The sequence below is a fragment of the Cellulosilyticum sp. genome (genome assembly GCF_982396655.1).
The window spans coordinates 115,343-159,779 of the sequence record NZ_CEVXFV010000002.1; the positions used below are offsets into that span (position 1 = coordinate 115,343).

At 35.9% G+C, this 44,437-nt stretch carries 38 protein-coding genes (1 of these 38 only partly in view); 4 read left to right on the top strand and 34 right to left on the bottom strand.

All coding sequences use genetic code 11. The features are described 5' to 3' along the window. The 3 genes from recG to AC1VAQ_RS01635 all read right to left on the bottom strand — a co-directional run. On the bottom strand, positions 1-1,336 hold the 5' portion of the coding sequence (gene recG, locus AC1VAQ_RS01625) for an ATP-dependent DNA helicase RecG (protein ID WP_302598190.1). The gene continues 728 nt to the left of window position 1, outside the view; the window shows 1,336 of its 2,064 coding nt (coding positions 1-1,336); it begins with the start codon at positions 1,334-1,336; the stop codon falls past the left edge of the window. 104 nt (positions 1,337-1,440) lie between these two features. Beyond that, positions 1,441-3,090, bottom strand: a complete 1,650-nt coding sequence (locus AC1VAQ_RS01630) for a DAK2 domain-containing protein (protein WP_330697570.1) — start codon at positions 3,088-3,090, stop codon at positions 1,441-1,443. A gap of 42 nt (positions 3,091-3,132) precedes the next feature. Beyond that, entirely contained in the window at positions 3,133-3,492 is a 360-nt protein-coding gene (locus AC1VAQ_RS01635) for an Asp23/Gls24 family envelope stress response protein (RefSeq protein WP_302598191.1), read from the bottom strand. A 213-nt stretch (positions 3,493-3,705) separates the two neighbouring features. On the opposite strand from AC1VAQ_RS01635, the gene rpmB reads away from it, so the two are divergent. After that, positions 3,706-3,891, top strand: a complete 186-nt coding sequence (rpmB, locus tag AC1VAQ_RS01640) for a 50S ribosomal protein L28 (protein ID WP_054739154.1) — start codon at positions 3,706-3,708, stop codon at positions 3,889-3,891. A 146-nt stretch (positions 3,892-4,037) separates the two neighbouring features. On the opposite strand, the gene AC1VAQ_RS01645 is transcribed toward rpmB, so the two are convergent. From AC1VAQ_RS01645 to AC1VAQ_RS01715, 15 genes are all read right to left on the bottom strand, one after another. Then, the gene (locus AC1VAQ_RS01645; protein WP_302598192.1) at positions 4,038-4,670 is read right to left on the bottom strand and encodes a thiamine diphosphokinase; all 633 of its coding nucleotides are present in this window, start codon (positions 4,668-4,670) and stop codon (positions 4,038-4,040) included. Between the two features lie 3 nt (positions 4,671-4,673). Next, complete coding sequence (rpe, locus tag AC1VAQ_RS01650; protein ID WP_302598193.1) at positions 4,674-5,333, bottom strand: ribulose-phosphate 3-epimerase; 660 nt, start codon at positions 5,331-5,333, stop codon at positions 4,674-4,676. A gap of 4 nt (positions 5,334-5,337) precedes the next feature. Beyond that, on the bottom strand, positions 5,338-6,231 hold the full coding sequence (gene rsgA / locus AC1VAQ_RS01655; protein WP_302598194.1) for a ribosome small subunit-dependent GTPase A: 894 nt from the start codon (positions 6,229-6,231) through the stop codon (positions 5,338-5,340). A 14-nt stretch (positions 6,232-6,245) separates the two neighbouring features. Continuing rightward, the gene (gene pknB / locus AC1VAQ_RS01660) at positions 6,246-8,390 is read right to left on the bottom strand and encodes a Stk1 family PASTA domain-containing Ser/Thr kinase (protein WP_302598195.1); all 2,145 of its coding nucleotides are present in this window, start codon (positions 8,388-8,390) and stop codon (positions 6,246-6,248) included. Further along, entirely contained in the window at positions 8,384-9,145 is a 762-nt protein-coding gene (locus tag AC1VAQ_RS01665) for a Stp1/IreP family PP2C-type Ser/Thr phosphatase (protein WP_302598196.1), read from the bottom strand. The genes pknB and AC1VAQ_RS01665 overlap by 7 nt, the downstream gene beginning before the upstream one ends. A gap of 1 nt (position 9,146) precedes the next feature. Then, positions 9,147-10,184, bottom strand: coding sequence for a dual-specificity RNA methyltransferase RlmN (rlmN, locus tag AC1VAQ_RS01670; protein WP_302598219.1), 1,038 nt, complete (start codon positions 10,182-10,184; stop codon positions 9,147-9,149). 3 nt (positions 10,185-10,187) lie between these two features. Then, on the bottom strand, positions 10,188-11,531 hold the full coding sequence (gene rsmB, locus AC1VAQ_RS01675; protein WP_479903419.1) for a 16S rRNA (cytosine(967)-C(5))-methyltransferase RsmB: 1,344 nt from the start codon (positions 11,529-11,531) through the stop codon (positions 10,188-10,190). A gap of 65 nt (positions 11,532-11,596) precedes the next feature. Beyond that, on the bottom strand, positions 11,597-12,304 hold the full coding sequence (locus AC1VAQ_RS01680) for a zinc metallopeptidase (protein ID WP_302598199.1): 708 nt from the start codon (positions 12,302-12,304) through the stop codon (positions 11,597-11,599). A 17-nt stretch (positions 12,305-12,321) separates the two neighbouring features. Then, on the bottom strand, positions 12,322-13,257 hold the full coding sequence (fmt, locus tag AC1VAQ_RS01685) for a methionyl-tRNA formyltransferase (protein WP_302598200.1): 936 nt from the start codon (positions 13,255-13,257) through the stop codon (positions 12,322-12,324). A 23-nt stretch (positions 13,258-13,280) separates the two neighbouring features. After that, positions 13,281-13,745 (bottom strand): peptide deformylase, encoded by a 465-nt coding sequence (def, locus tag AC1VAQ_RS01690; protein WP_302598201.1) that lies wholly within the window; start codon positions 13,743-13,745, stop codon positions 13,281-13,283. Positions 13,746-13,786: 41 nt separating this feature from the next. Then, positions 13,787-16,057 (bottom strand): replication restart helicase PriA, encoded by a 2,271-nt coding sequence (priA, locus tag AC1VAQ_RS01695; RefSeq protein WP_302598202.1) that lies wholly within the window; start codon positions 16,055-16,057, stop codon positions 13,787-13,789. An 81-nt stretch (positions 16,058-16,138) separates the two neighbouring features. Beyond that, entirely contained in the window at positions 16,139-16,513 is a 375-nt protein-coding gene (gene rpoZ, locus AC1VAQ_RS01700) for a DNA-directed RNA polymerase subunit omega (protein WP_479903420.1), read from the bottom strand. A gap of 11 nt (positions 16,514-16,524) precedes the next feature. After that, positions 16,525-17,127, bottom strand: a complete 603-nt coding sequence (gmk, locus tag AC1VAQ_RS01705; protein ID WP_302598205.1) for a guanylate kinase — start codon at positions 17,125-17,127, stop codon at positions 16,525-16,527. Positions 17,128-17,138: 11 nt separating this feature from the next. After that, a complete protein-coding gene (locus AC1VAQ_RS01710; RefSeq protein WP_302598206.1) occupies positions 17,139-17,384 on the bottom strand; it encodes a DUF370 domain-containing protein in 246 nt (81 codons plus the stop codon). A 9-nt stretch (positions 17,385-17,393) separates the two neighbouring features. Then, the gene (locus tag AC1VAQ_RS01715; RefSeq protein WP_479903421.1) at positions 17,394-18,275 is read right to left on the bottom strand and encodes a YicC/YloC family endoribonuclease; all 882 of its coding nucleotides are present in this window, start codon (positions 18,273-18,275) and stop codon (positions 17,394-17,396) included. Between the two features lie 151 nt (positions 18,276-18,426). Here AC1VAQ_RS01715 and AC1VAQ_RS01720 point away from each other — a divergent pair, with 151 nt between their 5' ends. Beyond that, the gene (locus AC1VAQ_RS01720; protein WP_302598209.1) at positions 18,427-20,199 is read left to right on the top strand and encodes an Rqc2 family fibronectin-binding protein; all 1,773 of its coding nucleotides are present in this window, start codon (positions 18,427-18,429) and stop codon (positions 20,197-20,199) included. Positions 20,200-20,521: 322 nt separating this feature from the next. Next, a complete protein-coding gene (locus tag AC1VAQ_RS01725) occupies positions 20,522-21,922 on the top strand; it encodes a citrate/2-methylcitrate synthase (protein WP_302598210.1) in 1,401 nt (466 codons plus the stop codon). A 91-nt stretch (positions 21,923-22,013) separates the two neighbouring features. On the opposite strand, the gene AC1VAQ_RS01730 is transcribed toward AC1VAQ_RS01725, so the two are convergent. The 14 genes from AC1VAQ_RS01730 to AC1VAQ_RS01795 form a co-directional block, all read right to left on the bottom strand. Continuing rightward, a complete protein-coding gene (locus AC1VAQ_RS01730; protein ID WP_302598211.1) occupies positions 22,014-22,937 on the bottom strand; it encodes an alpha/beta fold hydrolase in 924 nt (307 codons plus the stop codon). A 33-nt stretch (positions 22,938-22,970) separates the two neighbouring features. Next, a complete protein-coding gene (locus AC1VAQ_RS01735; protein WP_302598212.1) occupies positions 22,971-23,537 on the bottom strand; it encodes a TetR/AcrR family transcriptional regulator in 567 nt (188 codons plus the stop codon). A gap of 94 nt (positions 23,538-23,631) precedes the next feature. Beyond that, on the bottom strand, positions 23,632-25,992 hold the full coding sequence (locus AC1VAQ_RS01740; protein ID WP_302598213.1) for an alpha-galactosidase: 2,361 nt from the start codon (positions 25,990-25,992) through the stop codon (positions 23,632-23,634). Next, complete coding sequence (locus AC1VAQ_RS01745; protein WP_302598215.1) at positions 25,985-27,343, bottom strand: glycoside-pentoside-hexuronide (GPH):cation symporter; 1,359 nt, start codon at positions 27,341-27,343, stop codon at positions 25,985-25,987. The genes AC1VAQ_RS01740 and AC1VAQ_RS01745 overlap by 8 nt, the downstream gene beginning before the upstream one ends. A gap of 53 nt (positions 27,344-27,396) precedes the next feature. Next, on the bottom strand, positions 27,397-28,860 hold the full coding sequence (locus AC1VAQ_RS01750) for a DUF6937 domain-containing protein (RefSeq protein WP_302598216.1): 1,464 nt from the start codon (positions 28,858-28,860) through the stop codon (positions 27,397-27,399). A 1-nt stretch (position 28,861) separates the two neighbouring features. Then, complete coding sequence (locus AC1VAQ_RS01755) at positions 28,862-31,273, bottom strand: glycoside hydrolase family 2 protein (protein ID WP_302598217.1); 2,412 nt, start codon at positions 31,271-31,273, stop codon at positions 28,862-28,864. Between the two features lie 245 nt (positions 31,274-31,518). Further along, complete coding sequence (locus AC1VAQ_RS01760) at positions 31,519-32,757, bottom strand: aspartate aminotransferase family protein (RefSeq protein WP_302598220.1); 1,239 nt, start codon at positions 32,755-32,757, stop codon at positions 31,519-31,521. A 37-nt stretch (positions 32,758-32,794) separates the two neighbouring features. Continuing rightward, positions 32,795-33,925 (bottom strand): iron-containing alcohol dehydrogenase, encoded by a 1,131-nt coding sequence (locus tag AC1VAQ_RS01765; protein ID WP_303243720.1) that lies wholly within the window; start codon positions 33,923-33,925, stop codon positions 32,795-32,797. Positions 33,926-33,972: 47 nt separating this feature from the next. Beyond that, on the bottom strand, positions 33,973-35,385 hold the full coding sequence (locus AC1VAQ_RS01770) for an APC family permease (protein ID WP_302599622.1): 1,413 nt from the start codon (positions 35,383-35,385) through the stop codon (positions 33,973-33,975). 378 nt (positions 35,386-35,763) lie between these two features. Continuing rightward, the gene (locus AC1VAQ_RS01775; protein ID WP_302599621.1) at positions 35,764-36,315 is read right to left on the bottom strand and encodes a helix-turn-helix domain-containing protein; all 552 of its coding nucleotides are present in this window, start codon (positions 36,313-36,315) and stop codon (positions 35,764-35,766) included. A gap of 111 nt (positions 36,316-36,426) precedes the next feature. After that, a complete protein-coding gene (locus tag AC1VAQ_RS01780) occupies positions 36,427-37,779 on the bottom strand; it encodes an aspartate aminotransferase family protein (protein WP_302599620.1) in 1,353 nt (450 codons plus the stop codon). A 170-nt stretch (positions 37,780-37,949) separates the two neighbouring features. After that, complete coding sequence (locus AC1VAQ_RS01785) at positions 37,950-39,107, bottom strand: PucR family transcriptional regulator (protein WP_302599619.1); 1,158 nt, start codon at positions 39,105-39,107, stop codon at positions 37,950-37,952. A 151-nt stretch (positions 39,108-39,258) separates the two neighbouring features. Beyond that, the gene (locus AC1VAQ_RS01790) at positions 39,259-39,705 is read right to left on the bottom strand and encodes a GyrI-like domain-containing protein (protein ID WP_302599618.1); all 447 of its coding nucleotides are present in this window, start codon (positions 39,703-39,705) and stop codon (positions 39,259-39,261) included. Between the two features lie 22 nt (positions 39,706-39,727). Further along, positions 39,728-39,943 (bottom strand): hypothetical protein, encoded by a 216-nt coding sequence (locus AC1VAQ_RS01795; RefSeq protein WP_479903422.1) that lies wholly within the window; start codon positions 39,941-39,943, stop codon positions 39,728-39,730. A 560-nt stretch (positions 39,944-40,503) separates the two neighbouring features. Between AC1VAQ_RS01795 and AC1VAQ_RS01800 the strand changes: the two genes are divergently transcribed. Then, a complete protein-coding gene (locus AC1VAQ_RS01800) occupies positions 40,504-41,982 on the top strand; it encodes a methyl-accepting chemotaxis protein (RefSeq protein ID WP_302599616.1) in 1,479 nt (492 codons plus the stop codon). Positions 41,983-42,055: 73 nt separating this feature from the next. Here AC1VAQ_RS01800 and AC1VAQ_RS01805 read toward each other — a convergent pair whose 3' ends face one another. Then, positions 42,056-43,096 (bottom strand): helix-turn-helix domain-containing protein, encoded by a 1,041-nt coding sequence (locus tag AC1VAQ_RS01805; RefSeq protein ID WP_302599615.1) that lies wholly within the window; start codon positions 43,094-43,096, stop codon positions 42,056-42,058. A gap of 149 nt (positions 43,097-43,245) precedes the next feature. Then, positions 43,246-44,064 (bottom strand): oxidoreductase, encoded by an 819-nt coding sequence (locus AC1VAQ_RS01810; protein ID WP_302599614.1) that lies wholly within the window; start codon positions 44,062-44,064, stop codon positions 43,246-43,248. Positions 44,065-44,437: the final 373 nt, after the last annotated feature.

Genomic DNA, 44,437 nt, shown 5'->3' on the forward strand with positions numbered 1-44,437 from the left:
TGATAGGCTGACGTCCTGGTGGCAATTCATCAATAATAGAAATATCCATATCCCCATATAAAATAAGTGCTAATGTTCTTGGAATCGGCGTTGCTGTCATAACCATAACGTCTGGCACTGTCCCTTTTTCAGTCAGTTTAAGACGCTGTCTTACACCAAATCGGTGCTGCTCATCTGTAATTACAAGTCCTAAATTAGGCATCTCTACAGGATCTTCTATTAAAGCATGCGTTCCTACTAACACATGAAGTTCTCCTGCTTTAGCACGCGCAATTAACTCTCTCTTTTGCTTAGCAGTTGTAGAACCTGTAATAAGCCCAACCTCTATGCCAAAAGGTGCCATAATCTCCTTTAAGAATTCATAATGCTGCACAACAAGAACTTCTGTAGGTGCCATAAGCGCCCCTTGATACCCATCCTTTACTGCAATAAACAAAGAAATAGCTGCAATAACTGTCTTACCTGAACCTACATCACCTTGTATCAGGCGGTTCATTGCATAAGGACTTTTCATATCTCCCACAATTTCTCGCATGACACGCTTTTGCGCACCTGTCAATTCAAAAGGTAAAGTCTCCATAAAGGCACTTAACTCACCAGTAATCTTATGGGATACACCTAATAATTTTTTAGCAAAATCTGCCTTTAATTGATATAAAGAAAGTTGCAACATAAAAAGCTCTTCGAATACAAGTCTTTTACGTGCTGCAAAGAAACTTTCTGAATTGCTTGGGAAGTGTATTTGGTGAATTGCTTCTGCCTTTGAAACTAAATCATATTGCCTACGAATATTTTCAGGAATTGGATCAACAATCTCCTCCTCCACAGCTTCTAAGCTCTGTAAAATTAGGCTACGAATAACCTTTTGAGAAAGCTTCTGTGTAGCTGCATAAATAGGTGTAATTTTAGCCACTTCACCTATTTTACTCGGATCCGCTACCTTCTGATATTCTGGAGAATCCATCTCCACCTTTCCATATTGTCTTTTGATTTTGCCATACATTAAATAACGTTCTCCTACGGAGAAATTATTTTTCATATAAGCTTGTCCATAGAATGTAACAAAAATACTTCCTGTGGCATCCTTAACACGGAAAGTTACTAAAATATGATTGCCCTTACGTGTTACTTGAGGCGTTGAAGCCACTACAACCAATATATTGATAGGTGTATCAAGTTCCATTTCTGCAAGGGGTGTGATTTTACGCCTATCTTCATATTCTCTTGGATAATGCTCTATCATGTTTTGTAGTGTAAAAATGCCGAGCTTATTAAGTTTACGCCCAACTTGTTCTCCTACACCCTTTAAATTGCTAATTGAATCTTTTAAATGCATACGCCACCTCCTCACTAATTTTTATCTATCAAAATAAATTTTATAACTCACTAAAAAAGCCATTACACTAAAGTTTAGTGTAACAGCTCTTTTACAAGTTATTCTTATTCTGCAGAAATCATGAAGTAGTAAACTGGTTGACCACCTGAATAAAGTTCTACGTCAGCATCTTCGAAAAGTGCCTCTGCCTCTTGTTTAAACTCTTCTGCTACCTCTTCTGTAATGTCTTCGCCATAGTAAATTGTAATAACTTCAGCATCTTCTTTCATTGTTTTTAAAAGATCCTTGAAAGTTTCTTTTAAATCTTTTTTATGCACAAGGATTTTACCTTCAAGCATACCTAAGTATTCCCCTTCGACAATACTTTCACCATCTAAAGAAGTATCTCTTACTGCAATTGTAATTTGAGCTGTTTGAACTTCTTTGATTGCATCTTGCATAGCTTCTAATACTTCATCAATATTTTCATTTCCATCTTGAGCAATCATTGCTGAAATACCTTGTGGAATAGTTGTTGTTGCCACAACTTGAACATTAATATTTTCTTCAATAGCAGCTGCTTGTTGTGCTGCTAAAATAATATTTTTATTATTTGGAAGTACAACAACATTTTTTGCATGACAGTTTTTAACTGCTTCTAAAATATCTTCTGTACTTGGATTCATTGTTTGACCACCTGTAATAACCTGATCTACACCAAGGCTAGACATAATTTCTGCAATGCCTTCACCTGCTGCTACAGATACAAATCCGATTTCTTTTTGTGGTACTTCTTGTTTTGATGCTTCTTCTTCATTGAAGATTGAAGAATGCTGCTCACGCATATTCTCGATTTTTAAGTTATGAAGTGCTCCGAATTCTAAAGCTTTTTGAAGTGCAAGCCCTGGATTATCTGTATGCACATGCACTTTTACATATTCTTCATCAGATACAACTACAATACTATCCCCAATGCTTTCAAGATATGCTTTAAAGTCAGATTCTACATAATTAGCACCTGGATTTTTAGTTGCAATAAACTCTGTACAATAGCCAAAAGTAATATCTTCTGTATTGAAGTTTTTAAGCGCACTAAAAGCTTCATTTGGTTTTGTTCTAACTGGTGCTTTGATTTCTATTTGAAGATCTTCGCTGATAACGCGTGCACCACCTTCTAAAATACAAAGCAACCCTTGTCCACCGGCATCTACTACACCAGCTTCTTTTAATACTGGCAGCATCTCTGGTGTTTTATGAAGTGTCTCATAACCATGCGCAAGTACTTTTTCAATAAAGACTTGGAGATCTGTTGTCTCAAGACTTACTTCTAAAGCTTTTGTTGCTACTTCTCTAGCTACTGTTAAAATAGTTCCTTCTTTTGGTTTCATAACTGCTTTATAAGCAGTATCTACACCTTTTTGGAAGGCATTTGCAAGGACTACTGTATCTACGATTTCACCTGCTTGCGTTGCCTCTGTGATTCCTTTTGAAAAACCACGGATAAGTTGTGAAAGGATAACACCCGAATTTCCACGTGCACCTCTTAATGAACCTGTCGCTGCTGCTTTAGCTACTGCTATCATATCATTACCATCTACAGCCTCTACCTCTTTAGCTGCTGCAAGAATTGTAAGTGACATATTTGTACCTGTATCACCATCTGGTACAGGGAATACGTTCATTTCATTGACCATTTGTTTTTTTTCATCTAAGAGCTGTGCACCTGCAATAAACATGGCCTGAAGCTTACTGGCTTCTATCTTTTCATATTTCACTTTATTTACCTCCTCAAACCCAAAGGTTCTCTTCTACCGAATTTACTCTTTATCTACTCTAACGCCTTCGATAAATACTTTTATACTTTCTACTTCAATGCCTAATGCATCTTTTACTTTATATTTGACTGTACTCATAAGGTTATCAGCCACTGCTGAAATCTTTGTACCATATTCTACGATAATATGAAAATCAATATTTGCTTTATTTTCATTTAAACGTACAGCAATCCCACGAGATAAATTCTCCCCTTTTAAAAGATGTACAAATCCATCTTTTACATTACGAGACGCCATACCTACTATACCATAACATTCCATTGCTGTCATTCCACTAATTTGTGCAATAACTTCTTCATTTATAATAATATTACCATATTCATTTGAAAATTTACTTGGCATATTTATAAACCTCCTAATCTGGCTTTATGCTGTCATATTAAAATTTTTAATAATATTATATCATAACTTGTATATGGATGAAAGGCTTTCTCACTTTTCCTTACCTTAATTTGGTTTTTTAAAAATAATCCTCAAACACTACTTGAATTCTACAATATTATCTGTTACAATAAATCGTGTTATGTCACGGATTAATACAAGGAGGTGTTCAAAATGGCAAAATGCGAAATCTGTTCAAAAGACGTACATTTCGGTATCAAAGTTAGCCACTCTCATAGAAGATCTAACAAAATGTGGAAATCTAACGTAAGAAAAGTTAGAGTTAACCAAAACGGAGCTGTTAAAACAATGAACGTATGTACTCGTTGTTTACGTTCTAACTTAGTATCACGTGCTTAATTTGATAATAAGTTAATATTTCATAAAAATTGGACATCCTTTATGGATGTCCTTTTTTATTATACCCAATTTAATCTTTTTTATACATAAATTGAGTCTAGACCTTAATGTTAAGCTCTAGACTCAATTTATTTTTATCATATATCTTAATCACTTGCTAAAATGATTAGTAATAAGCCTTTTTTTATTTTTATAGATGCCTTGCTACTAATCATATAATTACTTACACCAATTGGACTTCCTGCTGGCAAGATGCCATCTATTAAACTATAAGCTAGTCCTGTCGTATACACACCTTCTACCTTTTCGCTAAAAGGAAGTAAACTCACAAGCTGACCTTCTTTTCCTTTAAGCTCAATTTCATCTTCTATTAAGCAAACTGTATTTTGGTCATTCATAAGTGTAGCTTTTACCCCTTGCTTTAATGCACTATATAATAGATGTACATTTCCCAGGGTATGATCTAGGCGAGAGCCTATTCCTCCCCATATCACAACTTCCGTTGCACCCTTTTCTATAGCATAACGAAGGGCAAGCTCAGTATCTGTTTCATCCTTATGACTCGAGAACTGCTCCATAGGTACGCCTAAATCCTCGAAATACAAAAGATCTATAGGATTTGTGCTATCAAAGTCTCCTACAATAAGGTGAGGGATTAAGTTTAGTTTACGGCAATGCTTCATACCCCCATCCGCACAAATAATATAGTCATATGTATCCCAATTGTTACAAAAACTATAATCGCCATAGGCGCCATTTGTTAGAATTAAAGTCTTCATGCACTATGCCTCGTATTTTTCAAATATTTTCATAAAGGCAGCTGCATTGCCTTCTGCATCTTTGCCATCATAAACTGATGAACCAGCTACGAGCAGATTAGCGCCTGCATCAATAATACTTTCTACATTGGCAAGTGTTACGCCGCCATCTACCTCAATCAGTATTTCTCTATCTTTTGTCATTTCTTTTACTTGTTTAAGCTTTTCTAAAGTATATGGAATGAACTTTTGTCCTCCAAAGCCTGGATTAACTGACATAATAAGGACAAGATCTAAGTCCTCAATAATAGGTTCTAAAAGGCTTACAGGTGTGCCAGGATTAAGTGCTACCCCTGCTTTCATACCTAATTCATGTATACGCTGAATTGTACGGTGTACATGTTTAGTTGCCTCTAAGTGTACTGTTACATAATCAGCTCCTGCTGCTGCAAAGTCAGCTAAATATCTATCAGGCTCCTCAATCATAAGATGCACATCCATAACACCCGTAATGTGCTTACGAAGGCTTTTAGCAATAGGTGCACCTAATGTAATGTTTGGTACAAACTGTCCATCCATTACATCCACATGAATATACGCCGCGCCACCTTTTTGTACTGTTTCAATTTCTCTTTGTAAATTAGCAAAATCTGCTGCTAATATTGAAGGACTTAAATGTATCATTTCCCTACCATCTCCTTGTATCTTTTAGCTGTTTATAATAAGTCATATAACTGTTATAACGTTCCTCAGAAATTTCACCTTCTTCAACTGCAGCTTTCACACTGCAACCTGGTTCATGTGTATGGGTACATCCTGAGAACTTACAAGTTCCCTCATAAGGCTCAAATTCAATAAAATAATGTCTTAAATCTTCTGCCGCAATACCATCTAATTGCAAAGATGTAAAACCTGGTGTATCAAGCACAAATCCACCTACTGTAAGTGGCATAAGCTCTACATGTCTTGTAGTATGTTTTCCACGTTTAATCTTCTCACTTACTTCACCTGTTTCCAAGGTAAAGCCTTCTTCAATGGTATTTAATAATGTTGATTTACCCACCCCAGAAGGTCCTGCAAATACAGTGGTCTTATCTTGAAGTTTTGGCATTAAAATATCTGTATTGAGCTTTTTCTTAGCCGATAAACAAATCACCTCATACCCTACTTTTGTATAGCGGTCAACAATGTACTGATAACTTTCTTTGTTACCTTCATCTATTTTGTTAAGTACTATATAAGGCTTGATGTGTTCTCGTTCAATATGAATTAAAAAGCGATCTAATAAATCTAAGTGAATTTGTGGGTAAGTTACGGAAAACACAACCATTGCCTGATCCACATTTGAAACAGGTGGTCTTATAAGACTATTTGTTCGTGGTAAAATTTCCTCAATTGTTCCTTCCAAGAAGCGATCTGTAGAGTTTTCTTCTTGTTTTAAACTAATCATTACCCTATCACCTATAAGAGGTGTCATATTTTCTTTTCTAAATTTTCCTCTTGCTTTACATTCATAAATGGTCTTGTTAGCTTCTACATAGTAGAAGCCAGCAATTCCTTTAATAATAGTACCCTGTACCATATCATTCTCCTTAATTAAAAATTGATGTTATCCGTGTATGCTGGACTAGTCATATCATCGATATAAACTTCTAATCTACCTGTGCCATGTCCTGTAAGTGTTACAGGTATTGGGAAGTCACCCGCACTCATCTCACCATCTACTACATAAGATGAATTGCCATCTTGAGATGTAAATTTAGCAAGTACACGATAACTCTCTTTACCTTCCATGCCACCTGGTAATGTAATGCCATAAGATATGCTTGTTTCTGTTACTGGTGTTTCTTCAGCTGGTGGTGTATTCGTCTCACCATTGTCAATTGATGGTGTAGGCGTCTGTTCTGGCTCTGGTTCTTTTCCTTTACTGATAACAACAGATATACTTGTACCCTCTTCAACTTCTGAATAAGGTTCAATACTTTGACTAATAATCAGTCCTTCATCTACCTTATCACTATATTCTTCAGATGACTTAGTCACATAAAGCTTGCTGCTTTGTGCTGCTTCTTGTGCTTTATCATATGTTAATTGGACAAAGTTTGGTACTCTTGTTGTTTTTACACTTGAACCAATACTGTATGTTAAAACAACAGTACTACCTTCTTCAACCTCAGTACCTTCATCAATGCTTTGACGAATAATATAATCTTTTTCTACACTATCACTTTCTTCAGGTTCAAAGCGCACTTTAAGATTCATCGCTTTTAATGTGGATTCTGCCACATCACGGCTTAAGCCTTCTACAGAAGGTAACTTCACCATCTTTGTTTCATCTGCGACAGGTGTCTCAGTGGCTTCACTACCTTCTGCTGCTACTTTTACAATGACCGTACTGCGTTTTTTAACCTGTGCATTTTCACCTGGATTTTGTTCGAAAATAATTCCAGGTGCAGCCTCATCTGTCACTTCTTCTTGTACTTCAATTTTAAGTTTTACACTTTTTAAGGTATTTGTAGCTGCTTCTACTGTGCGTCCTTTAACATTAGGTACTGTCACCATATTATTGCTACTTGAAAACGGATTCCATAAAGTAATCGCTAAAATAATCACTACCAGTACAGATAATGTTGCAAGAACTCCTCCGATACTTACAAGTATTTTATATAAATTAGAGACTTCGCCTTCCTCTTCTTCCTCTTTAAAGGTCTGTTTCACCACATCCCCATCTTCATAAATACTGGTTTCATCCACCTCAGCTTTTGATGGTGCTACTGGCATTACTGGTACAACTGGCTTTTCAGATTTTGAAACGAATTCTTCTTGTTCTTTTGCATTACTACGAATAAAAGCAGTTTCTTCTGGTGAAAGTAAGATTGTTTCATCTGAAAAAGTATTTAATTTTACCATGTAACTTGGATCTACAAGTACACGATTCATATCACCTAACATTTCATCTGCATTTTGATAACGTGCATCTTGACGTTTATCCGTTGCTTTTAAAATAATTCCCTCTAGCCCTGGTAAAATACTTGGATTAAATAAAGATGGCTTTGGCATTTCTTCATTAATGTGCTTTAAGGCTATGGAAATATGAGAATCTGCTTCAAAAGGTAATCTTTTTGTTGCCAGTTCAAAAAGAACAATCCCACAAGAATATAAATCACTTGTTTCGTTTACATATTTCCCCTTTGCTTGTTCTGGTGAAAAATAATGTACTGAGCCAATTGCATTATTATTTGCCACAATCGTTGAAGAATCCACTGCTTTAGCAATCCCAAAATCTGTTACCTTTAATACATGATCATTGGTAATTAAAATATTTTGAGGTTTAATATCTCGGTGGATTATCTTTTTGCTATGGGCATGCTTCAGTGCACTTACAATCTGAATCCCTAGTTCTAAAACCTTTTTAGACGAAAAAGGTCCTTCCTCAGCAATAAGTTCCTTTAACGTCTTTCCTTCAATATATTCCATAACAATATAATGAACATCCCTATCACTACCTACATCATAGATTCCTACAATATTAGGGTGTGAGAGGCTAGCCGCAGCAAGGGCTTCTTTCCTAAACTTTGCAACGAATTCATCATCCTTTACAAATTCTTCTCTTAGCTCCTTAATAGCTACATATCGCTGCAATCTATTATCTTTTGCCTTATAGACAATAGACATGCCGCCTGCGCCTATTTTTTCTATAACTTCATAACGCTCTCCTAAGAGAACTCCTGGCATTAGCATTCTTTATTCACCTCGTATTTCTTTGCAATGATAACTGCTATATTATCGATTCCGCCTTTTGTATTCGCTGTGTCAATCAGCTTATTTACAATGTTTTCTATGTCAGTTTCTTCAAGTATAATCTGATGTACTTCTTCATCACTGAGCATGACAGTGAGTCCATCGGAACAAAGTAAAACGTATTCTACCTTATTGATATCATACATCAAAGTATCTACCTTTACCTTTGCATATGTACCAACAGCCCGGGTTATAATGTGTCTTTGTGGATGTTCTTTAATCTCATTTTGTGAAATATACCCTTGTTCCAACATTTCTTGTACCAGAGAATGGTCTGTTGTAGCCTGATAAATTTGCGCATGATTTACTAAATAAAGTCTCGTATCACCTACATGGGCAAGATATAAAATATCATCGATTACTGTCGCCACTGTGAAAGTGGTACCCATTCCTGCATACTCCTCTTTTTCTTTTGCCTTCTCATAAACTGTATGATTGGCATGTCGAATGCCCATTTTCAAAAGAATTGCTACATCTTCTCTTGTTTTTACACCAGTTTGACCATGCGTTCTAATATAGTCACAAAAAGCCTCAATAGCTAGACTACTTGCAGTGCCACCTGCTTTATGACCACCCATCCCATCTGCTACGATATACAAATTTGGTAAAATACCTATAGGTGTATTTGAAACAAAGATACTATCTTCGTTTCTACTCCTCTTTCTACCAATGTCTACTCTGCCAATAGCGTGCATGCTATTCACCTCGCTCTTTCATATATCTACGTCTAAGTTGACCACATGCTGCATCGATATCTGCACCTAATGTTCTACGAAGTGTAGTAGGTACATGATAGCTTTCTAGTATGCGAATAAAGTTCTCAATACTTGACGTCTTACTACTTTCAAAACTTCTTTCTTCAATTTTATTAACAGGAATTAAGTTGACATGACAAAGCATGCCTTTTAGAAGTTTTCCTAAGCTTCTAGCATCTTCTTCTTTGTCATTCTCACCATGAATAAGGGCATATTCAAAAGTAACACGTCGCCCAGTTTTATCAATATAATACTGACAAGCCTCTAATACTTCTTCAATTGTATAACGATAAGCAACTGGCATAATTTGTTTACGCTTCTCATCTGTTGTGGCATGTAAAGATAAAGCCAAGTTAATCTGCATTCCTTTGTCTGCAAGTTCCTTAATCTGAGGCACAAGTCCACATGTTGAGACTGTAATATGACGTTGTCCAATATTTTGACCCATTTCATGATTAATAAGTGTTAAAAAGCGTTCTGTAATTTCAAGATATTCAAGAGGTTCACCGCTTCCCATAATAACAATATTCGAAATACGTTCACCGATATCTTGCTGAATGGCATAGATTTGCCCTACCATTTCACCCGGTGTAAGTGGTCTTACAAGTCCCTCTAAAGTAGAAGCACAGAATTTACATCCCATACGACATCCTACTTGTGAAGAAATACATACCGAATTTCCATGTTTATAACGCATTAAAACACTTTCTATTATATGTGAATCTGGTAGCTCAAACAAGTATTTTATAGTCCCATCTAACTTTGAATGCAATGATTCTACAATACGTAATGGCACTAATGGATAATCTTCATTTAACTTTGTTCTTAAACTAAGTGGTAAATTCTTCATTTCATCATAGCTATTTGCCATTTTTTTATGAAGCCATTCAAAAAGCTGTTTTGCTCTAAACTTACTTTCCCCATAGCTTAAAATAAGTTCTTCTAATTCCTTTAGGTCTTTGCTTCTAATGTCTTTCATCATCTAAATACTCCTCTTTTTTAACCCCGCAATAAAGAATCCATCTGTTCCTGCAAGCTGTGGTAAGATTTGAATCATGCTTCCTTGTCTCACTTCTTTTTGAAGTTTGTTAGGTATAGTATCTACGATTTCATTTAATTCTAAACCAAGCTCCTTTGTCATGAAGTCTACCATTTCTTCGTTTTCTACTTTTGAAATCGTACATGTACTATAGACAAGTGTGCCTTCTGGTTTTAAATATTTTACCGCTTGTGTTAATATAGCACGCTGGATTTGTGCAATATCTTCAATGTCTGTCATTTCTTTATTGTAACGGATATCCGGTTTACGTTTCATAATACCAAGACCTGAACAAGGTGCATCGACTAAAACTCTATCAAATTTGCCAATAAAGTCTTCATTACATACTGTCCCATCTTGAAGTGTTGGTTTAATAATTGTAGCCCCCATACGCTCCGCATTTTTTGCAATAAGCTCTAATTTATGAGGGTGAATATCGCAGCTGATAATCTCACCTTCATTTTTCATAAGCTCTGCCATATGAATAGATTTTCCACCTGGCGCACTACATAAATCTAAAATACGTTCTCCGCTTTGTGGTGCAATTACTTTCCCTACTAGCATAGCACTTTCATCTTGTACAGTCCATAAGCCTTTCTTAAAAGATGACATATTTTGAATGTTATCTACATTTTTAAGATACATAGCTTCTTCTAAAAACTCACCCGGAAGTACTGTTACTCCTTCTTCTTGAAGGCATTTTACAACTTCCTCTTTAGATGCTTTTAAAGTATTTACACGAATGCATACCTGCGCACGTTCATTAAGGGCCTTACAAATCCCTTCTACTTTTTCTGCATCGTAAGCTTTAAGCCATGTTGCAATCATCCACTCTGGAAGTGAATACATCACACTGAAATAATGAAGTGGTTCTTTTTCTTTTGATGGATACTTAATGTTTGCTCTTTCACGATCGATTGTTCGAAGTACACCATTTACAAAGCCTGAAAGCGCCATAAACTTTCTTTTCTTAGCAATTTTTACAGCTTCATTAATAACAGCTGATGCTGGTACCTTATCAAGATGCATGAGCTGATAAACACTCATACGAAAAATCTGTCTAATCAGTGGTTTCATCTTGCGTACTGGTGTTTTTGAAAACTGGTCAATAATATAATCGAGTTGAATCTGATATTTAAGCGTTCCATAAACCACTTCTGTCATAAAACCTTTATCTGGTCCTTGTACATCTTTTAATTCATTTTTTAAAGCAAGTTGTGCATAGCTTTTGTCACGTTCTATTTCAAGGAGCAAGTTTACAATTTGCTCACGTATATTTTTAGTCATAAAAAATTCCTCTCTTACAGATTAAAAGACGCTAAAACAGCGTCTTTTAATCTTTCTTTCTATTACTAGTCATTGTTTCTACTACTAATCATTATTAATCTTAAAAGTGATAAGACTGATGCCATAGCTGCTGCCACATAAGTAAGAGCTGCAGCATCTAATACTTTCTTCGCACCAACAAGTTCATCTGCTGACATAATGCCACTTGCTTCAAGACTTTGAAGTGCACGCTTAGAAGCATTAAACTCTACTGGAAGTGTAACGATAGCAAAAAGTGTAGTTATGGCAAATAAAAGAATACCAATTCCTACTAAAGGTTTTACGCCACCAAGTAATAAACCCACCATTACAAGTGGCACAGAAAGCTGACTTGCAAAGTTTGTCACTGGATAAATGGCATGTCTAAATCTTAAAAAGGCATAATCATTGGCATCCTGAATAGCATGCCCAACTTCATGAGCTGCTACCCCTAAAGCTGCAATAGATGTTTCTCCATAAACAGTTTGTGAAAGGGCAAGTTCTTTATTGATTGGATCATAAAAGTCTGTCATTGAGCCACGTACCGGTTTAATAGGAATAGAGATGTTATTAATGGCAAGGATGCGTCTTGCTGCTTCTTCTCCTGTGTATCCTGATAAGCTTCTTACTTTAGAATATTTCGCAAAAGTTGATTGTACCTTCATACTTGCATATAAAGGGATAATAAGCATAGCAATTGTAATTAAAATGTACATACCATTACTAGAGCCATAATAATACGGATAACCTAACATCCTCTTCACTCCTTATACTATATGCCAAGCACTGTATCGCTTTCAAGGGTATTTCCCTTAATATACTCAGATACTAGCATACGTTTTTTATTCGGCATTTGAATTTCAAGAATACGTAAGCAACTTGTTCCTGTTTGAACAATCATTCCATCCTTATCAACACGTACAATTGTACCTGGCTTCTTATCGGTTGTTTCAGAAATAGGCTCAGCTTGCCATACCTTCATTACATTTCCTTTATAAGAAGTATAACCTGCTGGCCATGGATTTAGACCACGAATCTTTGCATCAATTTTAGATGCTGCTTCTTGCCATTTGATTTCACCTAAGCTCTTATCAATCATGCTTGCATAGGTTGCTTTAGCATCATCTTGTTTTTCACGTTCTTTACCACCAGCTTCGATAAGTGGCAAAGCATCAATAAGTGCTGTCGCTCCTACAATTTTCATCTTATCGTGTAAGCTTGCATAAGTGTCATCTTTTTCAATTGGCATTTCACGTTTAAGAAGCATATCTCCTGTGTCCATACCTTTATCCATATACATAATGGTCACACCTGTTATAGGCTCTTCATCCATAATTGCCCACTGAATAGGTGCAGCCCCTCTGTATTTAGGTAAAAGTGAACCATGGATATTAATACAACCATATTTAGGAATATTTAAGATTGTTTCAGGAAGGATCTGTCCAAATGCTACTACTACTATAATATCTGGGTTTAAAGATAATATGTGGTTATAAAACTCCTCATCCCCTCTAATTTTAACAGGTTGAAGCACTGGTAAATCATGCTTAAGCGCCACTTCTTTAACGGGTGTCACTGTTAAGCTTTTTCCTCTACCTTTTGGTTTATCTGGCTGTGTTACAACAGCACTAATATGATGTCCTTCTGCAATCAATGTTTCAAGTGTTGGTACTGCGAAATCTGGTGTACCCATAAATACTACGTTCATTTAAAAAGCCTCCTTTTATTCGATTAATTAACTTCGAATAAATCACCTTCTACTAAATCAATAAATAATTTACCATTAAGATGATCATTTTCATGAAGCATTGCACGTGCCATAAGCTCTGTACCATCAATCTCAAAAGCATTGCCGTGACGGTCAAATGCACGTAATTTTGCATAATTTGGTCTTCTTACACTACCGTATGTCTTTGGTACGCTCAGACATCCTTCCTCACCAAATTGTTCACCAGATACTTCAATGATTTCTGGGTTGATGAATTCAACTTTCCCTTCCCCAATGTCTACAATAAATACACGTTTTAAAACGCCTACTTGAGGTGCTGCAATCCCTACACCATCTGCCTCATACATTGTTTCGGCCATATCATCTAAAAGTGTCCATAAGCTTTCATCAAATACTTTTACTTCTTTTGATACTTTTCTTAAAAGCTCATCGCTTCCTGTTTCTGTTCTAATTGCTCTAATTGCCATAATAGCCTCCTTATATTCTTTCACATCACATAGATGTTTACTTATAACATTGTTAGGGGATCAATATCCCAACTAATCTTAACATTACCCACTGTTTCTCTTTGATAAAATTTATCTAGACAAAACCTCCCGTAAACTAAAAGGGAACTACGCTCTTCACCAATAATGAGAAGGCGCCATCTATAAACATCCCCTATCTTACTAATCACCGCTACACTTGGTCCTATCACACGAAATTTCATGAGTCCTCGCTCACTATAATGGCGATAATATGCCGTTACTTTATGAGCTGTTTGAATCACCTCATTTTCATTAGGCCCCGTAATGAGGAGTGAAAAAATATGTGTATAGGGTGGGTAACCCATTGTCTTACGATTTAGAAGCTCTTCTTTATAGAATAACTCCTGCTTATTATTTTTAATCACGTCCATGACCATATGTTCAGGGGTATATGTCTGAATAATGACATGTCCTTTCATACTGCCACGTCCTGCTCGTCCCATTGCCTGGGTTAAAAGCTGAAAGGTTCTTTCATTACTTCTAAAATCCTGCATATATAACGACTGGTCCGCTGACAAAATGCCTACCAGTGTCACGCCAGGGAAATCATGGCCTTTTGCAATCATTTGTGTGCCAATAAGAAGATTAAATTCTCTTCGTCTAAAGGCTTCTAGTATTTTTGCGTGACCTTCTTTACCTGTAGTCGTATCTAAATCCATACGTCCTATGCCATACTGATCAAAATGTTCTTTTAAATAAGCTTCTACCTTTTCAGTACCTGTCCCAAAGAAACGAATATACTTAGAACCACACTCAGGGCACACTTCTGGTACCTTTTCAGTCTTCCCGCAATAGTGACATTCTAACGCACCCGTTGACAAATGATAGGTCATTGATACATCACAATGACTACATTTTACCACATGTCCACAACTTCTGCAGTTAATAAATGTAGAATGTCCCCTACGATTAATAAGTAACATGACTTGACCGCCACTTTCAAGTGTCCATTGAACTGCTTCATATAAACGTCTGCTTAAAACACTGTTGTTCCCAGTGGCTAATTCTTGGCGCATATCTACAATTTCCACACTTGGCATTGTTGCACCTGCTATACGCTTTGTAAGCTTTAAAAGTTCATAGTCCCCATTTTCACTATGGTAATAACTTTCCATACTAGGGGTTGCCGTCGCTAAAAGCAGTATACCGCCTTCCATTTCCATCCGTTTTCTTCCAATATCAATGGCATGATACTTAGGTGATGTCTCTGACTTATAGGTGGCCTCATGTGCTTCATCTATTACGATAAGCCCAAGATTTTCAAGCGGCATAAAAATGGCACTACGTGGTCCGATAATAATGGATACTTCACCTTTTTTAGCGCGCATATAGAGTCTTTGACGCTCTTTTGCACCCATACGACTATGACTTAAAGCCACATTGCTTCCAAATCGCTCTCTAAAGCGACTAAGCGTCTGCTGCGTCAGTGCAATCTCAGGTACTAATACTAAGGCATTTTGCCCTCTTTCAATCACATTCTTTATAGCATGAAGAAAAACTTCTGTTTTCCCACTGCCAGTTACACCTTCAAGTAAAACAGTGTGGACTGTATGGGTATGCGATAAGCTTTCTAAATAACTTACAGCATGCGCCTGTTCTTCATTTAACGTTCTAAATGCTTCATAGCGAATAGGTTCTGCCTTATATTCTATCTTTTCTACATATTTTTCAATTATGCCATTTTGAAGCAGCGTTTTAATGGAAGACTTACTCACGCCCGCCACACTTTCTAACACTTTAAGGGGTACTTTCTGCTTTTCCCTTAAATAATCAATAATCTGCTGCTGCTTTAAAAACGTTTTCTTATGGCCATGTGCATTGCAATAGATTTTCACCTTCAAGTCATCATTTGTAAGGGTCACAACTTCCTCGTCTTCTTTCTCCATGGCGATAGGTTCCCCTTTTAGCCCAGGTGGTAAAACAACATCTATCGCTGCTGCATAACTCGTCGCATAATAGCTTACAATAAATTCTACAAGTTCTAGCTGTTTCGAAGATAGAAGCGGCTTTTCATCTATAATCTGCTTTATAGCTTTGATACGAAATTTTGTTTCTTCCCTTGTGTCGCTTAAGGCTAATACATAGCCAACTTGTAAATGATTATGAAATCCAAAAGGCACATAAACTCTTTGCCCTACTTGAATAAAAGGTATCAGGTGCGCAGGAACCTCATAGGTAAACGGTTTATCTATCTCTTCTACTGTTGCAAATTGAATAATAATCTTTGCATAACATGCCGCATCACTTGTCACTGACCTTTCACCTCTTATCTTTTATATCACATATTGAATAAGCCTGCCAACAATTGTATGGCAGACTTATTTAAGTTTTAATTAAACTTCTGTTGACGCAGTAGTCGCATCATTTTGAGCTTCTTCTGTTTCTTCTGTTTCTTCTGTTTCCTCTGGTGCATGGTATTCTTTCATTTTGATTTTACCTGCATAAATTTCATCTACTGCAATAGAAATAGGTTTTTGTTTTTTAAGTAATTCATTAAGTTCTGCTGCTTCTTTTAATTTAGCTGGGTCGATAATTTTTTCACCTGTTTTATCTGCTTCTTTTGTAGCAGCTGCTTGTTCATTAATAATATCAATGATATTTCTAGCTCTTTTAGCTGCTGCAATAACAATTGAATAACGACTTGTAAGTTTAGAGTTTCCTTCCTCATTTAACTTTGTCATAATTTGTGTATAAGATGGTTGTAACATTTTTATTCCTCCTAGTTATTAATAACTCTTTCTATATCAGCCTCGAAGCGAGAACTTCTTAGCTTTTCAGTATAAACAATATGATTAATTTGATCGATAGCATCTGCTAATGTATCGTTAATAACAATATAATCATATTCTTTATACAAAGCTAGCTCTTCTTTTGCACGTCCCATGCGTTTTGCAATGACTTCTTCTGTTTCAGTACCACGTCCGATAAGACGTTTTTCAAGCTCTGTTAAAGAAGGTGGGATAACAAAAATAAAGACAGCATCATCATAAATTTTCTTGATTTGCTGAGCACCTTGTACCTCTATTTCTAGTATAACATCTTTTCCATTTTTTACACCCTCTTCAATAGGTGCTTTTGGTGTACCATAATAATTGCCACAGAAATTCGCATGTTCTAAAAGAGCCTCTTCAGCAATCATATTTTCAAATTCAGCTACTGACTTAAAGTAATAGTGTACACCTTCTTCTTCGCCTTGTCTAGGCATACGTGTTGTGGCTGAAATGGATAACATAAATTGTTCGTTTTTAATGAGCTCTTTTACAATAGTTCCTTTACCTGAACCTGATGGTCCAGATATAACGATTTTTAATCCTTCTTTCATGTTTAACTCCTTTATTCCTTTTGGGTTTCAAGTCTTGTTGCCATAGTTTCTGGTTGCAAAGCTGACAAAATCACCTGGTCATTATCCGTAATAATCACACCTCTTGTCTTGCGCCCTTGGGTCGCATCAATAAGCCTTGCTTCTTCTTTTGCCTGTGCAACTAACCTTTTAATAGGGGCTGAATCTGCTGAAACAATCGCTACAATACGCCTCGTTGCTACAATATTTCCATATCCTATATTAATAAATTGACTCATAGGCTTCACCTACTCAAGATTTTGAACTTGTTCTCTAATTTTTTCAATTTCATTTTTAAGTTCTACTACATTTCTTGTAATTTCATAGTCATTGGCCTTAGAACCCATTGTGTTGACTTCTCGGTTCATCTCTTGCATTAAGAAATCTAATTTACGCCCTACAACGCCTCCCTCATTTAAAATCATACGTAGCTGAGCCGTATGACTTTTAAAACGGGTGATTTCTTCATCAATTGCACATTTGTCTGCAAAAAGTGCTACTTCCATAGCCAGTCTGCTTTGGTCCACACTACTGCCTTCTTCTAAAAGCATCGCGAGTCTATTTTCAAGCTTAGTTTTATAGTTTAAGACAACTTGTGGACTTTGCATCTCAATGCATGCTAAATGTTTTTCTAAAAGTACTGTTTTATTTAAAATATCTGCTTTTAAAGCTTCACCTTCTTTAAGGCGCATACCTAAGAGATCTTTTAGCGCACCTTCTGTGCATCTTAATACTGTACTTTCGATACTTTCTAGGTCACCTGCTTTTTTCTGGATACTCATGATATCATTAATATTCATAAGGTCTTTAAGGGTCAGATTATCTTCTAGCTTCAAAGTATCTCCGAGTTTTCTTAAGCCTTCTATAAACTCTGTTGCAAGTGCCTCATTGACAATGACTTCTAAGTCTTCTTTTGCCATGCTGACATAGCTGATATTGACCTCTATTTTACCCCTTGTCAAACTTGTTTTTAGAAGACTTCTAATCTTATCTTCTATCACACTTAAAGTTTTAGGTAATCTAATATTTAAATCACAGTAACGATGATTAATAGCATTCATCTCTACAATGACTTTTCTTTCATGTTCTTCTATTTCGCATCTACCATAACCGGTCATACTATAAATCATGTTTTTCCCTACTTCCTTCTTTATTTCCAAAGGGATTTTTCCAATAAGGCATACTTGTTGTAGACTTTTGTATTATATTATAACACACCTTCCTTTTATTTTCAAAAAAATTATGCTATACTTTCACCATAATTAAAGGAGGACACAAATTATGGCATTTGACGGCATTGTTCTTGCCACCTTAGTGCAAGAACTTAAAGACACCCTCGTAGGTGGACGAATCGATAAAATTTATCAAATTGAAAAAGATGAACTCTTACTTTCTGTGCGTAATAACAGTAGTGCCTATAAATTACTTTTAACAGCTAATAGCAGCTATCCAAGACTTCACCTTTCAACACTTTCCAAAAACAATGAACTTCAGCCCCCTATGTTTTGCATGATGCTCCGTAAGCATCTAGGGGGTGGACGTATATTAGATATCGTTCAGCCAGACTTTGAACGTATCGTAGAACTTCATATTGAAGCTACTAACGAACTGGGAGATAAAGAAAATAAACGTTTAATCATTGAAATCATGGGACGTCACAGCAATATTATTCTTACCAAAGCTGATGGCACTATTTTAGATAGTATCAAACATATTTCTTTGGATAAAAGTAGCGTACGTGAAGTACTCCCAAATCGTACTTATGTAAGACCTCCAAGTCAAAACAAGCGAAATCCCTTACATGAAAATGTGGCGGATTTCTTAAAGACACTTAAAGAAAAAGAGCTTCCTACTTTTAAAGCCCTTTATATGAGCTATAACGGTTTAAGTCCTGTAGTCAGTCATTCTATCTGTCTAGCTAGCGGTGTATGTGATGACAGTTTAGCAAATACTTTGAGCAATGACGATCTTATGAAACTTTATACCGTATTCCATAATCTCATGGAGAAGCTCCATACTAACAATTTTTCACCTTGCATTTATCTAGATGAGCAAGAACTTCCTATGGACTTTTATACACTGCCACTCAGCATTTATGCACCTTACAAAAAACAAAACTTTGAAACAATCAGTGAGATGCTGGAATACTACTATTTCGAGAAAAACACACGTTTTAATGTTTCTCAAAAAACAGCAGATATTAAAAAACTTGTGCATAACTTCTTAGAACGTAATGTCCGTAAAAAACAAATACAAGAAAAGGCTTTAGATGAGGCAGCTAACAAAGAGCTCTATAAAATTTATGGCGAACTTTTAACGGCTTATGCCCACAGCATTACTGAAGGCAGTGAAAGCTTTACAACTATGAATTACTATGCGGAGCCATATGAAGATATTACAATTCCACTTAACCCGCGCAAAAGTGCTATTCAAAATGCACAAGCTTACTTCAAACTTTACAATAAAGCCAAGCGTACAGAAATTGCAGCTACTGAGCAGCTTGCAATCATTGAAGAAGATATTGCTTATCTTCAATCCGTCCTTCTCTCTCTGGATTTCTTAGAAACAAAAGAAGATATCGCTGAACTTCGTGAAGAGCTTGTAGAAATGGGTTATCTCAAGAAACGTAAAGGCAATAATAAACGTAAGCAAAACAAAAAAACAGTCCCATTTCTTCAATTTAAAGCTTCTTCTGGTCAACTGATTTATGTGGGTAAAAACAATTACCAAAATGATGAACTCACTATGAAGTTTGCTAAAGCTAATGATATGTGGCTCCATATTAAAGCAGGTCCTGGCTCACACGTCATCATTAGAGCTGAAGGCCAAGAAGGTTTCTCAGATGAGACATTACTAGAAGCTGCCACGCTTGCTGCTTACTATAGTAGTGGCAAACAATCTAGCCAAGTTCCTATTGACTATACTTTAAAGAAATTTGTCAAAAAGGTACCCGGCGCAAAACCAGGTATGGTCATTTATACACAATTTAAAACATTATATGTAACACCAACTGAAAGCTTTATTAAAAAGCTCACTCTAGAAGAAAAAAAATAGAAAAATAGGTTGTTACAAAGCAATAACACTGCTTTGTAACAACCTGTTTTTCTTATTAAACTATTCTCCTCTCTCATGAGATCTTTTACTTCTTATGGACAACTTTCCTGATTTTATTTTATTATATGATTTTATTTTTTTATCTTCATTCATTTTACACATTTTTATTATAAATATATATGAAATAATAAATTTTATTAAAACATATAGAAAAATTTGATTTATATTCTTTTTTATGTTAAATTTATTATAGGAATATATTATTGTAAACAGCCTAAAAGCTTATTAAAACGTAATTTATTAAATAAGGAGAGGTGATTGAATGCAAGAAAACAAAAACTTAGAAAACATGGAACTGTTAGAAAAACTGTCTCATTTATGCGAAATGAATAATTTAATTGACCCTGAACTTTTTGCTAAATATTCTGTAAAAAGAGGTCTGAGAGATTTAGATGGTCGCGGTGTACTTGTCGGCCTCACAGAAATTGGCGAAGTTCATTCTTATATTATGGATGAAGGCGAAATCATCCCTGTTCCCGGAAGACTTAGCTACCGTGGCATCAATATTGCCGATATTACGCAAGGCTATTTACAAGATAAACGTTTTGGATTTGAAGAAACAACTTACCTTCTTCTCTTTGGCAAGTTGCCTACGGAAAAAGAACTTGCTGAATTTGAGACCCTTTTAGGTAGTTATCGCAAACTCCCTGATAACTTTGTAAACGATATGATTTTAAATGCTCCTAGTAAGGATATTATGAATTCTATTGCACGTAGTGTGCTAGCCCTCTATAGCTTTGATGAGAAAGCTGATGATATTTCACTTCCTAACGTTCTTAGGCAATGTATTTCTCTTATAGGGTGTTTTCCAACCTTAGCTGTCTATGGCTATCAAGCCCATGCCCATTATCATCAAAATCAAAGTCTCTTTATCCATCCACCACGCCCTGACCTTAGTACAGCAGAAAACATCTTATATATGTTACGACCTGATAGTAAATATACGAAATTAGAAGCAACACTTTTGGATTTAGCACTTATTTTACATGCTGAACATGGTGGCGGTAACAACTCATCTTTCACAACCCACCTTGTCACTTCATCTGGTACAGATACTTACTCTGTTATTGCTGCTGCCCTAGGTTCTTTAAAGGGACCTCGTCATGGTGGCGCTAATATTAAGGTTGTAAAGATGCTAGCAGATATGAAAGAAAAAATCAGCGATTGGTCTGATGATGCTGAAATTGAAAATTACCTAAGCTTAATTCTTAATAAGCAAGCCTTTGATAAATCTGGTCTTATCTATGGTATCGGTCATGCTGTTTATTCAATTTCTGACCCACGTGCAGCTATCTTAAAAACTTATGCAGAAAAGCTTGCTCATGAAAAAGGATTAGAGGATGAGTTTAACTTCTATGCTAAAATTGAAGAACTGGCACCAAAGGTAATTGGTAAAGTACGCAAAATGTATAAAGGCGTAAGTGCCAATGTAGACTTCTACTCAGGCTTTGTGTACTCTATGCTTAACTTACCACTTGAACTTTATACACCAATCTTTGCAATTGCCCGTATCTCCGGTTGGAGTGCTCACCGCCTTGAAGAACTCGTAAACAAAGGTAAAATTATTCGTCCAGCCTATAAGAGCGTGGCACCACTGGCGCCTTATATTCCTCTTCCACTACGTGATGATAACTTAGATACAACTGCCGAAGACGCATTATAAAAAATACAAATAACATAACATCTATATTAAAAAACCTTTAAAAATAGATTTTTACTTTCTATTTTTAAAGGTTTTTACATTTCTCATATTATTATAAATTACTTTCAATCCAACTATAAATATCTTGGTATACTTCTTTATAGTCCAAATCATTTAATATCTCATGACGACTTTCTGGATATAACTTTAATTGCGCCTTCGAAATTCCAAGCGCTTTATATGTATTATATATTTGTGTCACGCCTTTGCCATTATTGCCCACAGGATCTTTATCTCCTGACACAAAAAATATCGGTAAATCTTTTGGTATTTTATTAATATTAGACTTTTTATTGATAAATGAAAAGGTATCAAAAATTGTTTTAAATCCATTTATCGTAAATGAAAATGTACAATATGGGTCACGCATGTAGGCATCTACTGCTTTTTCATTTCGAGAAACCCAATCATTTGGCGTACGATTAGGTGCAAACTTTCTATTATAGCCCCCTAATATAACCTCATTAACAAACTTACTACGATAATCAGTCCCTTTTAAAACCTTTAATGTGGCATATACTATATTTCCCGCGGCAAGTGCAACCTTTGACTGATGTCCAGTTCCCATAATAAGTGCACCATTTATTGCTTCGCCATATGTCATTAAATAACGTCTAATCATGAAAGAACCCATGCTATGCCCTAATACAAAATAAGGTACATTGGGATACTCTTGTTTCATCTTTTTAGTGACTTCATACAAATCATCTACAACTGTTTTACTGCCATCTTCTGCGTCAAAATAACCTAATTCTGATTCACATTTCACTGTCTTTCCATGACCTAAATGGTCATTGCCAACTACTAAAATATTTTTACTTACTAAAAACTTAGCGAAATCATCATAACGCCCAATATGTTCAATCATTCCATGAGAAATCTGTAAAATCCCCTTTACTTCTTCCGGGCGCCAGACCATAGTATGCAATTTATTTTTTCCATTAGTAGATGATATATAATATGTCTCTCTTGTCATCTTCTTCCTCCGCTTAAACATGCTTCATACTTTTTAGCTTTCTACTACTTGTATACCTCCAATAATAATATTAATCATTTCTTCTAAGGCTTCCTCATAGCTTACTTGATACTCTATAAGGACTGGATTCATTAAAAATTGTTCAATTGTTGCTTGTACCATCACCTTTAATACAGGAATACAAATAGGTCTAATCTTATTTTCTGCAATACCTTGCTCAATCAGTGCAATAGTACCGTTCCAATCTGTTTCAAGACGTCTTTTGATTTCCTTATAAGCCTTTGGAAACTTTTCTTTACCTGCATATATTTTTCGCCAATCAATATGGCTATAGCGCTCTGGTAAAACAATTAAAATAGATTTAACTTTTTCTACAATGTCTAACTCTTCATCTGCTAGAATACTTGCTTCACCTGCCTTGATCATATCAAAGCAATAATCAACGGTTTCTATAAATAAAATTTCTTTATCTTTAAATACCTTATATATTGTTTTTTTACTCATAGTAAGTCGTTTTGCCAAATCATCCATTGTAAACTTTACGCCTTTTTCATTAAATTCATCAATTGTTGCTTCCATAATTCTTTCTTTTAATGTCATGTGTAAATCCCTCCATATAGACTTATTGATATAAGGAAAAACAAAATACTTCTTTATTATTTCTATTCTAGCATTATATTTATGTTAATTCAATTTATTTCACTTCTTCCATTATATAAAGCCTTGAACTGAAATCTTGAAACAATCTAATCTCTGTATCATATCCAGTACTAGCAAAACCTTGTTTTAACTTAACACCCATATAATTTAACATGCTACCAGACATGACATAGTCTTCTGTTTCTCCCTCCATCTTTACCACTTTTGCAACAATGTGATGCACAAGTGAATCTTGTTTAATATGAATAGGTGACACTGCATTAATCAAATCCCCAAAGGTTTTGAGATTATATTTTAACTGACGATTTGTAAAATGATAAGTTTTATTGTCATCTAATCCTTTGGTTTTAAACTTACCATAATAACTATTTGGCATCACTTGTGTTTGCAAATACATGCCTAGTGCTGTCTTTTGGTCCGCTGAAACACTCATCCATTTATAACATCCTTTAGTATAATCCGTATCTTCGCCATTTTGTATACGGTAATAAGTTCCAAACTGAAGTACACTGCGATATTTTTTGTAAAGTTCAATTTGTGCCCTCACTGCCTCTTTTTCTTCACTATTCAATTCTCCTATATGACATTCATAACCTAAAATACCAAAGGCCGCTACATTAAAACGTGTTTCAAGAGGCGTGCTGCGTAATGTCTGGTGATTTGGGCATCCTGATACATGTGCGCCTATAACAGACATAGGATAACCATAGCTATACCCCGTTTGAATCTTCGCCCTACAAACTCCATCTGTATTATCACTTGCCCATATTTGCGGCATATAACAAAGCATACCTAGGTCAAAGCGATTGCCCCCAGCTGCACAACCTTCAAATAAGATATGTGGAAATCTTTGTGTTAGCGCCTCTAATATATGGTAAAGCCCTACTGCATAACGATGACAAAATTCTCCTTGCTGATTCGGTCCTAAACTGGCTGAATAATAATCCGAAAAAATACGATTCATATCCCACTTCACATAAGTAATATTGGCGCTTTCAAATACTTTAGACATCGATGTAATAATATACTCTTGCACTACCTCTTGTGTTAAATCTAAAAGCATTTGGTTTCGCCCTTCGGAATGAGGCTTCCCAGGAATTCTAACAGCCCACTCTGGATGCTGCATATAGCATTTGCTTTTTTCACTAATCATCTCTGGCTCTACCCAAATCCCAAATGCCATATCCAATGCATTGATTTTGTCACATAGCCCCTTAAGCCCTTTTGGTAATTTTTTTGTATTAACCTCCCAATCGCCCAAAGAAGTGGTATCATCATTTCTTTCTCCAAACCAGCCATCATCCATAACAAAAAGCTCAATGCCTACTTCTTTTGCTGCCTTTGCCATCTTAACGAGTTTACCTTCATCAAAGTTGAAATACGCAGCTTCCCAACTGTTAATGAGAATTGGGCGCTCTTTATACTGCCAAGCCCCACGTACAATGTGTTTTCTAACAAAGGCATGCATATTCTGACTCATGCCATTATAGCCCTTATTTGAAAAGCTCATCACTGCCTCAGGTGCTTCAAAGCATTCTCCCGACTTTATCTCATACGAAAAGCCTTGCGGATTAATCCCACTTACAAATCGCAATTTGCCAAAGCTATTGGTCTCTACACTACTATAATGGTTACCACTATAAATCAGATTTAGGCCATAACATTCGCCGAAGTCTTCTGATGCTTCCAAACTGCTAATCATTACAAACGGATTACTCCGACTACTTGATGTCCCTGTCATGGCGCTATTTACAATTTTACCTTGATGGCATAAATGATTATAACGATTCATCTCTCTCGCCCACGCCCCACAGAAATTCGTGAACTGATATTCATTATGATCAAAGTCTAACTGGGTACTCATTAAACGCAGTAGTTGTAACTTTTCATCACTTTCATTAATCAGCTTACTGCTTCTTGTAATCACGTCACACTTTTCATAAACACTATAACAAAGTACAAGCTTTAAGTCTTCATTGACATCCCTTAGGATAATTTCTAGACTCATCACCTCATCTTCATTCCCATAAGAAGAAGGCAGTGTGTTAAAAGCTTTTTTCCCTTTATAAATAGAGGCGCTTTCATACAAGAAGTCACTACTTCTACTGCCATCTGCATATATAATTTCTATAAAAGGCTCTCTAATATCCCCTTTGCCAAAAGAAGACATTTCCAGGCAATAATCCTCTAAACCAAGCCAAGGGTACTCTTTCGAGTACCCAATTAAATTGCCTGCATTAAAATGATGCTTTTCACTCACGCCACTGGCATCAGCCAACATATTTACTTTTTGCCCATAATAAAGATGTTCTAGATGCCCCGATGGTAATATTTGAAAGCAATAGGTTGTGCCTTTTGTTTCTAGTATAAATAAATTGCCTTCTTGTCTAATCATTTATTTCAACTCCTTGTTTTAAGTCCCTTGTAATTTGTGTAAGCATTGCTTCATCTAACTTATATTTTTTAACAAAGAAAATAATAGATGCACTAAGTCCTAACATTGGTACAATAATCATTAAGATGCGAAGTCCTAGCAAAGTCTGTGGACTTTGTACTACTGCATCTTTGTTAAGCCCAATAATATCTAGCCCAATCCCTGCAATAAAAACAGAAATTGCAGAAGCAAGTTTTACAACAAATGTTTGAAGCGAAAAAATAACACTTTCATTTCTTTGCTGATGTTTCCACTCCCCATAATCTACTGTATCTGCAAGGAATATGGTTGTTAATACGGTTGCAAGGCCAAACCCTAAGAAAATAATAACAGCTGCACCACAAAGCAGTACGATATTGGTTACATTCAATGAACCTAATACAAATAACAAGGTATATCCCACTAAGGTAGCACCAATGGCACCTACTAGTATTTTCTTACACCCATAACGTTTACGGAGTATAGGAAGCGTCATCATCGCTAAAATTTGCGCAAGTCCCCCTACCGTTCCAAACACACCATAAAGCCCAACATTTCCTATATCGTATTTAAAGAAATAAATAGCTAACTGTTGGGTTAAATAAAGCGATGCATTAAACATAATAATACTTACAACAATAATTAAAGCTTGGTCATTATGTATTAAAGAAGAAAACATCTCTCTCACTGTCACACTTTTTTTATGAATCACTTGCTTTTCTTTCACATTAAATACTGTCACACTTATGGAAATCACAAAGAATACTGCCACAATTGCCGCAAAAATAGCAAAGCCTAAACGTTCATTTTGTTTGCCTAAAAGTGGTACCAACACCATCGTAAGTGCTGTTGGAATAGCATATCCTAGACCTGCACAACTTCTTGCTATCACGGACATATTTTCACGGTCCCCGCCAGACTCAGTAATAGCAGGAATCATTGACCAGTATGGAATATCCATGATTGTATAGGTCATGCCCCATAAAATATATGCAGCCGAAGTATATAGTAAAAGCCCACTGCCTGTTAAACTTTCTGGAACGGCATACATAGCATATAAAATCACAGCATTTAAAATTGTGCCGATAAAAAGCCACGGCCTAAACTTGCCAAACCTGGTATGCGTCTTTTCAACTAAAATCCCCATTACTGGGTCATTAATCGCATCAAAAATCCTAGCTGCCATAAAAAGTACACCAATAAAAGTAGCGCTTATGCCAAGAACTGTATTATAATAATACATTAAAAATCCTGATACAAATGCATACACCATATCTTTTCCTACTGCCCCAGTCCCATAAGCAGCTTTTTCCCTTATTGATAATCCTGCCATACCTTCACCCCTGTTCATTATTGTAAACTTGTTTGCTAGTACATTCTTACATCTTATGCTTTTTTATTTTGCATCGCTAGTTCCACTACCTTATAGGCCCCATCATAAATACCTACTGCTTTATTCATTACAATATTATTACACATACTATTTAAAAGCTGATGATCCGTTAAGAACAAATCTAGCATTTGCAATGTATAGTCAATGCTTTCACATTCAATTGTACCATCGCCAATCTCTGCCGCATGAATAGCGCCCCACATCTCATGCCCACCTACACGTTTAATGAAAAGTTTCGGAATTGGATAAAAAGCAAGTTCACTTGGCTTAGTCACTAATACATCGGTGCTTCGCATTAAAAGGTTAGTTGCATAGACTGCTTCAAAAATATTTTCATGATAAAAGCTATGAATACCCTCTACTCCTCCTGTTAGAGCAGTTTCTGCAAAAGTTTTTGTTTCCATCCAGTTATTAAAATGCGCTGTAGTTTGCGCTTTTAATTCTTTTATTTCGTCACATAACTCATCCCATACATTTTTGTAATCACCTACATTTACATAAAGGGCTGCTTTCTTTGCTTTAATGGCTGGCATTAGGTGTTTAATAATAGCCGCAAAAACTTCTTTTTGTGCACCTGCACCGCCAATTGTTAACAAGAAACGCATCGGTTTATTATTTTGCATACGTTCTACTCTTGCCTTGCAATCTACTTCAATATTACTTACAAGTTCATGGTCAATATAATGCCCCGTATAAGTAATATCCTCTGCTGCCATCGGTTTTAACACCTTATCTTTATCCATGCCGTGTAAGGTACGATACCCTAAATAAGAAGAATAAGTTTGTACAGTATGGATACTACCTTCTGCTAAATGAAGTGCCATTGGCCAGTTATCCGGAATGGCATTCACTACCTGTTTCATCCCTGCATGAAGCGCTGCTTGTGCTGGCCATACGTGAGTTGCAATGACCGGCATCTCCTTAGGTACATTTTTAAATACACTTGTCATAAGCTCTGCATTCTTTTGATCTGCGGCATTGTATGATAACTTTCTAAAACCTTCATAGTTCATTGGTTCCCATACAAAACGGTTAAACAACTTACTTTTTGCCGAAAGTCTTGAGCCCATAGAATATAAATTATTTTGTGCATTAATCACTTTCCCACCGGTTGTTTCTTTATAGCTATTTAAATCCATCCAGTACGGTACATACCCCATAGCATGTGCCGCTGAAGCAATAGCCATAGAAATGCGATAATGACCAAAGCCCATTCGAATATTACCAACAATAACACCTTTTTCCATGTCAAATGGTACTTTTGCATCCTCTGAGGCAATCTCAATATTTTTAACGCCCAATATGTCTCCTATGTAGGGGTTTGTTGTAATTGCTAGTGGATATTTCACATCACTGTCATCCCCAAATTTTTTCATATATTTTGCTTTTGATTTCTCAGCTTTTTTCACCACATGCTGCGGCATTTGATTTCCAAAAATCACTTTTGATTTTGCCATATTATCTACTTCCTTTTTGATTATTTAATTGTACTGTAAATGGGACAACTACTGTTTCAAAGTCATTGCCACTTATTTTCAACTTTCCGCTCCCACATTTTCCTGTGGTTTTTACATACGTGCCCCCCATACCACCTTTTAAGCTCGTATGAGAAGGTCCTATCAAGCTAATCTCACCTACTGTTTCTAAGCAAATGGCTTCGCCGTAAAAGTTTAATACATTGCCATGCTCATCTACAGCACGAATGCGTACACTTGCTACATCATACGTTGTATCTTCAACTAATGCATTGTGATCTACATCTACTTCAAGTCTCACTTTAGTCATAGGCGCCCTCGTTACTGTACGTACTACCTTGCCATCTTTAATTGCTTCAAATCGGTAGCTTACAACTTCTTCGCCCCAGTTCCCAATGTATTTATTGTAAAGTTCCAGCCCTTCTTTAAATGTCATGCCATTACATATCATAAGTTTAAGTGCTCGCAGTTTCTCTTTTAGCGACAAATGACTCATTCCATATTTTGCCCCTGCAAGAAGTACCTTTTTAATCCCTTCACTTTTTCCCTTGCTGTACCCTTCTGCACTTTCCAGCTGACTGCCGATCCAATCATCTATGCAAATCGGTCCATGGGGCATATGTTTAAACGTTGTATCCTCACATAAGTATTCTTTCATAAATACATTATTTTTATAAACACGTATGCTCTCTGCATTGGTAAAAGCATATATCTCACCTAAAATACCGCCTGGCTGCTCCCCTATATTCATGCTACTACTTATTTCTAATACACTTGTTTCATCCTGCTGCGCTGCATAAACATAAGTGGCCATCTTAGGATTACGGAACATATCCATTACACCGTGATAACAAATGCGGTCTCCGCTACCGAAGTCTTGATGAGTATTGTAGTCAAACATACACCAGCCAAAACCACCTGCAATATCCGTTTCTTCATATAAGGTATCTAAAACCCTTGCATGCCTAAGTGCATGTTCAAGGCGATGCGCTTGTGCATCAAAGGCCTTTGTCGGATACATATGTCCATTATATTCTGAAACAAGATAAGGCGCCTTAGTATGGCTTGTCACAGAACGCTTTTTACTGAGTGCCTTATTATGCCCTTCATGAACAAAGTCATTATACGTATAGACATCTTCTAAAAGTTGACTTTTAGTATGGCACCTTACACCACCTGTTTGGCGACTTGGATCTAATTGATGGGCAATTTCATTGGTTTTCTTGTAAAACGCTTCATCATCTCTTGACTCATTAATACGTACGCCCCATAAAACAATGGATGGATGATTACGATATTGCTGTACCATTTCTCTAACATTTTCACAAGCTACTTCCTGCCAACTGCTATCACCTATATGCTGCCAGCCTGGCATCTCAGTAAAAACTAAAAGGCCTAACTCATCACACCTGTTAATAAAATCATGGGATTGCGGATAATGAGAAGTTCTAACCGCATTAACACCTAATTCATTTTTTAGGATATTGGCATCATTGATTTGTGGCATTTTTGGCATAGCATAACCAACATACGGATAACTTTGATGACGATTTAAGCCTCTTAACTTAACCTTTTTATCATTTAAATAAAACCCATCCTGCATGAATTTTGCTTCACGAAAACCAAATTTCACAGTATAAGTATCAAGTAAATGTATGCCTTTAAAAAGCTTTGTTTCTAAAACATATAAATTAGGATTTTCTATATCCCATAAAGCAACATCTGTAACCTTGTAAGCTAAAGTTTGTTCTTGATTTTCTAACAAGGTAGTTCCAAATTCAATCTTTTTACCTGTGGTACAAGATTTAATTTGTGAGATAACATATAACTCTTCTTCCCACTTGTTAAGAGCCACTTGTAGCTTTAATGTTTTTTCTTTCTCTAACACTTTCTCTGTCATAACAAAGATATCTTCAATATGTACCTTGTTTTTAACTTCCAAATAAACTTCACGATAAATGCCACCATAGGTTAAATAATCTACTACATGTCCAAAAGGAGGTATATTTAAACTTTCTCTGGTATCTAGCCTTACAACTAAGCTATTAGTCCCCTTAAAATTTAAATAAGCTGTAATATCTACTGTAAAAGCTGTATAACCACCTTGATGCACAATCACCTTATGCCCATTAATATAAACCTGCGCTTCATGTGCTGCGCCTTCAAAAGTTAAGTGGACAGCTTTTTCTCGCCATGCCTCATTTGCTTTAAAGTCTTTACGATAACCGCAAACTCCTTGATACTCTTTTTCATCAAAATAATGATACGTAAGTTCTTGATTCGTATGTGGGATTCTTACTTTTTCTAAAATATCTACATTAAAGTCTGCTTCTAATAGGCACTTTTCAAACACCTTCATAAAAGACCAGCCATTATTTAAATAAATACGTTCCATTTTTAATCTTTACTCCTATTTCTTCCTATAAGTCTTTTAAAAAATATGCTTATTTTAGCCAAAAGAAACTTATTTAACTTTTTCAGTTTCCTTGATTTTACCACTATTTTTATGTCAATTCAATTAATTTTTAAACAAATAAAAAGTGTTTTATTATACATATTGCACAATAAAACACTTTTTATTATCTATATATTATTCATTTTTGTCATTTATACACACCTATTACAGCTTCTCAGTTTCCATTAGGCTGTTACTGCTTCATCTTTACTTCCAATAATTGCTTCCACAGTTTCCTTAATAATGCTATACGCCTTATCACAATCCGCTTTCGTTGCAATAAGTGGTGGAACCATACGAATTGTATTTTTACCAATAGCCGTAATTAGTAATTTACGGTCAAAACAGCCATGTTTTACATCAAGGGCGATATCCTCATCAAATTCAACACCGACAAGTAAACCTTTGCCCCTTACTTCTTTGACATGTGGTAAATCTTGAAGTTTACTCATAAAATATTCTCCAACTTCTTCTGCATTACCTGCTAAATTACGGTTTAATAATTCTTTGATTTGTGCATAAGATGCTGCACAACAAACTGGATTACCACCATAGGTTGTGCCATGTGAACCAGGTGTAAAAGCTTTAGCCACCTCAGCATTTGCACAAATTGCTGCAATTGGCATACCACCACCCATAGCCTTTGCCATAGACACAATATCTGGTTTCACGCCATAGTGCATATATGCCATTGGTTTACCTGTACGACACCATCCTGTTTGCACCTCATCTAAAAGTAATAAAATTCCTTTCTCATCACAAAACTCACGAATTCCTTTCATAAATTCCATTGTTGCTGGATGAACACCGCCTTCACCTTGTACTGGTTCAAACATAATTGCAATTGTATTTTCATTACAAGCTGCTTTAAAAGCTTCAAGATCATTGTAATCTACATAGGTAAAGCCTGGCACCATAGGTTTAAAGCCAATTTGACAACCGTTATCTGGTTGACCCGTAGCAGACATTGAACCATATGTTCTACCATGAAAACTATTTTTAGCTGTTACAATATGATATTTATGAGGGCCATATTTTTCTACACCGTATTTTCTAGCCATCTTAATCATCGCTTCATTTGCTTCTGTTCCTGTGCTTTGATAAAAAATTTTATCCATGCCAATTGTTTCACAAATTAGTTTAGCAAGAAGTGCTTGTGGAATGGTATATGGATAGTTAAAAGTATGAATAATATCCTCTACTTGGTCTTTAATAGCGGCAACTACTTTTTCATTACAGTTCCCTGCACTATTTACTGCAATTCCACCATAAAAATCTAAGTAAGCTTCGCCTTTTTCATCGTAGAGATACATCCCTTCAGCTGTCTCAGCTATGAAATCAAATCTTTCATAAGTATCAATCATGTATTTGCTTACTAATTCTTTTACCTCTTGTGCTGTTAATCCTGTTTCTGATAATTTCATATTAATCTCCTCCAATAGTTTTATTTTTATTTAAATTTTAAAGTGCTTTGCGATATAAATCCTTAATCTCCTCTAATGTAAACTGCTTAGGATGAATAGCCATACTTACTGCTGAAACTTTTAAACAATTTTCTGCCATCCAATCAATATCTTTTTCTTCAATGCCCTGCGCCCCAAGCGTTGTTTCCAAGTCCAATGCCTTAAGCAGGTTACGAATTTGTAACACACAGTCCATTTCATCCTGTCCGCCAAGCTGTCTTGAAATCATTGCAAATTTCTCTGGTGCTGTCTTAATAGAGGCTTCATATATAATAGGAGTCAAAGCTGCAAGACCTTTGCCATGTACGATATCTTTCAGCCCACTCGCTGGATGTTCCATGCCATGCGCAGCTGTCACACCTGCAGTATTAATCACAATACCGCCTAATGTACTTGCCCAAGTCACCGCTTCAAAGGCTTCCTTATCTTCTGGGTTATTATAAACTGCCACTAAATAGTGCCCTAATAATTTCATCCCCTCAATTGCCATCATCGTCGTCATAGGTTGTGCATTTTTTGAAAGGTACGCCTCCATATTATGACATAAGGCATCAAATCCCACTGAAGCTAAAATTGACTTTGGCATTGTCATCATCAGCTCAGGATCAATAATGGATGCTTTTGCAACAATCGCATTACAGCGTAGCGATTTCTTATCCTTAGTCTCATCATCTGTCACAACAGCGAAGCAATTTCCTTCACTTCCTGTCCCACAGGTAGTTGGCACAAGTACTATGGGAAGTGCCACATCACTTGTTTTCTTGCCATAAATATAATCAAAGAGTTCACCTTCATTCTTTGCCATAAAGGCAATAGCCTTACTTGCATCCATAATGCTACCGCCCCCAAGCCCTACAACCACATCACAATCTTCAGCTTTTGCAACGCTTACGCCCTCAAGTACCGTAGACTTCAAAGGATTTTGACTGACTTGATCAAAAACCACAACTTCCACATCAGCTGCTTCAAGTAGTTTAATTGCCCGATTCAAAAGGCCTGTTTTCTTTGTACTGTTTCTTCCTGTTACAAGAAGTGCCTTCTTTCCATACTTGCTCACTTCTTCTCCCAACTCACCTACTCTTCCTGCCCCAAATAATAAGTTAATCGGTAAGTAATAATTAAACTTCATTCTAACTCCTCCTTCATTTGTTCTATCTATTTAAATTTTTAATGTGACTACTCACTCACTTCTGGCTCTACATAATAAACCATGCGATGTGCTCCAAATTCGCTGCCATATTTAGCCGTTGCATAAGAATATGAAATCGCACCAGCTACAATCCAAAGACCTACAATAATCCACTCTTCCATTACAAGAGCTGATGAAAAGCCTGGAATGACATATAACATAGCCATAAGCCCTGCCAAAATTACTGCTATAATACCAACTGCCTTACCATATCTCACTTTATAAGGTCTTGGCATCTCCGGCTCTTTATATCTTAAGACAACGAATGAAAGCGCAACGAGTACATAGGCGACAACTACACCAAAGCTTCCTGCATCTGTAAGCCATACCATCATAGCTCTTCCAAAGAATGGTGCCACACAAGAGATAATTCCAATCAGTAAAACTGCATTTGTAGGTGTCTTATATGTTGGATGAAGCTTCTTTAAAGGTGCTGGCAACATATGTGATTCAGCAAGTGCATAAATTGCTCTTGAACCGCCCATAAAGAATGAATTCCAGCTTGTTAAAATACCTGCCATCCCCCCTATAATAACTACATTCGCTGCAAGTTTTGAGTTACCGAAGGCTCTCATCATAGCATCAGCCGTTGTAAGTGTAGATGCTTCCATAGACGTTTTATCCATGACCATTGAAACTGCAATAATGATTAATACATACCAAACAACTGCCATTGCAATGGATAAAATCATAATTTTTCCTATCTTTTTAAAAGGTACATTAATTTCTTCTGCTGCTTGTGGAATCACATCAAATCCAACAAACATAAAAGGTGTCATAACGGCTACTTTTAAAATGCCGCCTATACCATTATGAAAAAGTGGTTCCATCGTCTCTACATCACCTGATAAAGCTGATCCTGCCACTAACGCAATTCCTATAGCTGCAATCCCCATTGTCAAAACAGTTTGAAGCACTGCAGCAGGTTTTGCCCCAAAAAAGTTAATTCCTGTAATAATAATAGAAGCAATAATCGCTACTGCAACCCAGCTTGCATAAACATCAAATCCTGCAATCGTATACATATAGCCTTTCAAAAAACCTGGGGCAATGTACTGAATAACCGTTGGAAAAGCACATGCCTCAAAGGCAACAACGCCAACATATCCCAAGATAATTGCCCAAGTACATATAAATGATCCATTCTTTCCAAGCGCTCTATAACTAAATACATGTTCTCCACCACACTGTGGCATTGCTGCTGTGAGTTCTGCATATGTTAAGCCTACGAATAATACCATGATGCCACCGATTGCAAAAGCAATCATTGCACCAATTGTGCCAGCTCCTAGAATCCAATCTCCAGCCATTACAACCCAGCCCCAGCCAATCATAGCGCCAAATGCAATAGCAAAAATATCTTTCTTACTTAAAACGCGGTCAAATTTTGATTCTCCCATTAAAATTCCTCCTTTTGTTTTAATAACTTGAAATCATTGTTATTTGCTTTTTATTTGTAACGCCTTTGTTTCCAAATAAATTAAAAAAGGCGCTTCAGAGAGATTCTCTGAAACGCCTTTGTTCCACTTAAAAATAGCTAATATTTATTTGATACATACACTATAGCACTCATGCGTTATAGTGTCAATAACTTAATTTATTAAATTTATTTTATTTTCATTTTTATTGTATATTTTTCACATTAAACTCATGTGCATCATATGATTTATTAATTTTAATATCGTTATTAGTTCTAAGCTTCCGTATACATATCGTGCACTATAACGCACATTTAAACCCAAAAGAAAAGTACATTTAAACCCAAAAGAAAAGTACATTTAAACCCAAAAGAAAAGTACATTTAACACAAGCTGCTCCTTCGTAGCATTACGATAAATATGTGCCATATCTGTATTTATACGTACAGCATCTGGCGCTTCTATAATGACGTTCCCCTCTTCTGTCTCTAAACAAAGTTTTCCCTTAACCACCGTAATATACTCAATAGTCTTTTCGCCATGTGCACCGCTTTCATAAGCTTTACCCGGTGCGATCTCTATAGTATATACCTCAAAATTCCGTCTTGCTTCATAAGGGAAGTAACAATACACACTATACTGATCCTTCTCTTCCTTAACAGGTACTAACTCTTCTTTTTTGACTGTAAAAATGGGCAAACTCGGTTCCCCTACCAAATCATCAAAGGTCACTCTTAACCCACTTACGATTTTCCCAAGTATACTAATGGTAGGATTAGACTCTCCTCTTTCTATTTGACCTAGCATACTTTTACTTACCCCAGTTTGTTCTGCTACCATCTCTAAACTCATTTTTTTAGCCTTGCGAATACGTTTTAAATTCACCGCTACATTATGGCTTAAGTAATCCATGCTTAAAATCTCCTTTATTCCCACAGATGTTTATTGGCATTCATTTTATACCCCTATTGTAGCATACTGCTTTTATCATGCCTACTAAGCCTTATATACTCTGCATTTATTTTATATATTTTCAATAATTGCAGCTTCAAAAATCTCAAATCCTGCTTCTAATTGGGCATCTGTAATCACAAGTGGCGCAAGAAAACGTACGACATTTCCATAAATACCTGCATTTTCAATAAGCAATCCTTTTTGAGCACAGCTTCCTATCAGTTTACTTACAAATTCAGGGTAAGGCGTCTTACTTTGTTTGTCTTTTACAAACTCAATGCCAATCATGGCACCTAGTCCGCGGACATCCCCTACCACTTCATATTTGTCTTTCCACGTATTAAATCTCTCAAAACATTTCTTGCCAATCTCCTGCGCACGTTCTTCTAAATGATCTCCTTCAATGACTTTAAGTACCTCAAGCCCAGCTGCACAAGCCAAAGCATTTCCACCATAAGTTCCGCCTATAACGCCACCAGGTACACCATCCATTATTTCACGGCTTGCAATAACCGCACTAAGTGGTACACCACCAGCAATAGATTTAGCTGTTGCAATCATATCTGGTGCGCAGCCTGCTTCCTCCCAATATTTAGAGGCAAAAATTTTACCCGTACGACAGAAACCAGTTTGTACTTCATCTGCTATAAGCAAAATCCCATACTGATCGCAAATAGCACGTACAGCTTTGACCCATTCAATAGGTGCAGGAATAAATCCACCTTCACCTTGTAATGGTTCCACAACAATAGCTGCCACATATTCTGCAGGTGAGCAGTTTTCAAAGACCATTTCTAAGCTTTGTACATAATAATCAATAGCTGTCTGTTCACTCATACCTACTGGTTTACGATATAAATAAGGATATTCTGCCCGGTATACCCCCTCTGGAAAAGGTCCCATGCCTACAGCATAAGCTTTTTTAGCTGTCATAGCCATAGTCAGCATAGTACGTCCATGAAAAGCGCCAGAAAATACGATAATATTAGGTCGTTTCGTATAACCCTTGGCAATCTTAACTGCATTTTCATCAGCTTCTGCCCCACTATTGGCAAACATGACTTTTTTCTCATCTCCTCTAATAGGTGCTACAGCTGCCAATTTCTCAGCAAGTGCCACATAACCTTCATGGGTTACAATATTAAACATTCCATGGAAATAGCGATCTGCTTGTGCTTTTACTGCTGCCACTAAATCTGGATGCGTGTGCCCTACATTTAAAACACCTACACCCCCAATCCAATCTAAGAAAATGTTACCATCTACATCTTCTATCATTGCCCCTTCTGCCCGACTCATCACACAAGGATACACACATTTTATTGCATCTGGCACTATATTTTTTCTTCTCTCAATCATTTCAGCCGCTTTAGGACCTGGTAATACTGCTGTTTTAATTTCTGGCAATGCTTCTCTTAACATCTTAAATCCCTCCATTTATGTTCCTAATTATAATAATTATTTTTTGCATAAATAAAGGCGCTTGCAACTTTGCAAACGCCTTTGTTTTTATGAGTCTATTATAATATAACTTTGTCCTTTTACAATATCCAATCAGCCCAACCTATCAGTCGCTTAATTGTGCTAGCTGACTACTGCACTTCTTTTCTTAAGGCATATAAATCATAAATGTATAATGCCGTTTGCACGTTAAAACATTCCTCGCTTATTTCTAACTGTAACTGTAAAATTTCCTTAATCCGGCTCATGCGGTGATTTACTGTATTACGATGCACAAATAATTCTTTTGCCACACGGCTTACACTGCCATCATATTTTAAATATAGACGCAGCGTTTCTATTAGGTCCATCTGATGGATCTGGTCATATATTACCAAAGGTGCCAAATACCGCTCATAGTATCTTTTAAGCACCGCCTCCTGAGACACCGACATTAGGATCTGATACATTCCCATTTCTTCGAAAACTGTTACCTTTTCTTCAAAATACATCCCCTTTTGAAGGGCAGCTCTAGCATTCTTTAAGCTATACATTAAAAGCTGCAAATTTTCTGCCTTACTTCCTATCCCCACATATATTGTTCCCTGCCCGTTTATTTCTTCACATCTGCTTTGCAGCTTATAGGCTAATGACTTAAGGAGCTGTTCTTCTTCTGCTGCAACAATCAACAGGTAATCTCCCTCATATTCTAGCAGACAATAACACGGTACCTTTCGCATCATATATCCAATAGCTTCATTTAAACTTTCATCTGCTACTGCTATGCCATGTAACAATACGCAGTAATAGCTTTGCACCTCTAAAAATCCATTTTGCTCCAATACATTTTTATAGGCACGCATCATATCCGGATGCTCCAAAATTACATGAAAAGCTTCTGAAAGCTCCTGACTTATTCGTTCACTTTGATCAATGCGTTTATAGTAATCCCGGGAAAGTTCCATAATATGTACTTCCCATGGCATTTCAAACAAAGGCAGCTTCTGCAGCTCACAATACTGTCTTACTGGCAAAGAAGCACTTTCTATGTACTTACCTATATTTAAAATAAGTCCACAACATCTTTTTTCTTTAAGCGCCTTAAGAAGCTGTAATAACGCCTCATCCTGCTGAAAAATAAAACCTGTTGTAATAATAAGCTCGCCGCCTTTTAAAAACTCAATATCCTCCAAACTTTCCATACGATAAACCCAGTTTATCATACGCTCTAGTCCAGCTTCTCCTGCTACAAGCTCAAGCTGATACTTTTGCTTTGTCTCCAAGTAAACCTGTTTTAAGCTAATTGCCACGCACTAAAGCCTCCTCTAGAAATTCTCCCAAAATAAGGCTACTCACTAAATGAGGCTTCTTTATAGAAATTAACATCTTATTCTCACCCTTTATACATTTATTTTCACACTAATTGCTGATTTAAGTATGCCTCCATCTCTTTACACTAGTCTAACAGATTGCTACACTAATAATAATCTTGCAACAATCATGCACTTCATCCCATACCACATAATCTTCTATAGTTGGAACGTTCCTCTGTTTAATAATTTTCTTATCGATTAATTCCTCATGAATATACTGCCACGTTTTCCACAAGATTCCTTCAGAAATTTTACCTTCCGCAGTAACCTCAATCCACTTGCTTGCTGGATAAGCATAAAAATCATATCCTTCAATCTTATGGGCTGCCTCAAACCCTACCATATTATCGTTATAACCCTTTTCATCAAACCCAAAACATAAACCTAATGTCACCTTCCCCCTTCCTGCAATTTCTTCCATTTTTGCTATACTACCATTATTCTTCACTATAGCCCATACCCCACCAGGTTGCTCAGTTAACTTTCTGATTCCTACTACGTTAAATGCTTCTTTGAAAACAGTCCTATACCCCATATTTACCTCCATAACACGCTACTTACTGCTTATCTGCTATCACTTTACATGCCTTGTCATAATCCGTCTTATGTACATACACATAATACAGATATCTCGACTCAACTTTTTCATCCAAGCCTTTCAAAATACCTCCCACTCCTGGTTGTACTCGTGAGTTATGCCTACTGACTGCCTTACATTGATACTTAATCGCATGTTGACTCAGTATACTTCGAATATCACTACATCTTTCCATAGAATATCCCATATATACTTCTCTTCTATTCCAAAATGTAATTATTGTCATCACCTTCTATTTATAGGATAGGATGCAATCTGTTTATAACCCTCCGCCCTAAAATTATGATATATCTTTTTAATTATCCTACTCTCTTTTTGAATTGTCTATACTTTCTTTATCCTTAATTTTAATTCCTTTCACGATTTTCTTTTTATTTATATCTCATTTTTATCTAACTTAGAGAGAAACCAACTAAAAACTTAAAATATACATGTACGTAAATTGTTTTCTCCCAATGATTTCACATGACTAAAAATCATGAATAACTAAAATTTATAAATGTGAAATCTATAGAGAAACCAACTAAAAACTTGAAATATACATGTACGTAAGTTGTTTTCTCTCAATGATTTCACATGACTAAAGAGTACGAATAACTAAATTTTATAAATGTGAAATCTATATATGCGCTTTAAAGTTCAAACTATTTATATTTATCTATAAACTACTATTTATACACGTCGATAATAATTATAAAGCATTTAAAATTATGTATTGATAAAGGGGTTTTTCTTATGGACTATTATTCATCTAATTATTCTCGAACAAATAAACTTGTTTTAACATTAGTCTCTCTTATTAACATTGTTTTACCTTTAGGAAACTTTATTGAAGTATTTAACGGAAAGAAACCTTTTATTGTGGCCTTTATCTGTCTGATTCTCACACTTATTAATCTAGGTATGCTTTTTTATCTTTATCATAAAGATCCTAATTCGACTTTATTTAAAGAAGTTAGCTTTTGGGCATTCTTAGTTGTTTATATCTTTTCTCTCTTTTCAACACACAGCACGGGTGTATATATCTACATAGTACCTCATATTTTCTTATACTTCTTATACTTTGATGGAAAATTCATAAAAAGAGTTGTTTCTATTGTCTATGCCCTAAATGTGATACGTGTATTTTGGCTTATTGTCTTTATTAAACAATCTGCACCTAACTATATTACTGATTATTTAGTGCAACTTTTTTCAATGCTTGTACTCTGCCTCATTGCCTATTTAGGCACCAATATTGCTAATCAAATGAATAACGAAAAAATTAAGGCCATTGAATCAAGTCGCCAACAGCAAACAGAGATTTTAAATAGGGTTCTAGAATTAGGTCGTGTATTAGATACGCAATCACAAGAAGTGTATACTGTTGTTTCTAATCTTGAACAATCAAGTAATGTTTTAGCTACTACAATGAATGATATCGCTATCGGCATTGAAACGACTACTCAAAATATCCAAACACAAAGTCAATTAACACAAGATATTCAACATATTATCGTAGATACCTCTAATGCCTCTAAAATAATGACACAAATTTCTTTAAATACAATTCATGCAATCAATAAGGGGAAAGAAATCATTGAAGAACTTGCCAAGCAAACTGTTACTATGAATACAAATAGTGATACAGTATACAATTCAATGCTTGCCCTACAAGAAAAAACACTAGAAATCGAGCGCATCACTTCTGCTATTACAGATATTGCAAATCAAACAAATATACTTTCGCTCAATGCAGCTATTGAAAGTGCCCGCGCAGGAGAAGCAGGCAAAGGCTTTGCTGTTGTGGCAGACGAAGTTCGCAGCCTCTCTACTCAAACAAGTGCCTCAGCTAGTACCATTACTACGATTCTCCATGACCTTCAACTCATGGTGGAAGCTTCCGTGACTGCTATGAAAGACTTTAGAACAACAAACGTTACTCAAAACCAGCTCATTCAAAATACAGCAGCAATCTTTAACAAAACTATTACAAGTATCAATGAAGTTAATCACAACATTGAGCTCGTGTCCGATAAAATCCAAGCTCTTCTTACTTCCAATGACCAAATTGTAAGTAGCATCGAAGAAATTTCTTCAACCAGTGCAACTAACCTTGCAAATATCGAACAAAGCTACACAGCTACTGAAACTAACAATGCACAAATTACACAAACTAAATCTATTGCTCAAACACTTCTACAAACCTCTGAACAAATCAAAAAATACCTCTAAGGGCACAACAAAAAGGATTCAAATTAAATGAAAGATTTATGCTTTCTTCAATTTGAATCCTTTTTATAATTATTTAAATTGTTTTTATCACCACAGCTGATGTGCAACTATTTTTATTGTGTTCACTAACCCTATTCTTTACTTTTTTATACTCACTTACATTAACGCCTGTCCATAAAGCAAATGCTCTAAAAAAAGAGTTTATATCTTGATAACCCAGTAAATAAGCAATATCTTCACTACTTAAATCTGTGTTTTTTAAATAATGTTTTGCAAGTAGTTCTCTTGTATGATTTAACTGCTGTTGAAATGTGGTGTTTTCTTCCTTCAACTTGCGCTGTAATGTTCGCCGACTTAGTCCAAGTTTATGTGCTATATACTCAATACTACTTTCTCCTCCTGCTAACGCCTCCATTAAAGCACTCCTCACTCTTGAAGAAACAGAAGTATCTATTGCCACTTCACTAAGACGTTTTTTCAATTCAGGTTCAAAGTACTCCCACATAGAATCATTCCTAGTTATAAAAGGAATCATCATATCATGTCTTGAGAAGGATATGATATTTTTTGATCCAACCTTAAAATTAGTTTTTAGAAATTCAGCATATACAGAGTTCTTCATCTTTTGCTTTACCATCACTTGTACTGGTATAATGTCTTTCTTAGTCGCACTACGAATAAGATGCACAAGAAAAATAAATTCTGTTCCTACTAAAATTTCTGGTAGCTCTAGTGAATGATTTTCAGAAGCGATTTCTACTGATATAGTTTCCCCAACTTCCTTTACATCAAAAACAACGGTTCCAATCAATGCTTTATATTGTGCTAGTCTTTGAATACAGGTTAATCCATTTTTACTGCAGTATGCTGCAAATACTGGTGGATAAAAGGCCACTATGTTTTCTGCTGTGGCAAGTTTTAATGGTAGATCATCCGCTAATGATAATTCATCAATCGCTTTCATAAAACGATAATATTCCTTATCCGTTATTGTTGGTGTTTTATGACTGAATAAATCATTGGGTAACTCTGCCTTTTTTAGAACCTCCTCAGAAGATATTCCAACAGTACCCAATAGTTCTGCATATTTCCTATCAATGATTAATCGTGACACTCAAACGCTCCTCTCCGTTCATAACTTTTTCTGATAGTCTAAAAACCGTTTGATATCATATTGTTACGCTTGTTACTCTACTTTTATACTGCAAAACCAATTTTTTTATCTTAACCTAAACTTGTTCTATATCAGTATTTAGTCTCCAATTAGATAAACATTTTTACAACCTTATCATAAACTCTATCTCCAAATAGATTCTTCATTAATACCATAGGTTTAGCCATAAAGCCAACAAGATAACGTGTTTTTGGTCTCTTAACTGTAACTGCCTTTCGAATGGTCTTAGCTATTACTGTTGGACTTGAAAGGTGCATTCCAGTATAGTTTCTTACGATTCCATCAGCTACCTTATTTGCTGCTTCTTCATATGCACCACCTTTTGATACTTCTCTTAAATGATTGGCTGCAATAAAACCCCAATCTGTTTTTATTCCACCTGGCTCTACTACGATAACATCAATACCAAATGGCTCCAGTTCCAATCTCAAGCAATCTGAGAAACCTTCTACAGCAAATTTTGTTGCATGATACCATCCGCCAAATCGTGTCCAAATTTTTCCGCCCATTGAAGATACATTAACGATCTTTCCATACCTACGTTCTCTCATCCCAGGTAATACTAGCTGGATTATTCTCGCAAGCCCAAATACATTTACATCAAATTGTCTTTGCGCTTCTTGCATAGGTACATCCTCAATAGCACCATATGAACCATATCCAGCGCAATTAACAAGTACATCAATATGTTTTTCTTTTTGCAGAATCTCATTTATACATTGTTTCATAGACTCTTCACTTGTCACATCTAAAGCAACTGGATAAATCCCATTTTCTAACAATCCTTGCATCTTTTCTATTCTTCTCGCACCTGCATATACCGTAAATCCATTCTTACTAAGTTCAAGAGCCGTTTCCTTTCCAATACCACTTGATGCACCCGTAACTACAGCAATCTTTTTCTCCATATCAATAACCTCCATATGCCTTTACTTATTAGCTGATTATTATTATAGAGTTTTATTCTTTTTTTTGAACATCATTTCGTGCCACTGAATCTGCAATTTATGCCATACATTTTGAATACATCAAAGCTTTTTATAATACCTTAAGAAGCCATAGCCATTGTGACTATATGCCCCCTAATGACTTAAAAAAATTATATAAAAAACTTCAAAAAAAGATAAATTAAATTCTCTATCTGTTATAAAATCTTTATCCTTTCTTTGGACTTTAAGCTGTCTAATTTTAGTCCCTGAAAGAAAATTTTTGTAAGCGTACAATACTCAGACGTATTGTTAAAATAAGATAGCCGTACTAAAATTAGATATATTTACTCTA

Excerpts from the sequence above, each read along its gene's own strand:
- AC1VAQ_RS01780 (WP_302599620.1), bottom strand. The coding sequence starts at position 37,779 with ATGTTAAGAGAAGCATTGCCAGAAATTAAAACAGCAGTATTACCAGGT.
- AC1VAQ_RS01795 (WP_479903422.1), bottom strand. The coding sequence starts at position 39,943 with ATGGAAAGATGTAGTGATATTCGAAGTATACTGAGTCAACATGCGATT.
- rpoZ (WP_479903420.1), bottom strand. The coding sequence starts at position 16,513 with ATGTTACAACCATCTTATACACAAATTATGACAAAGTTAAATGAGGAA.
- AC1VAQ_RS01730 (WP_302598211.1), bottom strand. The coding sequence starts at position 22,937 with ATGACAAGAGAGACATATTATATATCATCTACTAATGGAAAAAATAAA.
- AC1VAQ_RS01770 (WP_302599622.1), bottom strand. The coding sequence starts at position 35,385 with ATGGGAGAATCAAAATTTGACCGCGTTTTAAGTAAGAAAGATATTTTT.
- AC1VAQ_RS01735 (WP_302598212.1), bottom strand. The coding sequence starts at position 23,537 with ATGACATTAAAAGAAAGAATTATGGAAGCAACAATTGATGAATTTAAT.
- AC1VAQ_RS01720 (WP_302598209.1), top strand. The coding sequence starts at position 18,427 with ATGGCATTTGACGGCATTGTTCTTGCCACCTTAGTGCAAGAACTTAAA.
- AC1VAQ_RS01760 (WP_302598220.1), bottom strand. The coding sequence starts at position 32,757 with ATGAAATTATCAGAAACAGGATTAACAGCACAAGAGGTAAAAGAATTA.
- AC1VAQ_RS01665 (WP_302598196.1), bottom strand. The coding sequence starts at position 9,145 with ATGCACGCTATTGGCAGAGTAGACATTGGTAGAAAGAGGAGTAGAAAC.
- AC1VAQ_RS01645 (WP_302598192.1), bottom strand. The coding sequence starts at position 4,670 with ATGAAGACTTTAATTCTAACAAATGGCGCCTATGGCGATTATAGTTTT.
- AC1VAQ_RS01755 (WP_302598217.1), bottom strand. The coding sequence starts at position 31,273 with ATGGAACGTATTTATTTAAATAATGGCTGGTCTTTTATGAAGGTGTTT.
- def (WP_302598201.1), bottom strand. The coding sequence starts at position 13,745 with ATGGCAATTAGAGCAATTAGAACAGAAACAGGAAGCGATGAGCTTTTA.
- AC1VAQ_RS01725 (WP_302598210.1), top strand. The coding sequence starts at position 20,522 with ATGCAAGAAAACAAAAACTTAGAAAACATGGAACTGTTAGAAAAACTG.
- AC1VAQ_RS01715 (WP_479903421.1), bottom strand. The coding sequence starts at position 18,275 with ATGATTTATAGTATGACCGGTTATGGTAGATGCGAAATAGAAGAACAT.
- AC1VAQ_RS01750 (WP_302598216.1), bottom strand. The coding sequence starts at position 28,860 with ATGGCAAAATCAAAAGTGATTTTTGGAAATCAAATGCCGCAGCATGTG.
- AC1VAQ_RS01740 (WP_302598213.1), bottom strand. The coding sequence starts at position 25,992 with ATGATTAGACAAGAAGGCAATTTATTTATACTAGAAACAAAAGGCACA.
- AC1VAQ_RS01790 (WP_302599618.1), bottom strand. The coding sequence starts at position 39,705 with ATGGGGTATAGGACTGTTTTCAAAGAAGCATTTAACGTAGTAGGAATC.
- AC1VAQ_RS01710 (WP_302598206.1), bottom strand. The coding sequence starts at position 17,384 with ATGAGTCAATTTATTAATATAGGATATGGAAATATTGTAGCAACGAGG.
- AC1VAQ_RS01635 (WP_302598191.1), bottom strand. The coding sequence starts at position 3,492 with ATGCCAAGTAAATTTTCAAATGAATATGGTAATATTATTATAAATGAA.
- fmt (WP_302598200.1), bottom strand. The coding sequence starts at position 13,257 with ATGAACGTAGTATTTATGGGTACACCAGATTTCGCAGTACCAACACTT.
- rsgA (WP_302598194.1), bottom strand. The coding sequence starts at position 6,231 with ATGGTACAGGGTACTATTATTAAAGGAATTGCTGGCTTCTACTATGTA.
- AC1VAQ_RS01765 (WP_303243720.1), bottom strand. The coding sequence starts at position 33,925 with ATGAAGTTTAATTATTACTTACCGATTAACTTATTATTTGGGGCAGGA.
- AC1VAQ_RS01745 (WP_302598215.1), bottom strand. The coding sequence starts at position 27,343 with ATGGCAGGATTATCAATAAGGGAAAAAGCTGCTTATGGGACTGGGGCA.
- gmk (WP_302598205.1), bottom strand. The coding sequence starts at position 17,127 with ATGAAAGAAGGATTAAAAATCGTTATATCTGGACCATCAGGTTCAGGT.
- AC1VAQ_RS01775 (WP_302599621.1), bottom strand. The coding sequence starts at position 36,315 with ATGGATTACTTAAGCCATAATGTAGCGGTGAATTTAAAACGTATTCGC.
- AC1VAQ_RS01810 (WP_302599614.1), bottom strand. The coding sequence starts at position 44,064 with ATGGAGAAAAAGATTGCTGTAGTTACGGGTGCATCAAGTGGTATTGGA.
- AC1VAQ_RS01800 (WP_302599616.1), top strand. The coding sequence starts at position 40,504 with ATGGACTATTATTCATCTAATTATTCTCGAACAAATAAACTTGTTTTA.
- rsmB (WP_479903419.1), bottom strand. The coding sequence starts at position 11,531 with ATGACTAAAAATATACGTGAGCAAATTGTAAACTTGCTCCTTGAAATA.
- rpmB (WP_054739154.1), top strand. The coding sequence starts at position 3,706 with ATGGCAAAATGCGAAATCTGTTCAAAAGACGTACATTTCGGTATCAAA.
- pknB (WP_302598195.1), bottom strand. The coding sequence starts at position 8,390 with ATGCTAATGCCAGGAGTTCTCTTAGGAGAGCGTTATGAAGTTATAGAA.
- rlmN (WP_302598219.1), bottom strand. The coding sequence starts at position 10,184 with ATGAAAGACATTAGAAGCAAAGACCTAAAGGAATTAGAAGAACTTATT.
- rpe (WP_302598193.1), bottom strand. The coding sequence starts at position 5,333 with ATGATACATTTAAGTCCTTCAATATTAGCAGCAGATTTTGCTAATTTA.
- AC1VAQ_RS01680 (WP_302598199.1), bottom strand. The coding sequence starts at position 12,304 with ATGTTAGGTTATCCGTATTATTATGGCTCTAGTAATGGTATGTACATT.